The sequence below is a fragment of the Desulfovibrio psychrotolerans genome (assembly GCF_013340305.1).
Lineage (GTDB): Bacteria > Desulfobacterota > Desulfovibrionia > Desulfovibrionales > Desulfovibrionaceae > Halodesulfovibrio > Halodesulfovibrio psychrotolerans.
On the sequence record NZ_BLVP01000006.1, the window covers coordinates 115344 to 173014 of the forward strand.

Consider the following 57671-nt stretch of genomic DNA (forward strand, 5'->3'; position numbering starts at 1 on the left):
GCCTCCGCAAGCAACGACCATCGCCTCGGTGCCAACGAAGCTCCGCCCGCCATCATGTCGGTGTACCTCGGCGAGCAGCTGGCAGACATCTTCGAGCAGCTCAAGAAGGGCTGCGCCAAGTCCTGCAAGGTCAAGGACGAACTGCGCGTTGGCGTAGACACCCTGCCCCCCCTGCCCATGGACGCAGGCGACCGTAACCGCACCAGCCCCTTCGCCTTCACCGGCAACCGGTTCGAATTCCGCGCCGTGGGTTCCAACATGTCCATCGCCGGTCCGCAGGTTGCCCTTAACTCCATGATGGCAGAATCGCTGGACTACATCGCCACCGAGCTGGACAAGTGCGTAAAGGCCGACCTGTCCAACCTTAATGAGTGCGTCTCCAAGCTTCTGCAGGACATCGTGAAGAAGCACGAGGCCGTCATCTTCAACGGCGACGGTTACTCCGAGGCATGGCACAAGGAAGCCGTGGAAAAGCGCGGCCTCGCCAACATGCGCACCACCCCGGAAGCCCTGCCCGTGCTCACCAGCAAGGAAGTGGTGGACCTGTTCACCAAGTACAACGTGTTCTCCAAGCGCGAGCTGGAAAGCCGCCAGAGCATCTACCTTGAGCAGTACGTGAAGACCATCATGACCGAGGCCCAGCTGGTCATCAAAATGTCCCGCACCATGATCTTCCCCGGCGCGGTTCGCTACCAGAGCCAGCTTGCAGAAACCTGCGCCAACCTGCGCGCCATCGGCAAGGATTGCGTCATGGTCTCGCTGGACGACCTCACGGATAAGCTGCGCGGCATGCAGAAGGCTGCCAACGAACTGGAAGCCCTGCTCGGCCATTCTTCCGACGACGTTCTGGAAGAAGCCAAGTATATGTGCAACACCGTTCTTCCCAAGATGCTGGAAGTCCGCAGCTTTGCCGACGCGCTGGAAGGCGTGGTGGCAGACGACCTGTGGAACCTGCCCAGCTATCAGGAAATGCTGTTCATCAAGTAGACCCAACCACTCTGCTGCAACAACACCACCACAGGGGGCCCGCCGCAAGGCGGGCCTTTCTGCGTCTGCGCTCCGGGCACTGCACATCCCTTGGAATGACCGGATAAAAAAAAGCCGGCCGGATTGCTCCGACCGGCCTTGCCGTCTGTGTGAATATGCCTTTATGCGTCTACTGGCGGTAGGGGGCCAGTTCTTCAAGGAAATTGGGGTCCACGTCAAAGCCCAGTTCAATGGCCTTGTCCACGTTGCGGATGGCATCGGCATGGTCGCCGCGCTCCAGCGCCACAAGGGCCAGATTGTTATAGGCGGGCGCAAAGGAGGGATACTTGGCAATGGACTTCATGCTCACCTTCTCGCTTTCATCCAGCTCGCCCAGCATGTACAGGGCGCTGGCGTAGGTGGCCTGGGCCTGCACGAACTCAGGATCCCATTTCAGGGCCTTCTTGGCACATTTCAGGGCCTCTTCCGCTTCGCCGCGCTGCAGGTGCACAAAGGCCATGTTCGCCCACGGAACGGGGAACTTGGCGCGGCACTGGGCCGCTTCCTGATTGTAGCGCAGGCAGCCGTCCATGTCGCCGCGGTGCAGGCATATGCCGCCAAGCTGAACATAGGCTTCGGCAAAGCGGTTGGAATTGCGCAGAGTCTCCAGAAACGATGCCTCCGCGCCTTCAAAGTCGCGTTTGGAAAGCAGGGCTACACCAAGATTGTAATGATGGTTGGCGCATTCGGTGTTCTGCTCAATGGCGGCGCGCAGATCGGCAATGTATTCATCAATATCGTTGTAGCTAGCTTTCATAGTCAACATACCCCTCTTCAAGCAAAAGATTATAGTACCAGACGCAGAAGTCGAAGATACCCCGGAACTTCTCGTCTTTGTTTACCAGCCCGACAGCGGTTTCCAGCGCGCCGCGCCCGTAATCGTTACTGTATTCGCCTTTATGGTTCTGCAAAAATTCACGCACCAGCTGCTGCGTGGTGCGCTTGGAAATATCCATGCGCAGTTCCATAGGATCGTTGGGCTTCTGAAACGGATCCCACTTCTCGTAGCCTATGCGGTCAATAAACTTGCGCCGCCGGGGAGACATCTTCTCGTAAATGACGCGCTTCTGTTCCTCTTCCGCCGGTGTAAGGGGACGGTCGGAACCGTCTCGGTACATGGAAGCCGAAATGCTCATTTGCGTGATTCCTTCTTGGGAGTGGGAATACCCAGATACTGGGCATCATACACGGTAAGCAAAGCCATGGAGACAGGCACAAACACGCCGGAAAGTTCCTTGAACCGGGAGTTCACGCGGTCCGCAATCTCCTGACTGAGCGCGATGAGCCTGTCCTGAATCTTGTCCATATGCACGGTGGGATAGGCCACTCCCTTGGCAAAATTCGCCTTGCCGCAGGTGTGGGCCTTGCCCCCTATGGCTGTGGGAATGCCGTACAGGCGGCAGGTTATGGGACGGTGCGCATACATCTCGCACTGCTCATCCGTTCCCAGCAGCGGACAGCGCAGCCGCTGGCGCGCCATGTTCTCCAGAATGGTCCGGGTGTCCACCCCCGCCTGCGAGTCCTTATACGCCTGCCGCTTCAGCTTGTACGACCTGCGGTCCGCCTCGTTGGCACGGGTGACAATGGAAGACCGCACAGGGCCGTCCCCAAAATTTTCGCGGAAGCGGGCGTTCAGGTACATGGCTTCCACAAGGGTCAGGTCAAAGAGGGCGTGGCAACAGTCGCTGCATCCCTTTTCACAGGTTACGCATTCGGGATGCTGCGCGGCAACGCGGTCGAACAGAACGTCCACCTCGGCCACCAACGCCTCGTATCTGGAAAAAATATCGGAAAAATCCGGAATCATTCACACGCTCCTTGCCTGTCTATCCCCGCCCTGCACCTCGCCTGTTCCGCACCGTGGGCGGACAGACGGGCCGGTATCATCCTGCCCGGCACCCCCGTGAACAGGCGGGAAATTCCTTGGAAACATCGGCGGGCAGAGCCGCCCGCAGCCCAACGCCGTGCAAATGAATAGTGATGATTCTCCGCGCTGGCAAGGGGCAAACGCCATACGGGCCTGCAAACGCCGCCGTGCGGAGCGTGTTCCGGCGCATGAGCCTGCCGTGCGTCCCATGGGCCAGCCATGCGGCAGACATACGCCCGCCATGCGCCAGATAGCGAAAACGGACGACGGGAAAGGCTTTCCCGCCGTCCGGCTCAGAATCTTGTTCGTAACAGATGATTACGAAAGATGCTTACACTTCTTCGATGGTGATAGCGTCAGATTCGCACACTTCGATGCAGGATTCGCAGCCAAGGCACTCTTCTTCGTTCACGGGAACAGCCTTGCCTTCCTGCAGTTCATAAACTTCAACGGGGCATACGTCCACGCATTCGCCGTCGCCGGTACACTTGTCGCTGTCAACAGTTACGTTCCAACCCATGGTATTCCTCCAAGTTTATTGTGGCTCCGCACAGAAGCCTTCTAAATGTGTGTCCCGTCCGCCGGAGGATACCGGGATTCGGGGACATTAGACTCATCGATTTTGCAGATAGCTGCCAGCCAAGCGGGTGTCAAGACTTGAAGCGTATTATCAGCCATATTTACGGGCACTTTGGGGCACTTCGGCCGGGTTATTCAGCCAAGCTACTGCCATGTATCATATTCTCATCCGCACATAATACCCTCTGCCCTGCCGCGCCACCAGCATGAGCAGGGTGGAATCCATACGGTGCCTCGTAAAGGCGTACAGGTAATTCCCAAAGCTCTCCATGTGCAGCCCGCCTATCTTGACGATGATGTCGCCCTGCTGCAGGCCCAGTTGGGCTGCGGGGCCGCCCGCACGCACGGTGCGCACCATCAGGCCGGCAGGGTCTGCCTCCACGGAAAACCCCCATCGCTGCTCCGCAAGGCTCTTCGCCACGTCCGGGGCAAGTGCCTCCACACGCAGGTTCAGCCGCGCGGACTTGCCGTCCCGCAGCATTTCCAGCCGGACAAGCTCGCCCTGCGTATGGTTGCGCAGCAGTTGCAGGTAATGGTCCTTGTCCTCCACCTCCACGCCGTTCAGCGTCACAAACACATCACCGGGCCGCACGCCCGCCGCCTGCGCCGGAGTACGCGCATACACCTCCGTCACCAGCATGCCCTGCGGCGTCTTCATGCCCAGCCACGACGCCGTGCGCTGGTCCAGATTCTGCCCGGAAACCCCTATCCACACCGGAGAAACGCTGCCCGTATCCAGCAACTCCGCCACGGCACGACGCGCCTTGCTAATGGGAATGGCAAAGCCTATGCCCTCTGCCCGCTCGTAAATGGCCGTGTTTATGCCTATGAGTTCGCCTTCTATATTAATGAGCGGCCCGCCGCTGTTGCCGGGGTTGATGGCGGCATCGGTTTGTATGAAGTCGGTGAACACGCCCTGCTCCGTGCGGATGGAGCGGTTCAGCGCAGAAACCACGCCCGTGGTGACCGTATGGCCGAACCCGAAGGGGTTGCCTATGGCAATCACCGTCTCACCGGGCATAATGTCGCCGGAATCGCCCATGGGCGTTTCCGGCAGATTGTCAGCCCCTTTAAGCCGCAGCACGGCAAGGTCAAAATCCGGGTCAGACCCCACAAGCTCGGTTTCAAAGGAACGCCCGTCCTGCAAGAGCACCCGCACCGCAGTTGCGCCCTCTATGACATGGGCGTTGGTCAGCACAAGCTGCTTTGCGCTGTCGATGATAACCCCGGAGCCAAGGCTCTGCTGCACCTGCCTGCGCGGCCCGCCAAACCCCATGAACTCCCTCAGCAGCTCGTCCTGAAACAACCCGCCAAAGGGCTGCACGTTGCGCTCCACCACCCGCTGCGTGGTTATGTTCACCACGGCGGGAGCCACCTTGCGCACGGCCCGCACCACCGGTGTCACACGCGGGCTGTCTTCGGATATCCTGCCCGTCAGGTGGTCCGGGCGGTCAGCCTCACCCGCCTGTCCTGCTCCCTGCCCGTAAGGCATACCGGTTTTTGTGAACAATGCCTCGGCGGCAACCGCCGCCCCTGCATGCGGAAACAGCCCACCGGCAGGCATGGCACACAGGCCCAGCGCAAGCACACACAACATCAGCATACGGGCAATGAACATGGCTCGTCCTCCATACGCTCCGGCGCGGACACCATCGTCCGCCCGCGGGCGCATCTCCCAGCCTAGCACGCAGGCGGGACACTTTTCAAGAAGCCGCGCACCGATAAGACTGCCGACAACCCCGCATTCCCCATCCGGCCCGGCACAGCACGGCCACACAGCCCCGCCGCTTGTCATTCCGGCCCGATGCGCGTAGCCTGCGCGCCAAAACAGCCTTTCCAGTGGAGTCACAGCATGGATTCAGAACAGCGTTTCACATCGGCCCTGCAGGCCATCCGCCCCGTGGACACCTCCTTCTCCGCACAAGGACAGGCGCATCTGGACGACCTCACCAAACCGAAGGGCAGCCTCGGCAGGCTGGAAGAAATAGCCCTGCGCCTGTTCTGCATCCAGAAAGGTGCCCGGCCCATTGCCGCCGACCCCGCCCGCATCTACACCATCGCGGGCGACCACGGCGTCACCGCCGAGGGTGTGTCCCTCTTCCCGCAGGAGGTCACCCGCCAGATGGTGCTTAATTTCCTCAACGGCGGCGCAGGCATAAACGTGCTGGCGCGCACCGTGGGCGCAGACCTCATGGTGGTGGACGCGGGCAGCTGCGGCGGCACCTACCCGGAGCATCCCAAGCTGCTCCAGCGCAAGGTGGCGCAGGGCACGGATAACTTTGTCAACGGCCCCGCCATGAGCCGGAAAAACTGCCTCACCGCCCTGCTGCTGGGCATGGAACTGGCAGACATGGCAGCGGAACAGGGCTGCCGCACCGTTGCCACCGGCGAGATGGGCATCTCCAACACCACCCCCGCCACCGCCCTCTACTGCGCCTTTCTGGGCATAGACCCTGCGGAAATCACCGGCGCGGGCACAGGGCTGGACGCAGGCGGCATAGCCCGCAAAACAGCCGTCATCCGGCAGGCTCTGCAGACCAACCGTGCCGCCGTGGAAACGACAGACCCCGTGAACATTCTCGCGGCGCTGGGCGGGTACGAAATTGCCGCCCTTGCCGGGCTTGTGCTCGGTGCTGCGCGCAACGGGCTTGCGGTGCTGGTGGACGGCTTCATCTCCACAGCGGCGTTCACCGCCGCAGCCGCCCTGTGCCCGCATGTGCATGACTACGCCTTTTTTTCCCACGCCTCCGCAGAGCAGGGACACCGCAAGATTCTCGCCGCCCTCGGCAACCGCCCGCTGCACGATCTGGACCTGCGCCTCGGCGAAGGCACAGGGGCTGCGCTCAGCCTGTTCCTGCTGCGTTCTGCCTGCAATATCTTCAACGACATGGCAACCTTCAGCGCCGCAGGCGTGGCCAAGGGCGCAGAAACGCTGTAGCCGGGCATCGCCCATCCCATACGCAACAACGAACAAACCCCGCCCTTCCGGACGGGGTTTTCTTTGCAAAACCGCTTCACATTCCACACACGTCCGCGCAAATCCGGGCAAATCCGGGCGGCAGGCCGCTTTCATGCTACAGCCTGCCGCGCGGCGTTCATTCATGCCTTACAGGGGATCAATACCCCTTGAGCGAATCGATGTACTCCGGCAGCCACAGCGAAATCTGCGGCACGTAGGTCACAACGATAAGGAATCCGAGCAGAATCAGCAGCCACGGGAAGGCAGCCCGCACCACCCATGTCAGGCTGCGCTTGGTTATACCCGCCGTGACAAACAGGTTCAGCCCCACGGGCGGCGTTATCATGCCTATTTCCATGTTCACCACACACATCACGCCCAGATGGATGGGATCAATCCCCAGCGCCACGGCAATGGGGAAGATGATGGGAATCATGATCATGGTAATGGCGGAAGGCTCCATGAAGTTGCCCGCCGCCAGCAGCAGAATATTCACCACAATAAGGAAGCCCCACGCGGGAAGCCCCCAGCTGACAATGGTTTCCGCTATGGCGTGCGGAATCCGCTCTGTGGTCAGCACGTGGGCAAAGAGCATGGCGTTGCCGATGATGAACAGCAGCATAATGCTCACCTTGGCCGCATCCAGCAGCACGTGCCGCACCTCAGGATGCACCCACGAGCGGGGCAGCGCCAAGGCTGTCTGCCACACACCCCGCGCAAGGGCGGCGAAGATGTTCTCCCCCTTCCTGCGCAGGGGCACTCCCTTCAGCGGTCCCATGTCGCGGTAAATGAACACCGCCACCAGATAGGCGTACACGGCGGAAACCGCCGCAGCCTCCGTGGGGCTGCATATGCCGCCGTAAATGGACCCGAGCACAATGATGACCAGCATCAGCCCGCCAAGCGCCGTGAACCCGGAACTGAACACCTGCCGGAATCCCGGCCACGGCAGCGCCGGATAGTTCTTAATGCGCGCCACAATATAGATGGCGAGCATGAGCAGCAGCCCCAGGCTCAGACCGGGAATAAGCCCTGCCATGAACAGCCGCGCCGCCGACTCCTGCGTGGCAGCGGCGTACACCAGCATGACAATAGACGGCGGAATGAGAATGCCCAGCGTTCCCGCGTTGCATATCACGCCCGCCGCAAAGCTTTCAGGATACCCGGACCGCACCATGCCCGCTATGACTATGCTGCCTATGGCCGCCACCGTTGCGGGCGAAGAACCGGAAACAGCGGCAAAGAGCATGCACGCCAGCACAGACCCCATGGCAAGCCCGCCCTTCACGTGTCCCACGCAGTCCAGCGCAAAGTTGATGAGCCGTTTGGCCACCCCCCCCGTGGAAAGAAACTGCGAAGAAAGGATGAAGAACGGAATGGCCAGCAGGGTATAATGTTCGGAAACCGACTCCAGCAGCTTAAGCGCTATGGAAGCCAGCGAGTCGTTGGAAAAGAACAGAATAGTGGTTATGCTGGAAAGCCCCAGCGCAATGGCAATGGGCATCCCCGTGGCAATGCAGAAGAAAAGCAGTATGAACAGTGCTGCGGTGGTCATAGCGCCTCACCGTCCTTTTCCGTCTTCGTGCCCGCATCAGGTTTTGCCCGGTCCTCGTCCCCCTGCGCCAGCACAAGGCTTTCCTTGGCCTCATCTTTAAGCTTAAAGCCCACGGCCTCGCCGCGCACCACCGCCAAAAGCTGCTCCATAAGCCGCACCGCCAGCAGCAGCATGCCTATGAAGATAATGCTGTTCGCCGCCCATTTGGGAACGGGTATATCCTCCAGTTCTATGCCCACAAGCATCAGCTTTTCCAGATACAGCCAGCTGCCCACAAGAAACAGCCCGCTGTATATCAGGCACAGCGTAATGGCGAAAATGCTCACCGCCCGCTGCACATGCTCCGGAAACAGCTTTACCAGCGCATCCACGCCGATGTGCGAGCCAACTTTAATGCCGTATGAAACGCCGAACAGCACCATCCAGCCGGAAAGCAGCAGCGTAAGCTCCTGTGCCCAGTGAATGCCTATGCCGAACGCGAACCGCATCACCACTTCCACAAAAACCAGCAATGTCATGGCAGCAAGGAGGAGGGAAATAATCCCCTCCTCCAGCTTGGTAATAAAGGTATTCATAGCGGGAAAAAACTAGTTGTTGGAGGCAATGGCAGCTTCAAGGTTTTCCTTGCCCACGGCGTCCTCAAACTTTTTCCACACGGGCTTCATGGCTTCCACCCACGCCTCGCGCTCGGCATCGGTAAGGGTGATTATTTCCGTCCGCTTGGAGTCCGCAATGGTCTGGCGGTCTTCCATATCCTTGTCCGCCGCAGCCTTGTTGCCTATGGCAATGGATTCCTTCAGGCACTCTTCCAGAACGGGGCGTATATCGGCAGGCAGGCCGTCCCAGAAACTGGTGGAGCTTACCACCAGATAATCAAGGATGCCGTGGTTGGTTTCGGTGATATAGGGCTGCACTTCAAAGAACTTCTGGGAGTAGATGTTGGACCAGGAGTTCTCCTGCCCGTCAATGGCCTTGGTCTGCAGCAGGATAAACACTTCCGCAAAAGGCTTTTTCATGGGCATGGCACCCACCGCCTCAAACTGTGCCGCCAGCACGTCCGAGGTCATAATGCGGAACTTGCGCCCCTTGGCATCTTCCGGGGTGCGGATGGGGTTGTTGGAAGAAATCTGCTTCATGCCGTTGTGCAGATAATCCAGACCGATAATCCCCTTGCCCTTCATGGAGTTGAGCAGCGCCTTGCCCTGCGGTCCCTGCTGAAAACGGTCAATGGCTTCCATGTCCTTGAACAGGAAGGGTAGGTCATAAATCTGCAGGAGCGGTGTGTATTTCTGAAACTTGGAAAGCGCGGGTGCCAGAATATGCACGTCACCCAGAAGCAGCGCCTCCAGCTCCTTGCCGTCCCCGAAAAGCTGGGAGTTGGGATACACTTCCACAACAACCTTGCCTTCCAGCCGCTCCGCCACAAGGTCGCGGAAGGCGTTGGCCATTATGCCCTTCGGAGTGTCTTCGGCCACCACATGCGAAAACTTGATGACAATGGGCGAAGCAAAAACGGTCGCGGCAGAAAGCAGCACCGCACACACAGCCACCACAAGCACGGTCTTCAGTTTCAACATTCCTCACACCCTCCATACGGTTAAATTTGTCCAGCTATGACTACCCCCACGCTGTGCTCCTTGCAAGTTTTTCAAATAAAAAAACACTATTTTTCAATAACCTAGACCGCATCAAAGGGTGTAAATTGTGTACACAAACATAACGCTTGCGTGGTTTTGCTTGGTACAACTATTCAAAGAATCAAAAACGAGAGCAATACAACAAAAATGCTGCAAATTTTTCAAGATTGGACGCGCAAAGTGCATATGTGCTACAGACCTTTCGCGGTGGAGAAGGCTTCTTTTGCTTGATTGTTCAGTGAATAGTTGCAAAAAATGCTTATATAATCCACACTGATGCTATGGGCCTCTGCACGCGGAAATGTCTCCGCTCAGGGCGGGCACACAGCGGCCGCGCGCGGCACGGCACGTGGCATTTACGATCATCACCCGTTATCGGAGGAGTGGTTCACATGAGTTTGCACAAGGTAACGCTTCACGTCCCCCCGAAAACCAAACTCTCAGGCAGACTTGATGTCCTGATGATGGTTTCCGGCTTCCTGCTGGCGGTCTTTGTGGGAATGCACATGCTCTTTGTGGGCACGGTCATTCTCAGCCCCCGGCTCATGGACGCGCTGGCGTGGTTCTTCGAGGAACTGTATCTGGTCCAGATCGGCGGGCCGCTCATCCTGCTGGTCATGGTGGGGCACTTCATCCTCGGCGCGCGCAAAATGCCCTTCCGGCAGAAGGAATTCATCGCCTTCCGCACCCACACAGGCATGATGCGCCACACAGACACCACCCTGTGGCTGGTGCAGGTGGCCACGGCCATCATCGTTCTTATCATGGCCAGCATCCACATCTACGTCATGCTGGACACCCTTCCCATCACCGCCACCAAAAGCGCGGTCCGCATACAATACGGCAACTGGCTGCCCTTCTACGTGGTCCTGCTGGCGGCTGTGGCCGTGCACATTATCATCGGCCTGTACCGTCTGGGCGTCAAACTGGCCGTCATCACGCGGAAAAACCGCCCAAAGGCCCGCAAACTGCTCCTGTATGTGCTTGCCGCAACGGCTGTGGTCAGCCTGCTCACCCACCTGCGCCTTTCCCTCATGACCGTCTAACTGACTGTTCCTAAAGTCATTTTCTGCGGGTCGTTTACAAATGGGACGATGCACAATGCAAAAAAGGCTCTGGCCAATATGTGCAGGCGCGCAACAAGACATGCGCGGCTATCTGAGCATGTTGCAGCAGCGCAGCAGATTCCCGTTTTTCAGCGACCGGCAACAAGGAGAATCCCATGCAGATTTTTCATACAGACCTGCTCTGCATCGGGGCAGGCCTCGCCGGTGAACGCGTGGCCGTGGAAGCGGCCATGGCCGGGTTCGGCGTCACCTGTCTTTCCATCGTCCCTCCGCGCCGCTCCCACTCCTCTGCGGCGCAAGGCGGCATGCAGGCTGCTCTGGGCAACGCGGTCATGGGCAAGGGCGACAGCCCGGACGTGCATTTCGCCGACACGGTAAAAGGCTCCGACTGGGGCTGCGATCAGGAAGTCGCACGCATTTTTGCCGACACGGCCCCCATCGTCATGCGCGAAATGGCCCACTGGGGCGTGCCGTGGAACCGCGTGGTGGCGGGCACCCATACCTATTATAAAGGCGGCAAGCCCTTCGAGGCGGAAGAAGCCGCAGACAAGCACGGCCTCATCCACGCCCGCGCCTTCGGCGGCACGGCCAAGTGGCGCACCTGCTACACGGCAGACGGCACAGGCCGCGCGGTGCTGAACACGCTGGATACCAAGTGTCTGCAATACGGCGTGAGCATCCACGACCGCACGCAGGCAGAGGCGCTCATCCATGACGGCACGCGCTGCATGGGGGCCATCGTGCGCTGCCTGAAAACCGGCCAGCTCATGGCCTACCTCGCACGGGCCACACTCATCGCCACGGGCGGCTACGGCCGCATCTACCGCGCCACCACCAACGCGGTCATCTGCGACGGCGGCGGCCAGATCATCGCACTGGATACGGGTCTTGTCCCCATGGGCAACATGGAAGCCGTGCAGTTCCACCCCACGGGCACCGTCCCCACGGATATTCTCGTGACCGAAGGCTGCCGGGGCGACGGCGGCACCCTGCTCGATGTGAACGGCTACCGCTTCATGCCCGACTACGAGCCGGATAAGGCCGAACTGGCCTCGCGCGACGTGGTTTCGCGCCGCATGATAGAGCACATGCGCAAGGGATTCGGCGTGCCCAGCCCCTACGGCGAACACCTCTGGCTGGATATCCGCCACCTCGGCGAGCGGCACATCACCACCAAGCTGCGCGAGGTGTATGACATCTGCACAAACTTCCTCGGCGTAGACCCCATCCACCAGCTCATTCCCGTGCGGCCCACCCACCACTATTCCATGGGCGGCGTGCGGGTAGACAAGTCCGGCGCAGCCTACGGCCTCTCCGGGCTGTTCTCGGCGGGCGAATCCGCCTGCTGGGACATGCACGGCTTCAACCGGCTGGGCGGCAACTCGCTGGCAGAAACCGTGGTGGCAGGCTCCTACATCGGCAAGCAGGTGGTGCAGTTCCTTCAGGGCACCGAGGTGGACTTCTCCTCCGCCGCCATCCGCAATGCCCATTCCAAGGTGGCGGAACGCATCGCCCGCATAGAGAGCAACGGCAGGAGCGGCGAAAACTGCTTCACCCTGCGCAATGCCATGCAGGACGTGATGATGGAACACGTGGGTATCTTCCGCAACGAGGCGGACCTTACGGCAGGCGTGGAAAAACTGCAGACACTGCTGGAGCGTTCGGCCAACATAGGCCTGCAGGCCCCGTCACGCGGCTTCACCCCGGAAATGTCCATGGCCCTGCGCCTTCCCGGCATGCTCAAGCTGGCCCTGTGCACGGCTTACGGGGCGCTCATGCGCACCGAATCACGCGGGGCGCACACCCGCGAAGACTACCCGGAACGCAACGACCGCGACTGGCTGAACCGCACCCTCGCCTACTGGGCAGAAGGCGAAACCCTGCCCACCCTGAAGTATGAGGACGCCTCCCCCTACTTTGAAATCCCCCCCGGCGACCGGGGATACGGCGGCGGCAAGATCATTCCCGCCGACCTGCCGCCGGAAAAGCTCACCGTTCCCGGCAGGCCCGCCCCCCACACCGCCACCCCCGAGAAGCAGTAAGGAGAACGCCCCATGTCCCGCAGACTTCATCTGGAAATCTTCCGCTACAACCCGCTGGACCCGGACTCCGTGCCGCGCATGCAGTCGTTTTACGTGAACGAATATGATTCCATGACCCTGTTCATCGCCCTGAACCTCATCCGCGAGGAGCAGGACCCCGGCGTGCAGTTCGACTTCTGCTGCCGCGCGGGCATCTGCGGTTCGTGCGGCATGGTCATCAACGGCCGCCCAGGCCTTGCCTGCCATACCCAGACCCGCGACCTGCCGGACCACATCGTGCTGCACCCGCTGCCCGTGTTCAAGCTCATCGGCGACCTGTCGGTGGATACGGGCACATGGTTCCGCAACGTAGGCAAACGCATAGAGGCGTGGGTGCATACGGACGACACCGCCTTCAACCCCGCCGACGAAGAATCGCGCATGGAAAACGCGCTGGCCGAACAGATATTCGAACTGGACCGCTGTGTGGAATGCGGCTGCTGCATCGCGGCATGCGGAACGGCCCGCATGCGTGAAGACTTCATGGGTGCCGCCACCATCAACCGCGTGGCCCGGTTCTACATAGACCCCCGTGACAAGCGCAGCGATGACGACTACTACGATGTCATCGGCAACGACGAGGGAGTGTTCGGCTGCATGGGGCTTCTGGGCTGCGAGGACGTGTGCCCCAAAAAGATCCCCCTGCAGGACCAGCTCGGCATCATGCGCCGCATGCTGGCGCTGAACTCGGTCAAGGGCATCCTGCCCAAGGGCATACTGGACAGGCTGAGGCACAAAGGCTGCTGCCATGAGAAACATTGAGGCAAGAGAAATTCATGAAGCCGTGGTCGGTCTGGTCACTCAGGCCGCCCGGCATCTTCCGCCGGACGTGAATCAGGCCCTCGCCGCCGCGCTGGCGCGCGAGGAATCGGACTCCGCCCGCGAAATACTGGGCCAGCTTCTGGAAAACGCGGAACTTGCGGCCCGCACGGGGCTGCCCCTGTGTCAGGATACGGGCGTGGGCGTCTTCTTCGTGGAACTGGGGGCAGATGTCCGCGTGCAGGGCGTCCTGCCGGAAATCATCAACGCCGCCATGGTGGAAGGGTACGCCAAGGGCCTGCTGCGCAAGTCCCTGTGCCACCCCCTCACCCGCAAGAACACGGGCGATAACAGCCCCGCCGCCATCCATGTGGACATAGTGCCCGGCGACAGGCTTACCATCATGCACATGGCCAAGGGCGGCGGATCGGAAAACATGTCGCGCTGCACCATGCTCACCCCGGCGCAGGGCTGGGCAGGCATCAAGGATTTTGTGGTGCGCCGCATGGCAGAGGCGGGGCCGAACCCCTGCCCGCCCACCATCGTGGGCGTGGGCATCGGCGGCACCTTCGACATGGCCCCCGCATTGGCCAAAAAAGCCCTGTTCCGGCCTGTGGGCATCCGCAACCCGGACCCGGAAATAGCGGCCATGGAGCTGGAACTGCTGGACGCCGTCAACGATCTGGGTATAGGTCCCATGGGACTGGGCGGCAGAACGACCAGCCTTGACGTCAAGATAGAGATGCGCCCCTGCCACATCGCCAGCCTGCCGCTGGCTGTGAATGTGCAGTGCCATTCCTCGCGCGTCCGGGAGGTTGTCCTGTGATGGCCGCACATCTTCCCGGCCATATTCCCGCCGCGTATCCGGCACCGGAGGTGTAGTTCATGGCAACCTACTCCCTTACCGCCCCCCTGCGGGACGAAGACCTGCGCAAACTGCGTGCGGGCGATGTGGTGCGGCTTTCCGGCACGGTCTACACTGCGCGCGACGCCGCCCACAAACGGCTGTGTGAGCAGCTGGACAACAACGAGGAGCCGCCCTTCCCCCTGCAGGGCGCTGTCATCTACTATGTGGGGCCAAGCCCCGCGCCCGAAGGCAGGCCCATAGGTTCCGCCGGGCCCACCACCAGCTACCGCATGGATACCTACGCCCCGCGCCTGCACGCACTGGGCGTCAAGGCCAGCATCGGCAAGGGCAAACGCAGTCAGGCCGTGCGCAATGCCCTGCAGGAGCACACGGGGGTCTATTTCGGGGCCACGGGCGGCGCGGGCGCGCTGCTGTCGCAGTGCATCACCGCGGCAGAGGTCATCGCCTATGCAGACCTCGGCCCGGAAGCCGTCCGCAGGCTCACCGTTCAGGATTTTCCGTTACTGGTGGTCAACGATTCCCACGGTAACGAACTCTACGCCAAACCCAACTACGACCTGTAGCGGAGCCTTCCGCACAGCACAGGAGAATCCCATGGCCCTGTATACCAAAGAAGAGGCGCTGGACTACCACCGCCTTCCCCGCCGCGGCAAGGTGGAAGTGGTTCCCGTAAAGCCCTGCAATACCCAGAAGGATCTTTCCCTGGCCTATTCCCCCGGCGTGGCGGAAGCGTGCATGGCCATCCATGCAGACCCCTCGCTGGTCGATGCCTACACCGGCCGCTCCAACCTTGTCGGCGTGGTGTCAGACGGCACGGCGGTGCTTGGCCTCGGCAACATCGGCCCCAAGGCGGGCAAGCCGGTCATGGAAGGCAAGGGCGTCCTCTTCAAGACCTTCTGCGATATTGACGTCTTCGACATAAACCTCGCCGTAAAGAGCGCGGACCAGCTTATAGAAATCGTCAAGGCCATGGAACCCACCTTCGGCGGCATCAATCTGGAAGACATCAAGGCACCGGAATGCTTCTATATCGAAGAGACCCTCAAGCGCGAGATGAGCATCCCCGTATTCCATGACGACCAGCACGGCACGGCGGTCATCTCCGGCGCGGGCATCATCAACGCCTGCGAAATAACCAACCGCCGCATAGAAGACCTCAAGGTCGTGGTGGTGGGTGCCGGTGCGGCGGGCATTGCCTGCGCCAACTTCTATGTGCAGCTCGGCGTGGACCGCAAAAACATCTTCATGTTCGACTCCAAGGGCCTTATCCACAAGGGTCGCGAGGCCATGAACAAATACAAGGCCTCCTTCGCGCAGGACAAGGACCACGGCTCGCTGGCCGACTGCCTCAAGGGCGCGGACTGCTTCCTCGGCCTGTCGGTCAAAGACCTGCTGAACAAGGACATGGTGCAGTCCATGGCCAAAGACCCCATCATCTTCGCCATGGCCAACCCTGATCCGGAAATTCCCTACCCCGCCGCCAAGGAAGCCAGCCCCAACTGCATCATGGGTACCGGACGTTCAGACTTCCCCAATCAGGTGAACAACGTCTCCGGCTTCCCCTACATCTTCCGGGGCGCGCTGGACGTGCAGGCCACAGAGATCAACGAGGCCATGAAGATAGCCGCCGCCAGATCGCTCGCCGCCCTTGCCAAGGAACCCGTGCCCAGCGAGATATGCGATGCCTACGGCGTGAAGGAGCTTTCGTTCGGCGTGGACTACGTCATTCCCAAGCCGCTGGATGCCCGCATACTGGAATGGGAAGTTCCCGCCGTGGCCAAAGCGGCCATGGAGACAGGCGTTGCCCGCAGCCCCATTGCCGATCTGGAAGCCTACACCGCCTCCCTCAAGGAACGCGTGGCCGCCTCCCGCAAACGCATCAATGCCTATGTGAAGAGCTACGGCTTCGAATTCTAAGCCCCGACCCCACGCCATGGTCACAGCAAGGCCGTGGCCTGCTTCAGATGCTCTCCAAACGGCCCGCCGGCAGCACCGGCGGGCCGTTCCGCATAATGGCAAAGATTTTTGAGTTTTTTCGCCTCCGGAGCGCAGCAAAATTCGCCCTGCTTACACTCCCTTACGCTCCCTATTCCCCCCGGCGGCGAAAAATGGTACCCATCACCATCAATCATGCGGGAAGACTGGCCTTTGCAGCCCGTTCACTATATCATGGCTTCCACACGAAATTTCACCACGCGGCGGCCTGCCCGCCGTATACGGAGGCGTTCTGCCGCAAGTCTTCCGGATGCAGTCCGGCAGTCATAAGGCGCACAAATGGGCGCACACGGGCAGCCGCAGCCCCGTACGGACAAAAGCAACCGCAGCACGCGACAGGCCAGACAGCCCATGCGGCACAACGCATTCCCAGAACCTCAACAGGACAACCCCATGGCAAACACCATTCTCAAAAAAGAGCGGCTCATCCCCGGCCAGACCAGCAAACTGGTCATCCACGCGCCGCACATTGCGGCAAAGGCCAAGCCGGGCAACTTTGTCATCCTGCGCGTGAATGAAAAGGGCGAACGCATCCCCCTGACCATAGCGGACACCGACAAGGAACACGGCACCATCACCATCGTCTATCTGGTTCTGGGAAAAAGCACCGCCCTGCTGGAAGAACTGAACGAAGGCGATGCCATCCTCGACCTGTGCGGCCCGCTGGGCAAAGCCACCCACATCCGCACCGGCGGCACCATCATCTGTGTGGGCGGCGGCACGGGCATAGCCGCCATGCACCACATCGCCAAGGGGCACCATGAAGCGGGCAACCACGTGGTCGCCATCATCGGCGCACGCAGCAAAGACCTGCTGCTCTTCGAGAAGGAACTCAAAAGCTTCTGTCCGGAAGTGCTCATCTCCACAGACGACGGCAGCTACGGCCACAAGGGCCTTGTGACCGAACTGCTGAAGGACCGGCTGGAAAAAGACACCACCGTCACCGAGGTGGTGGCCGTGGGCCCCGTGCCCATGATGGCCGCCGTGGCCCGCACCACGGAACCGTTCGGCGTATACACCACGGTCAGCCTGAACTCCATCATGGTGGACGGCGTGGGCATGTGCGGTGCCTGCCGCGTCACCGTGGGCGGCGAAACCAGATTCGCCTGCGTGGACGGCCCGGAATTCGACGGCCACAAGGTGGATTTCGCGGAACTGCGGCAGCGGCTGGCGGCCTTTTCGCCCATGGAGAAGCAATCGTACGAACATCACTGCAGGTGCAAGTGCAATGACAAAAAGTAGGAAGGAAACCGCCCCCCGCGTTCCCATGCCCAACCAGCCCGCCGATGAACGCAGGCGCAATTTCGATGAAGTGGCGCTGGGCTACACCAGAGAAATGGCCATGCAGGAGGCGCAACGCTGCCTCCAGTGCAAAAAGCCCAAGTGTGTGAAGGGCTGCCCGGTGGAGGTGCCCATTCCCCAGTTCATCGCCGAACTTGCCAAGGGCGATGTGGAAAAAGCCTATCAGGTCATCAAATCCACCAACAGCCTGCCCGCCGTGTGCGGTCGCGTCTGTCCGCAGGAAATCCAGTGCGAAGGTGCCTGCATTCTCGGCGTCAAGGCAGAACCCGTTGCCATAGGCCGTCTGGAACGCTTCGTAGCGGACGAGTACATGCACATGGACGCCTGCGACCTCATCACCGCAAAGCCGGAATGCCCCCTCATCGACGAAGAAAAAAAGGTGGCCTGCATCGGTTCCGGCCCGTCCAGCCTCACGGTCGCCGGCTATCTGGCCTCGCGCGGCTGCAAGGTCACGGTGTTCGAGGCACTGCATGAGGTGGGCGGCGTGCTGGTCTACGGCATTCCGGAATTCCGCCTGCCCAAGGAAAAAATCGTTGCCAAAGAAGTGAACGCCCTGCGTGAACTGGAAGTGGAGTTCGTCACCAACTTCGTGGGCGGCAAGACCTTCAGCATTCAGGACCTGTTCGATCAGGGCTACAAGGCTGTCTTCATAGGCGTGGGTGCGGGGCTTCCCAAATTCCTGCGCATTCCGGGAGAAAACTTCAACGGCGTGTTCTCCGCCAACGAATATCTCACCCGCGTCAACCTCGGCCGCGCCTACGACTTCCCCAATTACGACACCCCCATCATCCGGGGACGCAAGGTCACAGTCTACGGCGGCGGCAACGTGGCCATGGATGCAGCCCGCACGGCCCAGCGTCTGGGGGCGGAATCGGTGCACATCGTCTACCGCCGCACAGCGGACGCCATGCCCGCACGGCACGAGGAAATCGAGCACGCCGTGGAAGAAGGCATTCATCTGGAAGTGCTGGCCAATCCTGTGGAATTCAGGGGCGATGAACGCGGCTGCCTCACCTCCGTGCTGCTGCAGCGCATGGAACTGGGCGAACCGGATGCCTCCGGCAGACGCTCGCCCAAGCCCATTCCCGGCAACACCTACGAGCTGGAAACCGACCTTGCCGTCATTGCCGTGGGCACCAACCCAAACCCGGTGCTGCTGGAAAATGAACCGGACCTCAAGCTCAACAAATGGGGCTACATACAGGCGGACGAGACCACGGGCGAAACCTCCATCCCCAATGTCTTCGCGGGCGGCGATATCGTCACCGGCGCAGCCACGGTCATCCTCGCCATGGGCGCGGGACGCCGCGCCGCGCGGGAAATTGCCCGCCGCCTCGGCATACCCGAATAACAGAACATCCGGAATACGAGGGGGGGGGCCACTCCCCCCTCACCGGCTGAAAGCATACAGAGCCCTCCCCGTATGGGGCCGTTCACTCACTTCCCTGCCATTTTCCGTGCGATTTTCTGCAAAACAGGATATGGTCGGAACAGGAGCCATACGGTTCCGCCGCTCCGCCCGATGGCCGGGGCACAGAAACGCAACCACGTTCAACACGGCGCATGCCAGCCTTGGGCACCCGCGCCAACGACGCACTACCGGAGCATCCACGCATGTCGGATACCACCAGCAAGCCCAAATCCCTGCCCAAGCATTCCGGCCCCTCCTTCAAGGACCAGGTGGCCGACCTGCTGCCGGAAGGCGGCAACCTGAACCTGTGCCTCACCTGCGGAGCCTGTTCCGCAGGCTGTCCCGCCACCGGGCTGGAAGGCATGGACCCCCGCAAATTCCTGCGCATGGCCGCCCTCGGCATGGACGAGGAACTCACGTCCACCCCGTGGGTGTGGATGTGCACCATGTGCACCCGCTGTGTGCACGTATGCCCCATGCGCATAAATATTCCCCAGCTGGTCTACCACGCCCGCAAAAGCTGGCCGGAAGAAAATAAGCCGCGCGGCATAGTAAATTCCTGCCTGCAAGCCTTCAAGAACGAAGGCTTCAGCGCCATGGGCGCAAGTTCAGACGATTTCCGCTTCGTGGTGGAAGACATGCTGGAAGAGGTGCGCGAGAACCAGCCCGGACAGGAAGACCTGCAAGCCCACGTAGACAGGCACGGTGCCGAGTACTTCCTCAACCAGAACTCGCGCGAACCGGTGACCGAGCCGGACGAAATGGCCCCCCTCTGGAAAATCCTGAACAAGGCGGGCTGCGACTGGACTTACGGCTCCGTGGGCTGGGCGGCAGAGAATTACTGCCTCTTCGCCGCAGACGATGAACGGTGGGAAGCCATGGTCCGCACCAAGATAAAGGCGGTGGAGGACCTTGGCTGCAAATACTGGCTGAACACGGAGTGAGGCCACGAACTGTACGCAGTCCGGTTCGGACTGCAAAAATTCAATATCAAGACAGACGTACAGATAGAATCCATCATCCGCCTTTACGCGCGCTGGGTGCGTGAAGGCAAGCTGTCCGTAAACTCCGACTGGAACAAGGACAACATCAAGTTCACCGTGCAGGACCCCTGCCAGCTGGTGCGCAAATCCTACGGAGACCCCGTGGCAGATGACCTCCGCTTCGTGGTCAAGGCGGTGGTGGGCGAAGACAACTTCATAGACATGTGGCCCAACAAGTCCAACAATTACTGCTGCGGCGGCGGGGGCGGGTTCCTGCAATCCGGCTTCCCGGAAGCCCGCCGCTACTACGGCAAGCGCAAGGATGAGCAGATTCGCAACACGGGCGCGCCTTACGTCATCGCGCCCTGCCACAACTGCCACTCGCAGATTCACGACCTGTCGGAATTCTACGGCGGCGGCTACCATGTGGTGCATCTGTGGACCCTCATCGCCCTGTCGCTGGGCATGCTCGGCGAAAACGAGCGGGAGTATCTGGGCGCGGACCTGTGCGACTGCGGGCTGTGCGAGACAAACGGCGAATAATCCCACGAACACGCTACCCACGCGGAGAGGAAGCCATGATCGCAGCAAACGATGAAACTCCGGCCCCCCGGCACACCAAAGCCGTAGGCAATGCGGTGCAGGGTGCCGTCATGGTGGTGGGCGGCGGCATAGCAGGCATGCAGTCTGCGCTGGACCTCGCCAACGCCGGATTCAAAGTCTATCTGGTGGAGCGCAGCCCCGGCATCGGCGGCATGATGGCGCAACTTGCCAAAACATACCCCACCAACGACTGCGCCCTCTGAATACTCTCACCCAAGCTGGTAGAGTGCGGTCGGCACTTGAACATAGAACTCATGCCCCTCACCGAGGTGCAGAAGGTGGAAGGCGAAGAAGGCGACATGACCGTGCACCTGCGGCAGTCGCCCCGGTATGTTGACCCGGAAAAATGCATCGCCTGCGGCGAATGCGCGCGCAAGTGTCCCAAAAAGGTGCCGGATGCCTTCAATGCGGGCCTGAATACCCGCAAGGCGGCCTACATCCTCTATGACCAGACCGTGCCGCTCAAATACGCGCTGGACGCGGAGCACTGCATCTACCTGCAAAAGGGCAAGTGCGGCGCGTGCGCCAAGGTCTGCCCGGCAGACGCCATCCGCTTTGACGATGCACCGCGCGACCGGACCGTGCGCGTCGGCTCGGTGGTGCTCGCCCCCGGCACAGCCGTCTTCAACCCCGCCCCCTACGACAGTTACGCCTACTCCCGCATCCCGGACGTCATCACCAGTCTGGAATTTGAGCGCCTGCTTTCCGCCTCCGGCCCCTGTCAGGGGCATGTGCGGCGACCTTCAGACGCCACGGAACCCAGACGCATCGCATGGCTGCAATGCGTGGGTTCACGCGCCAACAACCGCTGCGACAACGACTACTGTTCCAATGTCTGCTGCATGTACGCGCTGAAGCAGGCACTGGTCACGGCAGACCACGCGCAGGGGTCGGGACACGGGCAGGCCATCTTCTTCATGGACGTGCGCGCCCACAACAAGAGCTTTGAAGAATATTACCAGCAGGCGCAAAACAAGGGCGTGCGCACCCTCAGGGCGCGCCCCCACTCCCTGCTTCCCGGCGAGAACAACCGGGGAGTGGAGGTCGGCTACGTGGACGAGGCAGGCACCGCCCACACAGAGACCTTCGACCTCATGGTCCTTTCCGTGGGGCTGGAAGCCCCGCCGGAAGCCAAACGGCTGGCAGACCTGTTCCGCATAGAACTGGACCGCTGGAACTTTGCCGCGACCAATCCCTTCGATCCCGTACGCACCTCACGCAACGGTGTGTATGTGTGCGGCGGCTTTCAGGAGCCCAAAGACATTCCCCGCTCCGTCATGGAAGCCAGCGCGGCAGCCGCAGCCGCAGCCGCCACCGCCGTCCTTGCCCCCGCGCGCGGCACACAGGCTGCGGAACGCGCCCTGCCCCCGCAGACAGATGTGCAGGGCGAACCTCCCCGCATAGGCGTGTTCGTCTGCGCCTGCGGCATAAACATCTCCGGCGTCATAGACGTGCACACCCTTGCGGACTTCGCAGCCACCCTGCCCGGCGTGGTCTACACAGACAACAACATGTTCTCCTGCTCGCAGGATACGCAGGTGCTCATTGCACAGGCCATCCGCACCCACCGCTTAAACCGCGTGGTGGTGGCAGCCTGCACCCCGCGCACCCACGAACCGCTGTTCCGCAACACGCTGGAATCCGCAGGGCTGAACAAATACCTCTTCGTCATGGCAAACATCCGCAACCACGGCGCATGGGTGCATGCATCAGACCCGCAGGCCGCCACGCGCAAGGCCATGGATCAGGTGCATATGGCCGTGGCCAGCGCGCGCCATCTGGCCCCCCTGCGCGAGGTGGAACTGGGCGTCACCCCGGCGGCACTGGTGGCTGGCGGCGGCGTGGCAGGCATGACCGCCGCGCTGACCATTGCCGATCAGGGCTTTCAGGTCCACCTTGTGGAACGCCGCCCGGTGCTGGGCGGCAACGCCCGCAGGCTGCGCGTGGCGCAGGGCAACCACCCCGTGGCCCCCTACCTCGCCGAACTGGAGGCCAGCGTCCGCGCCCATGAACACATCACCCTGCATCTGGAATCGGAAATAACGGCCATAGACGGGTTTGTCGGCAACTTCGTCACCAGCCTGCGCAGCGGCGCGCAGGAAACAACACAGCTGCGCCACGGCGCGGTGGTGCTGGCAACCGGCGGGCGCGGGCTGGAACCGGAAGGACTCTACGGCTACGGCACCCATCCAAACATCATGACCCACCAGCGCATAGACGCCGGATTCATGGACGGCAGCCTGAACCCCGCCCATCTCAACACGGCGGTGTTCATCCAGTGCGTCGGTTCGCGCGAGCCTTACCGCCCCTACTGTTCGCGCGTGTGCTGCACCCACACGGTGGAAAGCGCGCTGCACATCAAGCGCGAAAACCCGGACACCCGGGTCATCGTCCTCTACCGCGACATGCGCACCTACGGCCAGCGCGAGCTGCTCTACAAGGCGGCGCGTGAGGCAGGCGTCATCTTCTCCCGCTTCTCGCTGGAACACAGGCCGCAGGTGTCCGTGCGCGACAACGCCATCAGCGTCACCTTCCGCGACCATGTGCTCCAGCAGGACCTGACCGTGGAAGCGGACCTGCTGGGCCTCGCCTCTGCCATCATCGCCCCGGAAGACAACCCCCCGGCCCACATGGTCAAGGCCCCGGTCAGCGACGAAGGCTGGCTGGTGGAAGCCCACGCCAAACTGCGCCCGGTAGATTCCGTCACAGACGGCGTCTTCATCGCAGGGCTGGCCCAGTACCCCAAACCGCTGGAAGAAGCCGTCACGCAGGCACGCGCCGCAGCCGCCCGCGCCACGGCAGTGCTCTGCCGCACGCACATGACGCTGGCGGGCACCGTGGCTGTCATCAACAAACGCAAATGCGTGGGCTGCGCGGTGTGCTGGCAGGTCTGCCCCTACAACGCCATCGCCCCGGATGATACGAACCGCGCCGAGGTCAACCCCGCCCTGTGCAAGGGCTGCGGGCTGTGCGTCGCCGCCTGCCGCTCGGGTGCGCCCGACCTGCAAGGATTCACCACACGCGACATCATGGCGCAGGTATCCGCCATGCTCGGATAGGAGAAAGGCATGAAAGAACCGGTTCCGTTCCAACCCCGTATCGTGGCCTTTTTCTGCCACTGGTGTTCCTACGGCGCGGCAGACCTTGCCGGGGTCAGCCGTCTGGAATACCCGGCAGATTTCCGTGCCGTGCGCATTCCCTGCACCGGCAGCATGAGCCCAAAATACATCCTGCACGCCCTGCGGCAGGGCGCGGACGGCGTGTGGGTTTCCGGCTGTCATCCCGGCGACTGTCACTACGCCACCGGCAACCTGCACGCCCGCAGGCGGCTGGAACTGCTCAAGAACATGCTCGCCTACATCGGCATAGAAGAAGGCCGCATCCATTTTTCATGGATATCCTCGGCAGAGGCGCAAAAATTCCAGCAGATGGCCATTTCCGTGGTGGAATCGGTGCGGGCGCTCGGCCCGAACACCCGTCTGGTCAAAAGCATCCGCAACAACGCCATTCCGCCCATCCCGCCCTTTACCAACGGGAACGGATACGCGGATAACGGCTACACCCGCGGCGGCGCGCAAACCACCTCCGGCAATGCCGCAGGCGGCAGGGAGGAGCAGTCATGATGCACCAGCGCACACAGGCCATCCGCGCCGCCGCCCGCAAACTCCTTGCACAAGGCAGGGTGGATGTGGTCATCGGCTACACGCAGGGCACCATTCCCCTGCGCGCCCAGCCGTATCTGGCCTACACGCCGGAAGAATGCGACAGGCTCATCTGGAGCAGCTTCTGCGGCGGCAACCTTGCCACCTTCGCCTCCGGGCGCACAGACCGCGTTGCCGTGGTGGCGCAGGGCTGCGTTTCGCGCAACCTGAACGGCCTCATCCACGAAAAACGCCTCCGGCGTGAGAACCTGTATGTCATCGGCGTGCCCTGTCTGGGCATGCTGGACCAGCGCAAGGTGGAGACAAAAACCGCCGGACGCATCGTGGCAACGCTGGAAAACGACCCCGAAGAGGACATGGGCGAAATAACGGTCAGCGGCTGCGATGCTGCGGGCGAGTGCTTTACCGAACGCCTCAAGCGGCGCGATGTAAAGCGCGACAACTGCTACACCTGCATGCACCGCAACCCGGTCATCGCGGACGAGATGGTGGCTGAGCCCGTAACCGAGACCGCCGGGGGCGACATAAACGCCGTTGCCGCCCCGTGGGAGCGGTTCGATGCCGAACGCCGCTGGGCGGAGTTCACCAAAACCTTCGAGGACTGCATCCGCTGCTACGCCTGCCGCGACATCTGCCCCCTGTGCTACTGCACCACCTGCTTCACGGACGAATCAGACCCCCAGTGGTGCGGCAAAACGCAGGACCCGGCAGACGTGCAGACCTTCCACATCCTGCGCGCCTTCCACTGCGCGGGGCGCTGCACCGACTGCGGCGCGTGCGAAACAGCCTGCCCGCAGGGCATCCGCATGCGCCGCCTGACCAGCAAACTGGAAAAGGACGTGCGCACCCTGTGGGGGCACGACCCCGGCATGGACAGCGAGGCGGAACCGCCCCTCGCCACCTACCGCCCGGACGATCCCCAAGAGCACTTCAAATAGGAGGCAACCATGCGACACCGTATACTCAGCAAGGACAGCCTCGCCGGATTTCTGGAAGAACTGCGGGCAGAATACACCGTTTTCGCCCCCCGGCAGGACACCAAGGTGCCCAGCAAAACCGTATGGAAAGAACTGCAGCAGGACGAGGTGCCGGATTTCCGCTTCGTGAACACCGACATGTCGCCCAAGCACTTCATGTTTCCGCAAAGCGAATGCATGCTGCGGTATGAAGACCCCGCAGCCCCCGTGCTCGCCCCCGTGGAGCACGACAGCCGAAAGAGGCTGCTCCTGAACGTGCGCCCCTGCGATGCACGGGCCCTTGCCTTCATGGACACCGTGTTCTGTCAGGACCAGCGCACCAATGATGCCTACTGGCAGGAAAAACGCAACCGCACCGTCATGGTGGGGCTTGCCTGCAACAACCCCTGCCCCACCTGTTTCTGCCATCAGGCAAACAGCGGCCCGCACGATGAAACAGGGCTGGACCTGCTGCTGGTGGACCTTGGCAACCGCCTGCTGGCAAAGCCCCTTACGGAGGCGGGCAAATCCATGGCTGCCGGGCTGCCCGATGCGGAGGAAGAAGACATCCTGCGCGGCAAAGAACTTATGCAGCGCGCCCACGAGGCCATGCCTCCGGTCATCGCCACAGACAATCTGGAACACCGCACCCTGCTGGAACTCTACAACCTGCCCTACTGGAAACGGGTGTGCGAAACCTGCATAAACTGCGGCACCTGCACCTTTGTGTGCCCCACCTGCCACTGCTTCGACATTCAGGATGAGACAACGCCCGACGGTGGCAAGGGCCGCCGCGTGCGTAACTGGGATTTCTGCATGGCCCCGCTGTTCACACTGCACACCTCCGGGCATAACCCGCGCGGCGAAAAGGCGGCACGGGTGCGGCAGCGGTTCATGCACAAATATAAATACATCCCCATGCGCCAACCGGCAGAGGTGGGCTGCGTGGGTTGCGGCCGCTGCGTGCGGCTGTGCCCCGTAAACATAGACATCCGCGATGTCATAAACGCCATGAATCAGGGCTGATGCCTGAACCGAATCCTCGCAGATTTCACGGCCCACGCGGCACAGGCAGCCGCAGACTCGGTTTCCGCAGGCCGCAAGCGCGCCGGGAGCAGTTTACAGCAACGCAGCAGATTGCCGTTTCCAACGGCCTGAAAGGGTACAAAGACCATGCTGAACCCCTACCTCCCCTACCCCGTCCGCATTGCAGAGGTGCGCACGGAAACAGAGGATAAGACCCTGCGCACCTACGCGCTGGACTTCCTGCACGAACGCGATGCGGCAGCCTTCGCCTACCGTCCCGGCCAGTTTGCGGAACTTTCCGTGGCCGGTGCGGGAGAGGTTCCCATCGGCATTGCCTCCAGCCCCACGGAAGGCACCCGCCTGCTCTTCACCGTCTTCCGCGCGGGCACGGTCACATCGCGCCTGCACCAGATGCGCGAAGGCGACCTCATGGGCGTGCGTGGTCCGCTGGGCAACGGCTTCCCGCTGCAATCGCATGAAGGGAAGAACATCCTCATCGTGGCGGGCGGTTATGCCGTCACCACGCTCCGGTCGGTCATGGTCTGGCTGCAACACCCGCAAAACCGCTCCCGCTTCGGCGAAGTGGATTTCGTCTACGGCGCGCGCACGCCGGGAATGCTGCTGTACCGGGATGAAATGAACGCATGGTCGCAGACCGCCGGGGTGCGCTGCCACATCACCGTGGACAGGGAAGCCCCCGGATGGACAGGCCTTACCGGATTCGTGCCCGCCGTGGTGGAACAGCTGGCCCCCGACCCGCATAACGCCATTGCGCTGGTCTGCGGCCCCCCCGCCATGATCCGGTTCACCCAGCCCGTGCTTGATGCCCGTGGCTGGCAGGGCGACCAGATTTTCCTCTCGCTGGAAAACCGCATGAAGTGCGGCATAGGCATCTGCGGCCGCTGCAACGTGGGGCATCAGTATGTCTGCAAGGACGGCCCCGTGTTCAGCAAGGCCGAGCTGGACCTGCTGCCTGCGGAGTATTAGCGGAACGGCTGCGCTTTCTTGCTGTCCACAAGCCACCAAACTCCCTGAACTTCAGCTCATTTCTGCAAACAAAAACGGACCGGCCCAAACCGGTCCGTTTTTTCTTTCAGATACCCCTTCTCTCTACTGCCCTTCCAGCTCCACGATAAGCTTCTTCAGTTCCCCGGCCTGCTCGCTCAATTCGGCAACGGCGCGGGAGGCCTCGCGCATGGCGTCCGCCGTCTCGCTGGATATGCGGTTCACGTCCTCTATGGAGTTGCTTATCTCCTCAGTGGCGGAAGACTGCTGCTCCGCCGCCGTGGCTATGGCACGCACCTGATCAGACGCCTTCAGGGAAAACGAGACAATGTGCCCGAGCAGCTCCTCGGCCTTGCCCATGCCCTCCATGGACTGGGCAAGCACGCCCTTGTTCTTGTCCATGCCGCCAAGGGTTTCCCGCACCGCCTGCTGTATGGCAGAAATAGACTGCCCCACTTCCTTGGTGGCGGTCATGGTCTTTTCCGCCAGCTTGCGCACCTCATCCGCCACCACGGCAAATCCGCGTCCGGCATCTCCGGCACGGGCCGCTTCAATGGCCGCGTTCAGGGCCAGCAGGTTGGTCTGGTCGGCAATATCCTCAATGGTCTGGGCAATCATGCCTATGCCGTCCGCCTTGCGGCTCAGTTCTTCAACCGAACCGTACACGGTCATAAACCCGTTATTCACCGCGCCCACATCGCGCAGCACCACGGCAAACTGCTCAGCCCCCGCCTGCGCCGCCTGCCGCGATTCTTCAGAGAGCGTTGCCGTTGCTTCGGCATTGCGGGCAATCTCCATAACGGAAGCACTCATCTCCTCCATGGCAGATGCTGTTTCCGCCACCCGTTCCGACTGCGCCTCCGCCCCACGGCTGGATTCGTCAATCTGGGCAGAAAGTTCCGTGGACGCGGAAGAAACAACCTCCACCACGCCCTGCAGACGCTGGGCTGCCGCGTGCATCCCCTCGCGCTTGGCGCTCTCTGCCTTGCGGGTGGCCTCTTCCGCCACGGCCCGTGCGCTTTCCGCAGCCTGCGCGCTGGCACGGGCTTCCTGCGTCTGCATTTCCGCCTCGCGCATCTTTTCCTTCAGCGAAGCCACCATGGAAACCATGGCCCCGCGCAGTACGCCGAATTCACTATGGAAGCTGCCCTGAATGGACGCGTCCAGATTCCCCTCCGCCACGGCACGCGAAAAGCCGGAAAGCGCCATAATGGGCCGTATGACCATGGCGTTCAGCGCTACCAGAATCACGCCCGACAGCAGCAGCAACGCGGCAATAACGCCTGCCGTGGTCCACGTGTTCGCCTGCATCAGCGCATTGGCCTGCGCAAAAAGTTCCGGTGCAGGCACGGCAATGCCCAGTCCCATGCCCGTCTGCGTCACGCTGTAAAAGACCAGATGTTCCACGCCCTCAATCTGCGTCGTAAACTGGGTGCTCTGCCCGCTTCCAAGGTTCATCAGCCCCTTATCTGCCTCCATGGAAAAGGGCAGGCTGGAAACCGGCTTGAGCAGGCGCGCATTATCAGCGGGATAGGCCGCAATAAGCCCGTAGCGCGTGTCCACGGCAAAAGCCAGCGACGACTCCGTAACGCGTATGTCGCCCACCACGCGCCGCAGGTCCTCCATGCTCACATCCAGCGTAGACATGCCCGCAATGGCTCCGTCCGGCCCGTAGAGAATACCCCCCACGGTAATCATGAGCGCGTTGGTCCCTTCGGAATCCTCATACGGTGCAGACCAGTAAACCCGTGCATCCCTGCGCTGCCTGCGGTTCCAGTCGGCGGGAATGGCCTGTGTGTACCAGTCCTGCTTGTGGTAATCGTACTCTGCCGTATTGTAGTCCATGGTAAAGGCTATCTTGCCGCTGTCCCAGTAGGCATAGGGGCCGTAATACTGCCTGTCCTCAAAAAATACATTGGGCTCAAACCACAGCCCGCTGCCCACTGCCGTAGGGTACTTCGCCACCGCAGACTCAAGGAAGGCACGCACCTGCGCCTCTATGTCCTCACCCGTGGCCTGCCGCACGCGCAGAAGCGCTTCTCCCGCCGTGGCTATGCTGTCCGCCGCATCCTGCATAACCGCCATGTAGGTGTTAATTTTCTCGGCTTCCGTCTCTATGCGGCTTTCCACAGCCCGCTTCGTCTCTTCCACATATCTGGCTTCCATTTCCCGCACGTTGCCGAGCAGAATCACATATCCCGCCAGCGAAACCACAATGGTCACGGCGATAAGCGCCAGCACCTTGTACCGAACCGACATATTCATACCTCTTCCCCCTTACCTATGTTCCTTTCTCCCACCGAACCCCATAAGCCCGGTGCCGCACCGCGTATACTGTAAAGATTATGCCCGTTGTGTCGCAACGCCGTTACGCGCTACGGGCAACCACTCTATCGCTCTTTTCGGCATTTTCCAAATTATTATGAGTAATCCCGAATAGGTCTGACCAATCTCCTGTCATAATCCCCTGCCGGAACTTTTTTCACCCCCTCTGGACAATATACCCCCATAGGGTATATTGTCCCATCGTGAGGATGTGCACATCCGACACAATACCCCCAAGGGGTACTGTGTCGTTACCCTGCAGGTAGCGCTGTCGGGGGCACGCAAAAGCCCGGAAGCACATTGCCTTAACCGGTGCGTCAGGATAGTGTGGTATGTAACCACTTACGCACATCACGGCCCACAGCTCAGGCTGCACCGGACAGAGCGTCCACCATGGCAACCTTCCGGCAAGGCGAGCTTCCGGCAGCAAAACCATCCGGCAGAGCGGCACAACACCCGCCTGCCGCACATCGCGCCTGCCCCGCAGGCCATGGTTATACAGAACAACTGTTCAGTCAAACAGTATCGGTTAACAGCGCAGACGACAAACGGAGGAGGTTCCATGCAACACACAGACAGGAGAACAACACCGCGCCTGTTCATTCTCGGCGCATCCTGCTTCCTGCTGGCCGTGCTCATGGTCGCGGGGCAAGCCCCCCGCGCGGGGGCGTCGGAAGAGGGGTACAAGACCTACGGCGCGGAACAGGCGCGCAAGGTCTCGCGCGAGGTAAAACGCTGGATCACCACAGACCACAGCAAGCACCCCGCGCTGCAGCAAGATTTCGCCACGCCGGAAGAAGTGACCAAGGCCTGCCTCACCTGCCACAACGAGGCCGCCCTGCAGGTGCACAACACCATTCACTGGATGTGGATAGACCCGGCAGATACCGAGCGCAAGATGGGCAAAAACGGCCTCACGCTCAACAACTTCTGCATTTCCATCCATTCCAACCAGCCGCGCTGCACCTCATGCCATGCGGGCTACGGGTTCAAGGACGCCAGCTTCGACTTTTCCAGCCAGGAAAAGGTGGACTGTCTCGTCTGTCACGACACCACCGAAACCTACAAAAAATTCCCCACCATGGCGGGGTACCCGGTTTCCGAGCCCACCCCCTTTGAAAAAGAAACCTTTCTGCCGCCCAACTACCGCGTTATCGCCGGTGCTGTCGGACGCCCGGACCGCGACAACTGCGGCAACTGCCACTTCTACGGCGGTGGCGGCGACGGCGTGAAACACGGCGACCTCGACTCCTCCATGCTCAAGCCCAGCCGCGATCTGGACGTGCACATGAACGCAGAAGGCGCCAACTTCTCCTGCCAGCGGTGCCACACCACAGAGGCGCATTTCATCGCCGGGCGCAGCTACAAGCAGCCCGCCTATACCGAACGCACCAGCCTCATCGAGGACGACCTCGTGAAGCGCATCTCCTGCGAATCCTGCCACACCGACAAGCCCCACATGGCAGGGCACAAGGCCAACGACCATACGGACAAGGTCGCCTGCCAGACCTGCCACATCCCCGCCTACGCGCGCGTGCTGCCCGTGAAGATGGAGTGGGACTGGTCGCAGGCGGGCAAGATGAAGGAAGGCAAGCCCTACACGGTCATGGGCGATCTGGGCAGGTCCACCTACGACTCCAAGAAGGGCTCCTTTGTCTGGGAGAACAACGTCAAGCCTGAATACATGTGGTACAACGGGCGCATGAACTTCATGCTCGCCACAGACACCATAGACCCCGAACAGGTCATCCGGCTGAACAGCGTGCAGGGCAGCAGAAACGACCCTTCGGCCCGCATCTTCCCCATCCGCGTGCACCGGGGCAAGCAGCCCTACGACTCGGTACACAAAACCATGGCCATTCCGCACCTCTTCGGCAAGGACGACAACGCCTACTGGAAAACCTACGACTGGAACAAGGCCCTCACGGCAGGCATGGCCGCCGCAGGTCTCCCTTACAGCGGCGAATATGACTTTGTGTCCACCGAGTATCACTACCCCATCACCCACATGGTTGCGCCCAAGGAAAAATCGCTGCAATGCGGCGACTGCCACTCCAGAGACGGCAGGCTGGCCACCCTTGCGGGCTTCTACATGCCCGGCAGAGACGGCAACACTCCCCTGAACACCATGGGCTGGATGGCGGTGCTGGCCGCGCTGGCGGGCGTGCTCGGCCACGGCCTGCTGCGCATGGTTTCCCGCCGCAAGCAGGATTAGGAGGCATTCATGTCAGCAAAACGACTCTATCTCTACACACGGTTCGAGCGGTTCTGGCACTGGGCGCAGACCCTGCTCATTCTGGTACTGCTGGTCACGGGATTCGAAATCCACGGCTCATATACCCTGCTGGGGTTTGAACAGGCCTTCACCGTGCACAACTTCTGCGCATGGACATGGCTTGTCCTGTACGCCTTCATCGTGTTCTGGATGGCCACCACCGGAGAATGGAAGCACTATGTGCCCACCTTCGTAAAGATGTTCGAGGTCATCCGCTTCTACGCCGTGGGCATCTTCAAGGGCGAGCCGCACCCCGTTCCCAAGTCGGAGCGCGTCAAGCACAACCCCCTGCAACGCATCACCTATCTGGGTCTTGTGTCGCTGCTGGTGCCGTTCCAGATCATAACGGGCTTTCTGTACTATTATTACAACCAGTGGCCCACCATGGGGTGGAACTGGGCACTTGAGCCTGTCGCGGTGCTGCACACGCTGGGAGCCTTCGGCTTTCTGGTCTTTGTCATCGTGCATGTGTACATGACCACCACGGGGCACACCATCGGGGCGCATATCAAGGCCATGTTCACCGGGTACGAAGAGCTGGAACCGCACGACAAGTCGAGGGATGAAGAACCGCGCCAGTATCACGTGTAAGCCTTGCGCGTCCCCTTGTGTCCGCCTCTTACACGGGCCCTGACGGCAGCGAACGACAAGTTAAGGCAACAACAAACGGCCCGGAAACGCATGCGTTTCCGGGCCTCAACATGATGACAAAGAATTTTTATGACTCTTCCGTCTCCGGCGGGCAAGGCCAAGCGGCCCATGCTGCCATACGCAGTCGCAGAACTGTCAGCGCACCCTGCCCCGAACCACACACGCGCCCTGCGCCGTCCGGTTGGGCTGATACACAAACTCCATCTCCTTGAAATACACCCCGCCGCAACCGGGGCGGGTGGTCCAGTTCTTCAGCCAGCGCGTCACGCGCTTCTCGCTGTCCAGACTGGGGGTATGAAAATACTGCACCGGGCGGGTATACACGGTCTTGCTGTCCAGTTCCGCAAACATGTCGGCCAGCAGGTTTATCTGCCGCCACAGCGTCATGTTTCCGGCATCAGCGCCTTCGCTGCCGGTCGGCGCGGCCTCGGACTGCCCGGAAAACACATCGTAGATGCGAAAATGCGGCAATCCCTGCTGAACGGGAATAAGCACCCCGTCCATACCGCCCACGCCGCCCACGTCTGGCACACAGGCAGCAGGCGTTGCGGCAGAATTCCCGGAACCTCCTCCGGCAGCGTCCCCTGCACTTTCCCCGGAGATTTGCCCTGCACCTTCCCCGTCACTTTCCCCGAAGCCTTCCCCGGCCCCTCGCCCGCCACAGTGCGGAGGCAGCGCGGAACCAAATGCCGCAAGGCCCCGGTCACGCACCATGCGCAACTCCGCCGTAAGATGGTCCAGACCGGGAACAACCACTCCCTCCGGCGAAATGAACTCTTCCGTGGCGGCATCCCACAGAATGCGCGTCCCCAAATACCGGGCGCAATGCATGGTTCCGCCAAGGTGCCCGCCACGGGCAAGGCGAAAGGCCTCCACATCGTCGGCATAACGCATCTGCCGCAGGGGGCTTTTCGCCATGGAAGCTATACGCATGAACGATATCCTTATCAGGCTGTTATGAACGTCATTCCCGCAGGGCCGTCCCGCGCGGAACCCCCACCGCAGCAGGCCCGACGACAGATTGTAGCCGGTAGCGACAGCCCTTAACAGGTCACGAAAGACCGCAACAGATCAACTGGTCGTAGCCGATTCCAGACGGTTTTAGCAGGCCACGCGGCAGGCCCCGGCAGCGGATCTGCTAGCCCTTGTAGCCTATCATGCGCAAAAATCCCTTGCGCTTGGCCACATCCTCTTCCGTTTCCACCCCTGCGGGCGAAAACCCGTCAATCACGCCCATCACGCCGCGCCCCTGCTCGGTCTGCGCCACCACAACCTGCAACGGATTGGCCGTGCAGCAGAACAGGCGCACCACCTCGGGCACGCTCAGCAGCACGTTTTTGATGTTGATGGGAAACATATCGCGCATGAAGATGAAAAAGGTATGTCCCGCGCCCACGGCAAGGGCGTTGCGCGTTGCCAGTTCCACCAGGGCCTCGTCCGTGCCGCTGGTGCGTACCAGCCGCTCGCCGGAAGCCTCGCAGAAGGCGATGCCGAATTTTGCTCCGGGCACGGTGCCCACAATGGCCTCGTGCACATCTTCCACGGTCTTGATGAAATGCGACTGCCCGAACACCAGATTCAACGCATCCGGGTTCTCAACGGCTACGAGCGAAAATTCCATATACCCTCCCATACGACGGCGATACCGCCGTTACGTGTTAGTGTGTGCACCGCAGTGCGCTGCAGGTTCTGGCAACCGGAAGACCGGAGGTGCCATGTAGCCAGCCATGTTGCCCGCGTTGCGCAAAAACCGCAAGAGCCGCATGGCGGGCTGCCCGCACGTGCCTTACCCCGCACTCCATGCCTCCGCACAGCCCAGTGCGTTCATGCTTTGCCTGCGCAGAACAGAATGCTCTGCAGGTCCGCCCTGAACAAATCATCATTCCTGTTCCCTCTCTGCTCAAAATCAGGCAGAATGTCACCATCCGTACCCGCAACGGCCATGGCATAACAAACCGTTGCACAACGGGCCGCTGCTCAGAAAACGGCGTCTGCTGCAGCAGAACAGTACAGTCCTCATGGCGGCAGCGGATGAACCAAAACACCACCCGCCGCCCGGCCACGCGCACAAACCGCAAGGAGTTTCATTCCATGGAGATTCTGGACATCATCAAAAGCCGCGACCCCCACGAACGGGAATTTCATCAGGCCGTGAGCGAGGTGGCGGAATCCATCAAACCCATTCTGGACCGCAATCCGGAATACCGCAGTGCCCGCGTCCTTGAACGCATTGTGGAACCGGAACGGGTCATCCTCTTCCGCGTGCCATGGGTGGACGACCAAGGCAACGTGCACGTCAACCGGGGCTACCGCGTGGAAATGAACAGCGCCATCGGCCCTTACAAAGGCGGGTTGCGGTTCCATCCCTCGGTAAATCTGGGCATCCTCAAATTTCTTGCCTTCGAGCAGGTGTTCAAAAACGCCCTTACCACGCTGCCCATGGGCGGCGGCAAAGGCGGCTCAGACTTCGACCCCAAGGGCAAAACCCCCTTGGAAATCCAGCGGTTCTGCCAGAGCTTCATGATCGAACTGTCGCGCCACATCGGGCCGGATACCGACATCCCCGCAGGCGACATCGGCGTGGGCGGGCGCGAAATAGGCTACATGTTCGGCATGTACAAGCGGCTGCGCAACGAATTCACGGGCGTGCTCACGGGCAAGCGGCTCAACTGGGGCGGCAGCCTCATCCGCCCGGAAGCCACAGGCTACGGCGCAGTCTATTTTGCCGCAGAAATGCTGAATGAAGAAGGCAAGTCCCTGCAGGGCACCACCAGCCTTGTCTCCGGCTCCGGCAACGTGGCGCAGTTCACCATGGAAAAACTCATCGAACTGGGCAGCAGACCCGTCACCTTCTCCGACTCCTCCGGCTACATCTACGATGAAAAGGGCGTGGACCGCGACAAGCTCAACTTCCTCATGCACCTGAAAAATGTCCGCTTCGGCAGGGTGCGCGAATACGCCGAGCAATACCCAGAAGCCGTATACACCCCCGTGGACCCCGCCAAGGACCACAACCCCCTGTGGGACCACAAGGCAGACTGCGCCTTCCCCGGCGCCACCCAGAACGAGATCAACGCGGCAGACGCGGCAAACCTTGTCCGCAACGGCGTGCGCGTGGTCTCGGAAGGGGCAAACATGCCCACCGTGCCGGAAGGGGTGGATATCTTCCTCGACTCCCACCTCCTCTACGGTCCCGGCAAGGCAGCCAACGCGGGCGGCGTGTCCGTCTCCGGGCTTGAGATGACCCAGAACTCCATGCGCATGTCATGGACCCGGGAAGAGGTGGACCAACGCCTGCGCCTCATCATGCGCACCATCCACCGCATCTGCCGCGACACGGCAGAACAGTACGGCACCCCGCGCAACTACGTGAACGGCGCAAACATCGCAGGATTCGTCAAGGTGGCAGACGCCATGCTTGATCAGGGCGTGGTGTAGGCGGCACCGCCCCGTATAGTGCCCTTCAGAACAACGCCCCTCAGCTGATTGCCATCATGTTGCCGTGCATGTGCATGACAATGTGATGGCAATCTTAACATACAAAGCGTCATACAAAACAACACCAAAACAACGACAAATGGTCCTGTTTACGGGCACATTCCGTCAACTTCCGCATGGCGGAAGCAGGAAACAAGGTGGTCGTTCACCAGTCCCGCCGCCTGCAGATGCGCGTATACGGTGGTGGTTCCCACAAACTTGAACCCGTGCCGCTTCAGGTCCTTGGCAACCGTATCAGAAAGCGGCGTGCTGGGCGGCACCTCTTCCATGCGCTGCCACGTGTTGCGCACAGGGCGTCCGTCCACGAACCGCCACAGATAGTCGCTGAAGCTGCCGTACCGTTCCCGCATCTCCAGAAAACGCCCGGCATTGTTTATGGCAGCCTCAATCTTCAGCCGGTTGCGGATAATGCCGGTATCCTGCATCAGCCGCAGCACATCCTCCTGAGAAAACCTTGCCACCTGCTCAGGATCAAATCCGGCAAAGGCTGCGCGGTATCCTTCCCGGCGTTTCAATATGGTCAGCCAGCTCAGCCCGGCCTGCGCGCTCTCCAGCGTCAGAAAGGCAAAGTGGGTCGTATCATCATGCACGGGCACACCCCACTCCGTGTCGTGGTAGCGGGTCATTATCTCCGGTGCCGCCGCCCACGGGCAGCGGATTCGCTCTGTCGTCATGATCTCTCCTGTTTTGCGTTGCGCAGCCGCCCGCCCAACCGCTCGTGAACCGCTCGCGTAATCGCCCGTGAACCACTCGTACAGCCATCCGTGCAGCCGCCCGTGAGACGCCCGTGCAGCCGTCAGTGCAACCATGTGCATCCGCTCTTGCGGCCAAGCAAACTCAAACCGCAACCCGTTCCGCAACATACTATGCACCTTAGCACAATCCGCCCGCCTGCGGAACACCACAAAGGGCGGACGCCCCGCAGGACGCCCGCCCTTGATGGACGGTTCACCAGACAATCTTTGCCGTAACCGGTCAACCGATCAACCGATCAACCGGACAATCGGACAACCGGCCTTGGCTATTTGCCGCCTTCCCGCTTCAATTCCCGTATCAGCGCGGTCAGCTCACCCGTCTGGGCAGAAAGATCGCGCAGGGCATCGGTGGTCTCTTCCACGTTAGAAGCGGTTTCCATGGCAATGGTGTTTATCTCTTCAATGGCGCTGGTAATCTCTTCCGATGCGGCAGACTGTTCCTCCGCTGCCGTGGCAATGGACTGAATCTGCCCTGCGGAATCCACCGTGCCCTTCACTATCTCCGTAAGCGCCTCGCCGGATGTATTGGCAAGCTCCGTGGCCCGCTCCAGATCCTTCACCGCGCTCTTCATGGCAGCCACGTTGTTTGCCGCCACCTTCTGAATGGACTGGATGGAGGCTCCCACCTCCTGCGTGGCGTGCATGGTCTTTTCCGCCAGCTTGCGCACCTCGTCCGCCACCACGGCAAACCCGCGCCCCGCCTCGCCCGCACGGGCGGCCTCAATGGCGGCGTTCAGTGCCAGCAGGTTGGTCTGGTCCGCAATGTCGGAAATCACCGTCATAATGTTGCCTATGGCTTTGGCCTGCTCATCCAGCTGGGCCATGTCCGCGTTCAGGGCTTCAGCCTGCTGCTGGGTAGAATTCATGGCCTTGATGGACTGGTCCACCACCCGCGCCCCTTCCTGCGCCTTGTCGCGCACGGAAGACCCCTGATCCGCCGCATTCCCGGCGTTCTGGGCCACTTCCAGCACGGTGGCGTTCATCTCTTCCATTGCGGTTGCGGTTGTCTGAATGCGGTCACGTTGCGTTTCCGTGCCGCTGCGTATGCGGTCCGTCTTGCTGGATATCTCCTTGGTCGCGTGCGAAATGGCGGCAACCACTGCCTCCAGCTGCGTTGCTGCATGCAGCAGCCCCTCTGCACGGGCGCGCTGCGCCTGATCCAGCGCCTGCCGCGCCTGTGCCGTGGCGTCCACTGCCACACGCGCCTTCTCTTCCGCCTCTTCGGTCTTGCGGGTAATCTCCCGCATGTTCTCATCCAGCTTCTGGGCGGTGCTGTTCAGTGAGGTAAATATCTGGCCCACCTCATCCTGTGACACAACCGCAAGCTTGCGGTCGTATCTGCCTGCCGCAATGTCATTCAGGAAGCCCACCACGGTCCGCAGCGGGCGGGCGGTGGTCCGCTCCACAAATATCCAAATAAACAGGGCCATGATCAACAGGCTTACAAAGCCGATGAGTATCAGCCGTGTCAGGGTTTCATACACCGGAGCCATTATTTCCGTCTGTTCCTTCAAGCCTACCAGCTTCCACTTGGTATCGGGCGAGGTGAGGATAACACCCAGATATTCTTTGCCGTCCACCATGACCGTGGCATCGCCCTCTCCCTTGCGGAACAGAAGGTCAAGGTGGGTTCCTGCCACCTCCCCTACGGTCTTGAAGTTGTAGTCCGGGTGCCTCGGGTCGGCCAGGATCACGCCGTCGTCCTGTATGAGCACCATATACCCCGTATCGCCAAGGCGGATAGCCTGCACAATATCGGTCAGTTCCTTCAGCGATATGTCCACGCCCACGCAGCCTATAACCTTGCCGCCGCGTTTCACCACGCGCATCACGCTGGTAACGGCCTCACCCGTAGTAGAACGGTACGCTTTGGAAACGGCAGCCGCGTCCGGGGTCTGCATGGCTTCCTTATACCAGGGGCGGGCGCGCGGGTCATATCCGGCGGGCATATCGCTTTCCACAAGGGCGCTTACAAACCCACCCTTTTCCGTGCCCACAAAGACCTCCACGTAGGCAGGATGCGCCTTCTGCACGGCACTGAAAATATCCACCACCGCCTGCCCCACCGGGTCGTCCGGGTCGGGCTGCGCCTTGCGCTTTGCCGTGGTGCCCACGTGCGAGGTGGTTATCTCATCAATACGCTGGGTAACGGGAAAAGAGGCCAGCATGTTCGCATTCTTCTTGCTTTCCTCAAGGAACAGAGAGATGGCGGTATCCACCTGCCCCAGTTCCCCTTTCATGGCTCCCATACTGGTCCGCACCGACTGATTGCTCACCGTGATGGAAACCGTGGTCACAATGCCCACCATCATCAGCGTGGCAACAGCCAAAAGTCCCGCAACTATCTTGAGTTTAATTGAGCGGTTCATGCTCCCCTCCTAGGGCTTGTTCCGGCCATATTGCCGCCGCCGACCAGTGCTTCCATGCACCGGCCGCGGGCCTTCCCCCGCCTGACTCGTCTTCCGCCCTGCCGGGTGTCTCCGGCCCCGCACTTCCGGGGCCGTAATCCCCTGCATATTGCCCCTATGTATTCTACACTACTCCAGCACAAATTACAGCACGGCGACAAAATAATAAAACCTACCATACCATCTATACACGCAAAAAGGGCCGACATCCGCATGCCGGCCCTATACTTGCTGCAAAAGAGCTCACAAATCTCATACAAACTCCCGAAAAACACATTTCCTTGCACTACTGCATCTTACGGAAATGCGTGTCCGGAATACAATCAATGCGTACGTTGCCTCACTTCAGCGCCAAATTGCTCTCAAATGACACGCAAACATATATGCACAAACATATACCTCAGCGTTGCAGCAGCAAACTAAAAGGATACCGTATGCAGTTTCTGGTCGCCGCGCTGCACGGTCCGGCAATACTGCACGTCCGGGTAGCCGAACATTATGGCATACCCCGCCGTATGGTTCTCCGGCACGCCCAGCCTGCCTTTCATCTCCGGCAAAACCTGTGTGAACGCCCATTTGGCAAACCCGCACCATACGGTTCCCAGCCCCAGTGCCGCCGCCATAACCTCAAAATAGCTCAGCGCTATCATGGGGTCCGCTTCCGGCGCGGCGGAATCCGCAGGTGCCGTCACCCACAGCAGGTGCGGTGCCCCCCGGAACAGAATGTCCACCTTCCGTGTATTCCACAGCTTGGCTGTAGTGCCGAAGAATTCAAAACCCGCCGGCAGCCCGCTGCCCTTGGACAGTTCGTCAATCCCGGCATAGGTGGCCTCGCGTATGGCCTGCATGGTGGCCATGTCGTCCACAACGGTAAACTGCAGGTTCATCGCGTTCTTGCCGGTAGGAGCATTGCGGGCCACGTCCATAAGCCGCGCCAGCACGGCCCTGTCCACATTTTCCTGCCGGTACCGGCGCACGGACCGGCGGGACTTCAGCAGCATCTCCACCTCATCCGCCGTGGGCAGATTGCCCGCAATTTCCAGGCTGTCTTCGGGCTTTTTGCCCAGTATGGACACCGCCCCCGTAGGGCACACAACCATACAGTGCTGACAGCCGATACACTGCGCTTCCTTGGCCGCCGGAACCTCCGGTACGCCGTTGTCCATGGAAATAATACCCATCACGCAGTCTTTGGCACACTCGCCGCACTGAATGCAGGCGCTTTCATCCACACAAAAATCGATCATTTATGCTCTCCTGTAGGCCTGCGGGCTGCGCCCGTGACCTGTGATGTCAGTTCTGCCCGACACGGCTATGCTACGAATACGCTACAGATGCGGCAGGAATGTTCCGCGTGCCCGGTTTGGCGAACAGGCCGGATCGGGCATGCCAAGCCTACCGGACGTATCGGACATTCGCCGGACATGATTGTGCGCCCGGTCAACAGGGCAATCATAACGCCTGCATTCAAAAAAGGAAGAAGGCACCGTAAAGTGCCTTAGCAACCACAAAACAACCCGCCTTCACCCAATGCCCACCATCTAGCCTTCGCCGTATGGCAGCCGTCTCAGGCCGTTCTGACACCTTGCCCGCCGCGCCCCATGCGGCACATTATCTGCCCATCATCACCCCCGCCTGCTCAAGGCGGGCAAACAGGGCCTTCTCCAGCGTGGTTCCCGGTGTATCCAGCCCGCAGTCCTGCCCGGCCCGGCAGTCCTGATACGCATACTGCACGCGCACACAGGGCACATGCATACGGATGAGCCGCTCAAGGCGTATGGGCGTCCCTAGAAGAATCACATCGCAGGGCACCGCACGTATGCTGGCTTCCAGATCGGCAAGCTGCCTGCCGGAATATCCCATGGCGGGCAGGCACCACCCGATATGCGGATATGCCGCAAAGGTGGCGGCTATGCTGCCCTGCGCATAAGGGCGCGGGTCCACCACCTGCGCCCCGTGCTGCAACGCAGCCACCTGCGCCGCGCCGTAGGCCATCTCCCCGTGGGTCAGGGTGGGGCCGTCTTCCACCAGCAGCACCCGCCTGCCCTTCAGTTCCTGCGGATTCTCCACACTCACCACGGACTGCGCCAGCACCAGCTCTGCGCCGGGGGCACATTCCCGCACCGAATCCGCCACTCGCGCCACGGCAGAAGGCAATGCCCCGTTCACCTTGTTGATGACGGCAATATCCGCCATGCGCAGGTTCGTCTCTCCGGGGTGGTAACTGCGCTCATGCCCCGCCCGCAGCGGGTCCAACACCGTGATATGCACCGTGGGGCGGATAAAAGGCGTGTCGTTGTTGCCTCCGTCCCACACCAGCACATCGGCCTCCGCTTCCGCGGCCTTGAGGATGCGCCCGTAGTCCACTCCCGCGAACACGGTCAGCCCCTGCTCAATATGCCGCTCGTACTCCTCGCGCTCTTCAATGGTGCAGTCAGCGGCGTCCATGTCCTCAAAGCTGGCAAACCGCTGCACCGCCTGCCGCTCCAGATCGCCATAGGGCATGGGATGCCGGATAACGGCAGGATTCAGCCCCCGTTCGCGCAGCAGTGCGCACACATGCCGGGTAACGGGCGACTTTCCGCACCCCGTGCGCACGGCACACACGGCCACCACAGGCTTTTCGGCCCGCAGCATGGTCCGTTCCGGGGCAAGCAGCAGAAAATCCGCGCCGCAGGCATTCACCAGCGAGGCGCGGTGCATCACCGTCTCGTGGGAAACATCACTGTAAGAAAAGATCACCGTATCCGCCCCGTACTTGCGGATAAGAGCGGGCAGCCGTTCCTCCGCCACCACGGGAATGCCTTCGGGATACCCCTCCCCGGCAAGCGCGGCGGGATAGCAGCGGCCGTCTATGTCCGGTATCTGCGCGGCGGTAAAAGCCACCACGCGATACTCGGGCCTGTCGCGGAACAGCATGTTGAAATTATGAAAATCGCGTCCCGCCGCTCCCATGATGATAACCGTGCGCATGTGTCTCTCCTGCGTTGCTGCCCGCCTGGTCGTAGGCCGTTCTCATCGGGTGGATTCGGAACACAGGCAACTCTGCGGTCCGCTCCGCCTTTTTCCGGCTACCCTGCCTGAAACGTGCCGTCCGCCACCCGGTACACCGCCGCATCCGGCACGGCCCTGCACAGGGTTTCCGCCGCCTGCGGGTGGCACGTGAAGTACAGAATCTGGTTGTGCCGCGCCAGTTCCCCCAATGCCTCTGCGGTCCGCGCCGCGCGTCCGGGGTCAAAGTTGACCAGAATATCATCCATGACCACGGGCAGCGGTTCGCCCTGCGCCGAATGACTCAGAATATACCCCAGCCGCAGCGAAAGAAACAACTGCTCCTGCGTTCCCCGGCTCAACTGTTTCTGCTCCCGCACCTCACCGCCCGCCGTAACCGCACGGATGGCGCTGTCATCCAGACTGGCATGCAGCCCGGAATACGCCCCGCCGGTAATGGTGCGGAAGAACCCGCTGGCATGGCGGATAACACCGGGCTGCTGTTCCGCCTCAAAATTCCTCTTGGCTTCCAGAACAAGATGCCGGGCAAGGGCCAGCCGCGCCCACTGGCGGCTGAGCACGCGGATATCTTCACGCACCGCCTGTTCACGCCCCCGCAGTTCCGCCATCTTTCCGGCGGAGACAAGCCCCTCCAGCCTCGCGGAAAGATCGCTCACCTGCTGCCGCAACCCGTTCTCGCGGGCCTCGTCCTCTTCCATCTGTGCCGCCAGTTCCGCCACACGGGCTTCCATATCCTCACGCCGCACAGCAGCCAGTCGCCGCGCCAGCCCGTCAAGCCCGCTGACGCCCTCACCCGCAACCTGCGCCCCCGCGCCCTCTCCACGGGCAGCATCCGGCTGTACGGGTAACAGCCCCAATGCCATACCAGACGCCACACCAGTTGCCGAGCCTGATGCGGAACCTGATGCGGAACCTGACGCAGAACCTGGCGCTGAGCCTGCCGCCACACCAGCTACCACACCGGATGCCGGGCCTATCAACGTCCCGGCCAGTACAGAAGATGGTACAGGCGATGTTAGAGGCGATGTTACAGCCGACTGCACAAGGCCCTGCACAGCGCTTTCCAGCGTAGCCCGCAGGGGAATGTACTCCTGAACAATCTGCTGCCGCCGCGCATAGGCTGCCCCCCGCAGCCGGAACAATTCCTCGGCCTGCGCAAGAGTCGCCGCACCTTCCAGGCCTTCAGGACCGTGCGGTTCTTCCGAACCTTGCGAACCTTGCGAACCTTCAGAGCCTTCAGCCCATTGGCCCGCCCTGTGCCCGCCGTACCCGTCCTGCGGCGTAAAGGCCGCGCCGCCCAGTGCCAGAAGCTCCAGCCTGCGCTCCTCCAGAACGGCACACTGCGCGGCAAGCCCCTGCTCGGCCTCCTGCGCTCCGGGCAGTTCCCGCCGCAGGGTCGCCTCCTCCGCCTGTGCCGTGCGCGCCGCCACCAGTGCCTGTACCAGCGCATCCACCCCGGCAAGCCGCTCGTCATGCCCTGCCGCACCACGGCTCTCCGCGCCACCGGGCAGCAGGACCAGCAAATCTTCCAGTCTCTTCCGAAAATCTTCCACCCCGGCCTCAAGGGCCGCAGCCTTGCCATGCAGGGCATCCAGCGCGTCCAACTGCGCCACGCAGCCGGATATGGTCTCCAGCGCGGCCTGCGCCGTGGCCGGGCTCAAGGTTTCCGCAAGCCCCCTTCCGGCCAGCCATCCGCGCCACTCCCGCTCCACATCCGCACACGCGGCAGCAGCAGCCCGGCAGCGCTTCCGGGCCTCTTCCAGCGCCTGTTCCCGGCGCGCCAGCAGTGTGCCGCGTTCCCGCAGGGCTTCTTCCGCACGGGCCCGCTCCTTTTCAGACTCGCGCGCAGCCCTGGCCGCATCCAGCACCCGCACCGTCTCCCGCAGCACGTCCGCATCCGTCATGCCGTCTCCGGCCCCTTCCTGCCCCATCTCCGCCAGCAGCGTCCGTGCCATGGCAACGTATGCTCCCACGGTCTCATGCAGTCCCGCCAGCTCTTCCGCCTGCATGTCCAGCGTGTGCAGCCGTGCGCGAATACCCTCCACCCGGTCAAAAATAGAAAGCGCCGCCTCAGGCGTGGTGGTTGCAGGCAGCGCAAGCTCCCGGGCGCGCACGGCCCATGCCTGACGGGCAAGGTCGCGCTCGTTGCGGGCAGCATCCACGGCACGCGCGGCTGCCTCTGCCTGCTCCTGTGCGCGAACCGCTTCGGCCTCGATCTCCGCTATGCCCCGCTCCACCTGTTCACGCGCATGCACCTCGTCCCGCAGCAGATCAATCTCTATCTCGGCCAGCTCCAGCGCGGCGTCATCAGGTAAATCGTCACGCAAATCGTCATACATATCGCCAGTCATATTGCCCGACATGCGGCCCTGTATACTGTCAGCCACTTCGCCGTACGCCTCATCCGCAACACTTCCGGCCGCGAATCCTGCGGGCCCTGCGGCCCTTGCGACACCATTGCCCCGCGCGGTACCCCGCATTCCGCTCCCTATTCCGGCCTGCACCGCCAGCGCCAGAGCCTGCTCGACCAGCCTTCCGGCCTCTGCCCGCAACTGTACCAGCCGCTCCTCAGGCGCCACGCCCCGGACCGCCCCAACTCCGCCTGCGCGCTCTGCCGGGCCTGTATCCATTGCCTGACCAGATCGTCCAAATTGCTCAATTCGCCCGGACCGCCATATGACCGCGCCGGATGCCGCACCAAGCACACAGGCCATCAGCAGCCCATACCCCATGGTCATCATGCCTTGGCCGCCGTTCCAGTCAGGCCACCACGCGGGTGCGGAAAGCAGAATCCCGCCCGCAATACCGCAAAGCGCAGCCGCCCCCATCACCACGGCAAACAACGCCTTTATGCCGCCCCTGCCCCCGGCTGCCGCCAGCTTCATGGCCTCTTCTGCGGCCTGCATACCGGCAAGCGTCTGCCGCACTCCTTCCAGCTTACGCAACACAGGCCGCAGGGCGCGCAATGCGTCCTTCCGCTCCTTCATGGCCTGCCGCGTCACTCCCCGCGTAAAGCGGTTCAATTCTGCCCGGCGCACCTCCAGCCGCTCCCGCAGCGGCGCAACACGCCCGGCGGCCAGCTTGCGCGCGGCTTCGGCATCGCGCAATTCCTGCTCTGCCCCGGCAAGGTTTCTTCCTGCCCACGCCACAGACTCTCTGGCGGAAAACGAGGTATCCAGCGCGCGGATATGCCCCCGCCGCCAATCCGGAACCAGTCCCGCAATGTCCGCGTCCAGTTCCCTTCCGGCAGCGGAATGGGCCTGTTCCCGGCGCGGCATCTCTTCCCACAACGTCTGCACATGTTCCCGGCGTGCCGCCAGCGTTTCCAGCAAGGCCTCTTCTCCCACGGGCCGCCCGCCTCCCAGCCGCTGCACCAGCGCCGCAGCTTCCGCATGCGCGGCATGGGCTTCCGCCGCATCGCGCTCGCACACCTGCAAGGCTTCTCCCGCCGCAGCCTCTCCCGCCGCAGCCTCTGTCATGCGCTGCCCGAACTGCGCTATACGCTCCCGGGTGAACACCGAACGGTCAAACCCGCGTATACGTTCCGCGTCCCACCCCGCGCCCAATTCCTCTCCGGCGCGGCGCACCTCTGCCCGGCGGGCTGCCTCTTCACGCCGCAAATCCGATAACTGTTCGACAAGTTCCCGATACCGCCCCTTTTCCCCGGCCAGCGCATCAATCTCCGCCTGCCGCCCCAGCAACGGCCTGTGGCGTTCCATCTCCAGTGCCTCGGAAGCCGCCATCAGGCGTTGCACCCGGCTCCGCGCCGTCTCATATTCGCGCATCCGCTCATCCAGCTGCCCGCGCAGGCTTTCCAGACGCTCCACGCCCTCATTCGGAAAGCTATCGACAACTGGCGAAATGGCGGCAAGCTCGCCTTCCAGTGCCCGCATGCGCTCCAGCTGCTCCCACAGGGCAAGCTGGCGCTCCATGGCGTTCCGCTCTGCCTGCCGTCTGCCGCGTTCGGTCCGCAGCCGTGTCAGTTCCGCCTGAACCGCCTCCCGCTGTGCCGATGCCTCCTCGTATGCGGCAAGCGCGCTGCCCCCCGCCCGCAGTTCCGCCTGAACAGCCTCCAGTTCCTTCAGCTTCAGGTTCAGGGGCTGTTTCTGCCCGCGTTCCAGAAACAACGTGTCCATGGCTTTAGTCATGCCGCCCAGCACCTGTCCCACGGGTCTGGTCCCGGCACCGAAGCTGGCACCGTACAACGAGTGTCCTTTCTTGCTATCTTCCTGCTCTCCGAAACTAAGCAATTCGGAAAGAGAAAACCCGTACACGGAGCGATACACCTCCCGGGTCGTGCCTCCCAGCAGGGTGTCCAGCAACGCACTGTCCAGCCGCTCGCCGTCCGGACGCAGCAGCACGGGCGTTCCCCCGCGCACACCGGGTCGCCGTTCCAGCCGCAGGGTGCCGTGCCTGCGTGTTTCCAGCAGCAGGCTGCCGCCGGGGTCACCTCCCCGCAGCGGGGGGTACAGGGCATCCTTCACAAACCCATAGAGCATGCCCCGGAAAAAGCCCAGACAGGTGGATTTTCCCGCCTCGTTGTCACCGAGAAACACCGTCACACCGTCCGGCAGTCCGCTCACGTTCTGGTCAGCGAAAACTCCGAACCCGCCAATGCCGAAGGTCCGTATAATCATTACTCAACCTCCAGCATATCCATGCACAGCAGTTCCGCCTCTTCCAGCAACGCCGCCATCTCCGCCGCATCGGGCGGCTCCACCACCTTGCGCAGCCGTGCCTTGCCGAACAGGGCTTCCAGCGCAGGCTGGGCTGCCTCCATCTCCGGCTCTCCGCGCAGGGACGCCGCTACCCGCAGGGCTTCCCCCAGCAAGTCAGACCGGCGGCGCAGTGCCTCCATATCGTGTGCCGGACGACAGGCAAGCTCCATATCCTTAATCCAGACAAAAGGACGCTCTTGCGCCCACGTCTCCCGCAGGCGTTCCAGCAACGTGTCCACAGCACCGGGCTTGCGCAGGATGCCGTCCAGCACGCCGCGTCCCGTCAGGCGCAGGCGCAGCACCACGCCCTCTACCTCCGGCGCGGGCATGCGTTCACCGTCCGCACCACGCAGCCACGGTAATCCCGCAGGAGCCTCCATCCTTGAAATATCCGCCTGCCCTTCTCCCCCGTCCGCTCCCTCCCAATCCTCTCCGGCATGCCGGCAGCGATCCGCTGCGGCTGCCACAATTCCGTTCAGGGCGTTGTCCAGCGCATCCTCTGTCTCAAACCCGGCAATATCCACCACTTCCGTCACCCACACCACAGGCGCAAGCTGCTGATACGCAAGGGAAACCGCTCCATCCCGGCTCACCTCCGCCACCACGCAGCCATGTGCCCCCCCTTCATTTATGTGCAGTCCCTGCGGGCTGCCGGGGTAGACCACATACGGGCTGCGGCTGACCACCTGCGGCTCATGGATATGCCCGAGCGCCCAGTAATCAAGGCCGGATTCCCGCAACTCCCGCATGGTTGCAGGAGCATACAGGTCCGATGTCGCCACGGCGTCCAGCGTACAGTGCAGCACCCCTATCTGAAAGGCGTCATGCAGCGAGCGAGAAAATTTCCGGGCCAGCGAACGGCGTTCCTTGTCCGTCCAGTGGCTCACGCCGTGCACCACGGCGGCAGGGGCATCGGGCGGGGATATGGCGAAGAATTCCGGCGTATCAGCCCTGAACACGGTCACGTTGTCCGGCAGGCGGATGGAGGCGGACTGCCTGGACAGCGGGTCGTGGTTGCCATGGGCGATAAACACGGGCACCCCTGCCGTTGCAAGCCGCGCACACCCGTCCCGCAGTGCAAGGCGGGCCTTCAGGCTGCCTTCCTCAAAATTATGGATATCGCCCGCCAGCAGCACAAAGTCCGGACGCAGGGCGCAGCCCAGGTCCACCAGACGCGAAAAGGCCGTGAATGTGGCCCTGCTCAGCACCGTGCGCACAGCCTCGGGCACTTCGGATGAAAGCCCTCTGAATGCGGCATCCAAGTGCAGGTCTGCCGCATGGATGAACCGCAGCGGCCGGTCCTTCTGCGAAGATGCGCTCAAGGCTCCGCCGGAAGCCGCCAGCCCGCCATATATGCCGGATGTGCCAGATATGTCGGATATGCCGGATATGTCGGATATGCCGGATATGTCGGACATGTCGGATATGCCAGAATCGTGGACCGCAGCAGCCTCAACGGCACCCTCGACAGCAGACACCACCGCAGGCACCGCGGCAGGCATCATGTCGGGCACAATGGCAGACTCAACATCAAGCGCACTCCCATACTCGGAAGGGGTGCCCGGAGCACGTGCGGCACTCTGTTCGGGGCCTGTTCGGGAGTCGTTGTTGTCCCCCGGAGATGATGCGTTCATAAGGGTTTTTCATAGGCTGAAGGGTTGTCATAAGGGCGGCAGCCACGCAGACCGGGCCTTCCGGCCAGACCATACGGCCAAGACCAAACGACCGGGCCATACGACTAGACCAGTCGGCCACGCGGGCAGCAGACGCACCCTAGCACAAACCGCCACCGACTTGAATGGGCAAAAGCCCACCACTCCTACGTGCGGAGACAACGCCTATGAAACGCCGGATAAGAAGGCTCCGCGACAACGCGAAAATGGAGGGAGGGAGGGAGGGAGGGAGGGAGGGCAAGCCCGCGCAGGAACGGATAAAGCCGAATGAACCAGATACGCCGGATGGGGCCAAGTCAGACCGAATGAGGCCAGATGAGGCCAGAGAAGGCCAGAGAAGATCGGGCGAGACCAATAAAATCGGATACAATCAGATGGGATCGGACAGAGACCGGATGCGGCCCGGTGCGGCCGGACAAGGCTGGGTGCGGAAAACGGATCAGGACTCCGGAGTAACGACCATGCCCGTGTGCAGGTTGCGGGCAATAATCTGATGGATGGCGTCCGCCACAGCCATGGCCGTGGCCTGATCCTGCTGGAACACGTTCTTGCCCGCCTCCACCCGGACCCGCGTCACCGTGTCCGTGATGCGGTGCAGTTCCACGGTAACGGGGTACTCCGCTGTCTTGGCGTGGAACACATCGCCTTCCTTCACGCCCTCCACATTATCCAGGCCAATGGACATTTCGTGCAGGGCTGCATGGGTGGCCCGGTACACGCACCAGTAAGGCTGCACGTATGAGCGTTCCACCACTTCTTCCATGGTGCTTTTCGCAGTGGTCACGCCGGCCGCGGCAATCCCCACAGCGGCCACAACGCAGCCGGACTGCAACGGCATAAGCCCCAGCAGCAGAATGCACAGCAGGCGTTTCATCCATGGCATAAGCTAAAACCGGGCTCCCGTATCAGCAATTACCGCCGTACCTTCATGCCCCGGTCCCCATTCCGCAAACATGACGTACCTGCCGCGTAAAACGCGGTCCTGTTCCAGTGTGGGTGACGATAGCAACACACTCAATATCCGTCAATGGGATGCCCGGCAGGAGCCCGGCGTAATTCCGGCGGAAAGACAGAACGCGCAAAATCGTGCAGCAATGCCGCATCCACCGCATAAGGCGGCGTCCATTCCGGCAGGCAAAAGAATGTTTCGGTCATGCCCTGCTCTGCGGATTCAGCATGTTCCACGGCCCCTGCTATCAGGCCGGACGTGCCCGCGCACAACGCGTCAAGGGTAGCAATTGGGGCAACAATTGGAGCAACAATTGGCGCAACGGCAGGCACAACGGCAGGTACAACAGGCACAGCAGCCACAACGGGCAAACCCGATGCGCCAGACTCTACAGACGCTACAGGCACGTCAGGCATAACAGGCATAGCAGGCATAGCAGGCAGTGCCAAATGCCACGCATGCAGCAACATACCCTGCGCACAGGCCGGGCCGCCGTATTTTCGGTCCCCCACAATGGGGTGCCCCTGTCCGGCAAGCTGCACCCGTATCTGGTGCGTTCTGCCGGTGTGCAGCCACACGGCCACCAAAGAATAATCCTTTCCCGGCTGCACGGAATACACCGTGCAGGCGGCCTCCCTGCCCTGATCCGGGCCCTGATCCGTGCCCTGTTCCGTACCCTGTTCCGTGCCCGCAACCCTGACCACGCGCTCACCGCTCCCGGTATCCCGTTTGTCCAGCCGGTCTTCCAGCCGCACAGGCTGGCCTGACCGCCACGTTCCGCGCACCCACGCAAGATACACCTTGCGCAGCCCGCCTCCCTGCCGGAAAAGATCGTGCAGTGCCCGCAGCCGCCAGTATTCCGTGGCCACCAGCAACAGGCCGGAGGTATCCTTGTCCAGCCGGTGCGCGGGGGTGGGCATAAACGGCGCACCGGCAAAACACCGCGCCAGCCGGACGGTAACGGCATCCGCATGCCCCGTCCCCGGCTGCACCGGCAGTCCGGCAGGCTTGCGCAGCACCAGCAGTCCGGGAGCGCTTCCCGCCAGTTGCAGCCCTGCCTGTGCAAGGCATGCGGTCGCATTGTCCGGGTTCAGTCCTTCGCCCATCCCGCAGGGCACGGGGGAAAAGGGCGAAACGCTGGACGCTGGAGCAACAGGAAAACCTGCTCCACCGGAAACAAATGCGGCATCAGGTGTTCCGGATATTCCGGGCGGACTGAACGTACAAGGCGCAACATCACACGGCGGCACACGCACCACATCTCCGGCAGCCAACCTGTCGTACGCTTTGGCACGCCCCTTGTTCACACGCACCTGCCCGGTGCGCAGCCAGCGCATAATAGCAGACTGCGGCATGCCGCCCAGCCTGCGTTGCAGAAACTGCAGCAGCTTTTGCCCTGCCTCTTCCGGCGTAACCGTTATGTGCCGAACCGTTCCCATATCCTGTTCCCCAGACGGGCACTCCCGTACCATGCATCACCTGAAACGATACATGCAAAAGCCCGGTGAAGTGGGCTGTGCTCGCTTCACCGGGCCGGTTTTCCGGATGCAAAACCGCGTGTACGCGGCCCGCCCTATTCCTCGTCGCTGTATTCCCGGTGCGCTTCAGTTGCTCCGGTCTGCGAAAGGTCCAGCGGGAAGGCAAGCAGCATGGTCTTGCGCTGCTTGAACCCTACGTTGCCGGGATGGGTGTTTATGCACACCACAAGGTCCTTGATACCATCGTTGTTCAGGTCCTTGATGTCATAGCCCACAACACTGCCCTTAATGCGGCGGGTCTTCCACTGCAGACCCATCCCCACGCCGTCCCAGTAGAGAGAGTGTATCTCTCCCTGCGGGTAGAAGCGGTAGTTGTCAAAGAACTGCGCCGCGACAGAGATGGGCTTGTTCACAATAATCTCGTGCCGCCCTTCCTTGTCCAGGTCCACCGTCAGCATGGGCATGGGTATGTAGTACTTGGAACCCATCAGGTAAGAATCCTTGCCAAAGGAACCGAACGATTGGTCCTGCACAAGCCCGATGGTAGCACCGGAGTAACTCTCAGATGTTTCCGCCAGCCGTGCCAGCTTTTCAGAGAACACGCGCAGACGCTCGCCTGAAGGTTCCACCATGATAAGCTTGGCGTCTTCGCTTTTGCTCGGGGGCAGCCACGCAAAGTTGTACACGTTGGCACCGGGGGGCAGGGTAACTCTGCGACCCTTTTCATACGTGCCGCCCATGGGCATCATTTCGTGCACGGGTTCGCGCCACATGTCGTTCCCGCGCGACGTTTCCTGCCCTATCAGCACGGGCATGTAGTCGGGGGGCATGCGCACCACGTTCAGAAGATACTTGATCTTGTCCGCCACCACGGTGAGCGCGTTGTTCTGGAAATTGAGGATAAAGGAATACGGAGCCTGCACCGTGTCCACGGCGCTGACCACTATCTCCATAATGCCGTCGCGGTTCAGGTCCACCGTACGCACGGTGAGCAGCGTAAAGCGCATGGGGGCGGAGTAGCTGGCAAGGGGCTCCAGCCTGCCGTTGGTAAAGGAGTACACCTGCACTTCACGCTCGGTGAGCAGAATCACTTCGTTCTTGCCGTTGCCGTTCAGGTCTTCCACCGCCATACCGTGGGCGGCTATGTTCAGGCTGTTGGAGCGCAGGCGGTTGCCTTCTTCAGAATCGCCCGCATAGCGGAACTGCGGGTTCAGGAATACCTGCTGGTCCTGCGTAAGCTGGTTCTGCTGAATCACGGGGTTCATCTGGTTCACCATGTTCGGCTGAGCCACTTCCGACGCCGCATCCGCACGCTTGAACACTTCACTGTTAATGGCTTCCGCAAGGTTGCGCAGGGTGGGTATCATCTGATCCACCTTGCTGCTGGCAGAACGCGGCCAGCTTGTGCCGTCGCTGCCTACCACATGCACGTCAACGGAACTTTCATCACCGATGATGGTGGTGGAACCGTATACGAGATAATCCACACCCACCTTCTGCAGCACGGTCGCTGCCTCTGCGGACGAGGTGGGCACTGCTATGCCTTCATATGCAGACTGGTCCACCGCCACGAAGTGGTCCTTCCAGTACAGCCGGGAGGTAAGCATCTGCGGAATGGCACGCTCAAGGTGCTTGTACGATGCCGGACCATTAACCTGAAAGGGAAGCACCGCAAAAGTTTTTGCCCCGTCAGCCAGGGCCGAAACAACGCCCGCCGCCAGCAGCAGGCAGGTCAGGACTGCCGTACGCACGAAAACTCGCATACCGTCTCCTTGAAAATAATGGGTAAAACGGCTTTTATAGCCGGAAAGCTCATATCCAGATGCCATCCATAATACCTCTTGCCCGTTCAGGCAACCATGAGGTACAGCCGCACGACCCTGAAAACAGGCAAAAAAGCACGAGGAACCGCACCGTGACCGCACAGAAACGCCACCGCAAACCTGCCGCATCTCCCCGGAGCGGAAACACCGCCCCGCCGCAACCGGCCCGTTCGTTCCGCCTGGTGTGCGATGCGGCCATGCGCCCGCTGGTGGAAGACCTGCTCCGCGCACAGGGCTACGACTTCGTACCGGAACCTTTTTCCCCGTGGTGCCGCAGGCTGGTACACGAGCCCAAGCCGCTGGGCTCCAGTCTGGCAGCCTTTTTCGGCCTCATCTACATTCAGGACCGCTCCTCCATGCTGCCGCCCCTTGCGCTCAACCCCGCCCCCGGAAGCGCCGTGCTGGACATGTGCGCCAGCCCCGGCAGCAAGACCGGCTTTCTGGGCCAGCTGGTAGGGCCGCAGGGCTTTGTCATGGGTAACGAGCCAAACCACACCCGCCTTGCCACCCTGCGCCAGAATCTTTTTACCCTCAACCTGCTGCATACAGCCACCTGCTCATACGGCGGCGAGGCATTGCCCCTGCCCTCCGGCATGTGGAACCAGATTCAGCTCGACCCGCCATGCAGCGGATGGGGCACCGTAGAACGCCACCCGGACGTGCTCAAGCTGTGGCAGGGCGACAAGGTCAAACCGCTGGTGGGCATCCAGCGCAAGCTGCTGGAAGAAGCCGCCCGCCTGCTGGCTCCCGGCGGCAGGGTGGTTTTTTCCACCTGCACCACCAACGTGCAGGAAAACGAAGAACAGGTGCTCTGGGCACAGGAAACGCTGGGACTGGAGACCGCCCCCATCGCCCCGTTCGCAGGCTTCACCTTTGAGGAACCGTATCTGCCCGGCTGCGAAGGAACCCTCCGGGTAGACCCGCAGGCATCCAATGCGCAGGGCTTCTTCATCGCCGCCTTCCGCAAGCCGCAGTCCGCTCCCGTGCCGGAACCCGGCACCGATTGTGAGCCGGGGCTTGCGGCAGACATCCTGCCCCGCCACCATCTCGCCATGGCGGGTTTCGACCCGGAACGGCTGCCGGAAGGCGAAATCGCCGTGGTGAACGAGCAGGCCATCTTTTTGCAGCGGTTCGCGCTGGACCATTTTCCCAAAAGCTTCCGCTGGCGCGGCTTTCCGCTGGGCAAGGCAGCGGGCGGAGAGGTGCGCCCCTCGCCGCGCCTGCGCACCCTCATGCCCGACTATGCAGACGGCAGCCACGGCACCCCCTGCAACGGCATAAACATGGACGACCCCGCCCCTGTGCAGGCCCTGCTCACCGGGCAGAGCCTTGCCGTGGACACGCAGGAAAAGGAACTGGGCCTCTACTTCCGCGGCCTTCCTCTGGGCAGGCTGCGCGTGAAGGGCAAGCGGGCGCTGTGGTCGGAGAAGTAGGAAGCGGCAAGAATGGCAACGGCAGCGGCCTGAAGAAGGGCATCGCAGCCCTGCCGGTACCGCATGCAGCGCAACAGACCAAAATCATACACCGGGCCGGACCGTTCCGCCCGACCCGGTGTTTTTATGCAACTCCCCGCATCACAACCGCCCCCTCAGCACTGCGGTCCCTGCGGGCATTCCGTTCAATGCAGCCGGCGGATAAGAAGCAGTGCCGCTGCGGGCGGACAACTCTCCCGGCGCACATAGCGCCGCCCGTCCGCCGTCCGGCTTACAAGCCCCCGGTCCACAAGTTCACGCCGCAGCAGAGCATGGTCTCCGAACAAATGCAGGTCATTCAGGCGCTCGTTCACCTCCCGCTCGGAAATACCTACCCCTGAAGGCAGCCGCGACCAGAGCACCCACAGGCACAGGGCCTGCTGGCTGAACTTTTTTGGCCAGCGCACAAGCGCCCTCTTGTCATCAAAATAGCGGCCAAGGCGTTCCACCCGCCGGACCTCTTCAGGATGCATCGCTTCCTGCTCAGCAGCCGCGCAGAGTGCGCCCTTCAATTCCTCTGCCGCCGGACCATCCGTACTTCCGGCAGGCACCGCAGCAGCCTGTCCCGCTGCGCGGAAGTGCTGGAAATTGCGATAGCCCCCCGCTCTGGCAAGCAGGTTCAGCATCTCAACATGGCTTGGAGGCTGGCTCCGCCCGTCCATCTGGCGGCGCAGACTACGGGCAAAACCGGAGATATCGCCCACGGAAAAGGGCAATCGTTCTTTGGACATGACTTATCCTCGCTCACGCGCCTACCGTATAAGGGACTGTCTGTGGTCGCCGTCTTCTGACTCGGCACGGGATAAGATGTCGGTAGAATGAAAACAAAGGCAGGTTTAGCTCCCCTCGCGGGGCGGCGACGCCTGGGAGTGCTGCCGTCCGGTATCGGAAATACCGCAAGCCGGAAATGTTGGCAACACCTTGCCACATGGCAGGCAACAAAAAACGGCCCGCAATCCTGCGGGCCGTTTTTGAACGCGGTGGAGGAATATTTCCGCCTGCGCGCCTGTCAGTCATCCACGTACTGTGCCAGCACATCGATAACCTTTTCAAAGGGTTCGCTGTCACCTTCCGACACACCTTTCAGCGCATCCATGTGGCATCGCAGAATATAGCGGCGCAGAATAAGCTTGCTGGCCGATTGCAGCGCGGAACGGGCGGCGCGTACCTGCACGAGAATATCCTCGCACTCCTTGCCTTCCTCAATCATGCGCTGAATGCCGCGAATCTGCCCCTCTATCCGTTTAAGCCGCTTCTGCACGTTCTGCTTTACGGCTTCCTGTTCCTTATTCATTTCGGCTTCTTTCATACACGCTCCCTGCAAAGGCATCCCAAGATGCCGGATAGCAACGCGGCTACCCTGCAACACTTTGCAAAAAGCTGCAACTCATACCCCCAAGGCAGGAAATCCCCCTTCCTTGCGCCTTCGCAGGCTACTGACTGATCTGCCTGCGCACGCCCTCATGCTGCATAATGCCGCGGCGCGGCAATACGGGCATGGTGCCGTTCAGATAGGGCATTACCTGTTCATAAATACGGTCCCTGTTTTCCGGGACATACAGATTGGGATAGTTGGTTCCGCCCGGCGAGGTCATGGCGGCGAGGATGCGCCGGTAATAGATGTCTGCCTGCAACTCCGGCAGATCGAATATGCCCAGCCGCGCCGGAGCCAGATACCGGGGCACGGGCACCCCGCCCCGGCTGCCGCCGGAGAATATGATGTCACGGTAGGTGGCGTCCTGCATCATAAAGGCATAGAACTTCTCTGCCGCCGCAGCGGTGGCGGTATCCATATCCTTACGCGCAATGTAGGCATCGCCCAGAAGCACGTTACGGTTCACCCTGCCCACTGGCAGCGGAGAAACATACCACTCCTTGGAAATAGCCCCGTACTGCGCCATGTACCACATGCTTTCAGAAAATCCCTGCAACGCAGCATACTCGCCGCGCACCGTACGCTCGAAAATGGGGGAAAAATCGTTGTAGTACGTGCCGTCCACGCAGGGGTTGGCACCGTTTTCATCACACAGGGCAGTCGCTACGGAAAGCGTACCCACCGCGCCGCTGTCAATGGCACCGGTTATGGCGGGTTGCAGGTCATCCGTGCCGGGGCGATTTTCGCCCCACGCCTGCGTGTAGTAGAGCACCAGGTAGGAATTGCCCGCGTAGTTGCCCGCAAGCCATGGCCCCTGCGGCTTTATTTCGCGGATACGGCGGTACATATCCTCCACGCCCTGCGATCCGGCAAGCTGCGCATCCCGCGTGATGAGAAAGTTGCCGCACAGCCAGTGCGGCACCCCGTAGCGCACGCCGTTCACGGTGGTCGCCTGCACGATAAGCGGATGCCAGTCCGTCATGCTGAACGTCTGCGGACGCAGAATCCCCGCCAGAGCCAGATCCCCCATCATAATGGTGTCCGACTCCACAATGTGCACGCCATCCCTGCCGGTATCCGCAGTAAGCACCTTGGCAAGGTAGCCCAGATCATACACATCCGACACATCCGCCCGCACCAGCACCAGATCAATATCCGGATGCTGCGCCTCAAAGCCCGTTTCCACAATGGCGAGCATGGTGTCAAAATCGCCGGGAATGTCCGGATACGGAATAACGCGCAGCACGGTGCGCTGGTTCTGCGCCGCGCATCCCGCCGATGCGGAAAACACCACGGCGGCAACCGCCAGAAGAACGGCAGATGCCACGTATCGGCAACACCGCGGAAGAAGACCGGAAGACATGCGCATGGAACCCCCTTGGGCAAGCTTACATATTGTTGCGTATACCATACCCTGTAGAGCAGGCTGCGGCAAGCAGGAACCACCCTGCGCAGGCCAGATCAGACCAGATAGGGCCGGACCGAGCCGTATCGGGCCGTATCGGGCCGGATCGCGTCAGATATGACACTCCCGCCGTTTGGCCGTTACCGCCAGCCGCAACCCCATAGCGCCCAGAATGGCCTGAAAGCTCCGGAGTTCAGGGTTCCCCGCAGGCGAGAGCGTACGGTAGATAGTCTTCGGGTTCAGATGCGCCGCCTCGGCCACCTCTTTCATGCCAAAGGCCTCGGCAATGCGGCGTAACGCCACCATCAATTCTTCCTGTGTGCCGTCTTCCAGTACGGCGTTCAGATATTCGGCGGCAAACTCGGGGTCGTCCCTGAAGCTGCGCACCGTTGCCTCCTCGTGGGAAACATGCGGCTTATTCATGGGGCACCTCCTTTATACGGCGCAGGTAATCGGCCTTGTATTCCAGAGACATCGTTATGTCCTTTTCCTGACTGGCCTTGTCTCCGCCGC

Annotated in this window: 46 protein-coding genes (2 of these 46 cut by a window edge); 21 read left to right on the plus strand and 25 right to left on the minus strand. The window is 61.6% G+C overall.

Features of this window, described 5'->3' with window-relative positions; all coding sequences use genetic code 11:
- On the plus strand, positions 1-987 hold the final stretch of the coding sequence (locus HUV26_RS05790) for a glutamine synthetase III family protein (RefSeq protein WP_174409168.1). 1197 nt of this gene lie to the left of the window's left edge; only the last 987 of its 2184 coding nucleotides appear in the window; its start codon lies off the left edge, out of view; its stop codon occupies positions 985-987.
- A 169-nt stretch (positions 988-1156) separates the two neighbouring features.
- Here the strand turns inward: HUV26_RS05790 and HUV26_RS05795 are convergent, their stop codons facing one another.
- The 5 genes from HUV26_RS05795 to HUV26_RS05815 all read right to left on the minus strand — a co-directional run bounded on the left by HUV26_RS05795 (position 1157) and on the right by HUV26_RS05815 (position 5090).
- The gene (locus HUV26_RS05795) at positions 1157-1783 is read right to left on the minus strand and encodes a tetratricopeptide repeat protein (protein WP_174409169.1); all 627 of its coding nucleotides are present in this window, start codon (positions 1781-1783) and stop codon (positions 1157-1159) included.
- Positions 1773-2162, minus strand: coding sequence for a hypothetical protein (locus HUV26_RS05800; protein WP_174409170.1), 390 nt, complete (start codon positions 2160-2162; stop codon positions 1773-1775). Before HUV26_RS05800 ends, HUV26_RS05795 begins: the two co-directional genes overlap by 11 nt.
- A complete protein-coding gene (locus HUV26_RS05805) occupies positions 2159-2833 on the minus strand; it encodes a YkgJ family cysteine cluster protein (RefSeq protein ID WP_174409171.1) in 675 nt (224 codons plus the stop codon). Before HUV26_RS05805 ends, HUV26_RS05800 begins: the two co-directional genes overlap by 4 nt.
- Positions 2834-3224: 391 nt before the next feature.
- On the minus strand, positions 3225-3413 hold the full coding sequence (locus HUV26_RS05810) for a ferredoxin (protein WP_174409172.1): 189 nt from the start codon (positions 3411-3413) through the stop codon (positions 3225-3227).
- Between the two features lie 216 nt (positions 3414-3629).
- Positions 3630-5090 carry a trypsin-like peptidase domain-containing protein gene (locus HUV26_RS05815; RefSeq protein WP_243451286.1) on the minus strand — a complete coding sequence of 487 codons (1461 nt, stop codon included), beginning with the start codon at positions 5088-5090 and terminating at the stop codon, positions 3630-3632.
- Positions 5091-5324: 234 nt separating this feature from the next.
- On the opposite strand from HUV26_RS05815, the gene cobT reads away from it, so the two are divergent.
- Complete coding sequence (gene cobT, locus HUV26_RS05820; RefSeq protein WP_174409173.1) at positions 5325-6410, plus strand: nicotinate-nucleotide--dimethylbenzimidazole phosphoribosyltransferase; 1086 nt, start codon at positions 5325-5327, stop codon at positions 6408-6410.
- 178 nt (positions 6411-6588) lie between these two features.
- Here cobT and HUV26_RS05825 read toward each other — a convergent pair whose 3' ends face one another.
- From HUV26_RS05825 to HUV26_RS05835, 3 genes are read right to left on the minus strand one after another with little or no spacing between them, the layout of a single operon-like run.
- Positions 6589-7986 (minus strand): TRAP transporter large permease, encoded by a 1398-nt coding sequence (locus tag HUV26_RS05825; RefSeq protein ID WP_174409174.1) that lies wholly within the window; start codon positions 7984-7986, stop codon positions 6589-6591.
- Positions 7983-8561, minus strand: a complete 579-nt coding sequence (locus HUV26_RS05830) for a TRAP transporter small permease (protein ID WP_174409175.1) — start codon at positions 8559-8561, stop codon at positions 7983-7985. Before HUV26_RS05830 ends, HUV26_RS05825 begins: the two co-directional genes overlap by 4 nt.
- Positions 8562-8573: 12 nt before the next feature.
- Positions 8574-9563, minus strand: a complete 990-nt coding sequence (locus HUV26_RS05835; RefSeq protein WP_174409176.1) for a TRAP transporter substrate-binding protein — start codon at positions 9561-9563, stop codon at positions 8574-8576.
- 452 nt (positions 9564-10015) lie between these two features.
- Here HUV26_RS05835 and HUV26_RS05840 point away from each other — a divergent pair, with 452 nt between their 5' ends.
- The 15 genes from HUV26_RS05840 (at position 10016) to HUV26_RS05905 (ending at position 27323) form a co-directional block, all read left to right on the plus strand.
- Positions 10016-10669: a succinate dehydrogenase/fumarate reductase transmembrane subunit gene (locus HUV26_RS05840; RefSeq protein ID WP_174409177.1), complete on the plus strand. Its 654-nt coding sequence runs from the start codon at positions 10016-10018 to the stop codon at positions 10667-10669.
- Positions 10670-10845: 176 nt separating this feature from the next.
- Positions 10846-12732: a fumarate reductase flavoprotein subunit gene (locus HUV26_RS05845; RefSeq protein ID WP_174409178.1), complete on the plus strand. Its 1887-nt coding sequence runs from the start codon at positions 10846-10848 to the stop codon at positions 12730-12732.
- Between the two features lie 12 nt (positions 12733-12744).
- Positions 12745-13533, plus strand: a complete 789-nt coding sequence (locus HUV26_RS05850) for a fumarate reductase iron-sulfur subunit (RefSeq protein ID WP_174409179.1) — start codon at positions 12745-12747, stop codon at positions 13531-13533.
- Positions 13520-14356, plus strand: a complete 837-nt coding sequence (locus HUV26_RS05855; protein ID WP_174409180.1) for a fumarate hydratase — start codon at positions 13520-13522, stop codon at positions 14354-14356. The genes HUV26_RS05850 and HUV26_RS05855 overlap by 14 nt, the downstream gene beginning before the upstream one ends.
- A 59-nt stretch (positions 14357-14415) precedes the next feature.
- Positions 14416-14961, plus strand: coding sequence for a Fe-S-containing hydro-lyase (locus HUV26_RS05860; protein WP_174409181.1), 546 nt, complete (start codon positions 14416-14418; stop codon positions 14959-14961).
- Between the two features lie 31 nt (positions 14962-14992).
- Entirely contained in the window at positions 14993-16315 is a 1323-nt protein-coding gene (locus HUV26_RS05865; RefSeq protein WP_174409182.1) for a malic enzyme-like NAD(P)-binding protein, read from the plus strand.
- A 471-nt stretch (positions 16316-16786) separates the two neighbouring features.
- Positions 16787-17635 carry a sulfide/dihydroorotate dehydrogenase-like FAD/NAD-binding protein gene (locus tag HUV26_RS05870; RefSeq protein ID WP_174409183.1) on the plus strand — a complete coding sequence of 283 codons (849 nt, stop codon included), beginning with the start codon at positions 16787-16789 and terminating at the stop codon, positions 17633-17635.
- A complete protein-coding gene (gltA, locus tag HUV26_RS05875; protein ID WP_174409184.1) occupies positions 17622-19046 on the plus strand; it encodes an NADPH-dependent glutamate synthase in 1425 nt (474 codons plus the stop codon). Before HUV26_RS05870 ends, gltA begins: the two co-directional genes overlap by 14 nt.
- A 263-nt stretch (positions 19047-19309) precedes the next feature.
- Positions 19310-20632 (plus strand): (Fe-S)-binding protein, encoded by a 1323-nt coding sequence (locus tag HUV26_RS05880; RefSeq protein WP_174409185.1) that lies wholly within the window; start codon positions 19310-19312, stop codon positions 20630-20632.
- Between the two features lie 35 nt (positions 20633-20667).
- Entirely contained in the window at positions 20668-20895 is a 228-nt protein-coding gene (locus tag HUV26_RS17080) for an FAD-dependent oxidoreductase (protein ID WP_205245121.1), read from the plus strand.
- Between the two features lie 36 nt (positions 20896-20931).
- A complete protein-coding gene (locus tag HUV26_RS05885) occupies positions 20932-23751 on the plus strand; it encodes a 4Fe-4S binding protein (RefSeq protein ID WP_205245122.1) in 2820 nt (939 codons plus the stop codon).
- Positions 23752-23760: 9 nt separating this feature from the next.
- Positions 23761-24315: a hydrogenase iron-sulfur subunit gene (locus tag HUV26_RS05890; RefSeq protein ID WP_174409187.1), complete on the plus strand. Its 555-nt coding sequence runs from the start codon at positions 23761-23763 to the stop codon at positions 24313-24315.
- On the plus strand, positions 24312-25292 hold the full coding sequence (locus HUV26_RS05895) for a 4Fe-4S dicluster domain-containing protein (RefSeq protein WP_205245123.1): 981 nt from the start codon (positions 24312-24314) through the stop codon (positions 25290-25292). Before HUV26_RS05890 ends, HUV26_RS05895 begins: the two co-directional genes overlap by 4 nt.
- A gap of 9 nt (positions 25293-25301) precedes the next feature.
- A complete protein-coding gene (locus tag HUV26_RS05900) occupies positions 25302-26336 on the plus strand; it encodes a 4Fe-4S dicluster domain-containing protein (RefSeq protein WP_174409188.1) in 1035 nt (344 codons plus the stop codon).
- 147 nt (positions 26337-26483) lie between these two features.
- Complete coding sequence (locus HUV26_RS05905; RefSeq protein ID WP_174409189.1) at positions 26484-27323, plus strand: FAD/NAD(P)-binding protein; 840 nt, start codon at positions 26484-26486, stop codon at positions 27321-27323.
- Between the two features lie 123 nt (positions 27324-27446).
- Here the strand turns inward: HUV26_RS05905 and HUV26_RS05910 are convergent, their stop codons facing one another.
- Positions 27447-29606 (minus strand): methyl-accepting chemotaxis protein, encoded by a 2160-nt coding sequence (locus HUV26_RS05910; protein WP_174409190.1) that lies wholly within the window; start codon positions 29604-29606, stop codon positions 27447-27449.
- A 697-nt stretch (positions 29607-30303) separates the two neighbouring features.
- Here HUV26_RS05910 and HUV26_RS05915 point away from each other — a divergent pair.
- Together HUV26_RS05915 and HUV26_RS05920 are read left to right on the plus strand one after the other, a co-directional pair.
- Positions 30304-31881: a tetrathionate reductase family octaheme c-type cytochrome gene (locus HUV26_RS05915; protein WP_174409244.1), complete on the plus strand. Its 1578-nt coding sequence runs from the start codon at positions 30304-30306 to the stop codon at positions 31879-31881.
- Positions 31882-31890: 9 nt separating this feature from the next.
- Positions 31891-32532 (plus strand): cytochrome b/b6 domain-containing protein, encoded by a 642-nt coding sequence (locus HUV26_RS05920; RefSeq protein WP_174409191.1) that lies wholly within the window; start codon positions 31891-31893, stop codon positions 32530-32532.
- Positions 32533-32727: 195 nt separating this feature from the next.
- On the opposite strand, the gene HUV26_RS05925 is transcribed toward HUV26_RS05920, so the two are convergent.
- Together HUV26_RS05925 and HUV26_RS05930 are read right to left on the minus strand one after the other, a co-directional pair.
- On the minus strand, positions 32728-33525 hold the full coding sequence (locus HUV26_RS05925) for a hypothetical protein (RefSeq protein WP_174409192.1): 798 nt from the start codon (positions 33523-33525) through the stop codon (positions 32728-32730).
- Between the two features lie 205 nt (positions 33526-33730).
- On the minus strand, positions 33731-34213 hold the full coding sequence (locus HUV26_RS05930) for an adenosine-specific kinase (protein WP_174409193.1): 483 nt from the start codon (positions 34211-34213) through the stop codon (positions 33731-33733).
- Between the two features lie 470 nt (positions 34214-34683).
- Here HUV26_RS05930 and gdhA point away from each other — a divergent pair, with 470 nt between their 5' ends.
- A complete protein-coding gene (gdhA, locus tag HUV26_RS05935; protein ID WP_174409245.1) occupies positions 34684-36030 on the plus strand; it encodes an NADP-specific glutamate dehydrogenase in 1347 nt (448 codons plus the stop codon).
- A 149-nt stretch (positions 36031-36179) separates the two neighbouring features.
- Here the strand turns inward: gdhA and HUV26_RS05940 are convergent, their stop codons facing one another.
- The 9 genes from HUV26_RS05940 to HUV26_RS05980 all read right to left on the minus strand — a co-directional run bounded on the left by HUV26_RS05940 (position 36180) and on the right by HUV26_RS05980 (position 52846).
- Complete coding sequence (locus HUV26_RS05940; RefSeq protein WP_174409194.1) at positions 36180-36764, minus strand: DNA-3-methyladenine glycosylase I; 585 nt, start codon at positions 36762-36764, stop codon at positions 36180-36182.
- A gap of 347 nt (positions 36765-37111) precedes the next feature.
- Complete coding sequence (locus HUV26_RS05945; protein ID WP_174409195.1) at positions 37112-39214, minus strand: methyl-accepting chemotaxis protein; 2103 nt, start codon at positions 39212-39214, stop codon at positions 37112-37114.
- Between the two features lie 458 nt (positions 39215-39672).
- Entirely contained in the window at positions 39673-40500 is an 828-nt protein-coding gene (locus HUV26_RS05950) for a nitroreductase family protein (RefSeq protein WP_174409196.1), read from the minus strand.
- Positions 40501-40864: 364 nt separating this feature from the next.
- A complete protein-coding gene (locus tag HUV26_RS05955) occupies positions 40865-42226 on the minus strand; it encodes a cyclic 2,3-diphosphoglycerate synthase (protein ID WP_174409197.1) in 1362 nt (453 codons plus the stop codon).
- Positions 42227-42324: 98 nt separating this feature from the next.
- The gene (locus HUV26_RS05960; protein ID WP_174409198.1) at positions 42325-46902 is read right to left on the minus strand and encodes an AAA family ATPase; all 4578 of its coding nucleotides are present in this window, start codon (positions 46900-46902) and stop codon (positions 42325-42327) included.
- Entirely contained in the window at positions 46902-48617 is a 1716-nt protein-coding gene (locus tag HUV26_RS05965) for a metallophosphoesterase family protein (protein ID WP_243451287.1), read from the minus strand. The genes HUV26_RS05960 and HUV26_RS05965 overlap by 1 nt, the downstream gene beginning before the upstream one ends.
- 478 nt (positions 48618-49095) lie before the next feature.
- Positions 49096-49539: a DUF3568 family protein gene (locus tag HUV26_RS05970; protein WP_174409199.1), complete on the minus strand. Its 444-nt coding sequence runs from the start codon at positions 49537-49539 to the stop codon at positions 49096-49098.
- A gap of 131 nt (positions 49540-49670) precedes the next feature.
- Complete coding sequence (locus HUV26_RS05975; protein ID WP_174409200.1) at positions 49671-51044, minus strand: RluA family pseudouridine synthase; 1374 nt, start codon at positions 51042-51044, stop codon at positions 49671-49673.
- A gap of 134 nt (positions 51045-51178) precedes the next feature.
- On the minus strand, positions 51179-52846 hold the full coding sequence (locus HUV26_RS05980) for an FG-GAP repeat domain-containing protein (protein WP_174409201.1): 1668 nt from the start codon (positions 52844-52846) through the stop codon (positions 51179-51181).
- A gap of 257 nt (positions 52847-53103) precedes the next feature.
- Here HUV26_RS05980 and HUV26_RS05985 point away from each other — a divergent pair, with 257 nt between their 5' ends.
- A complete protein-coding gene (locus tag HUV26_RS05985; RefSeq protein ID WP_174409247.1) occupies positions 53104-54339 on the plus strand; it encodes an NOL1/NOP2/SUN domain family protein in 1236 nt (411 codons plus the stop codon).
- Positions 54340-54524: 185 nt separating this feature from the next.
- Here HUV26_RS05985 and HUV26_RS05990 read toward each other — a convergent pair whose 3' ends face one another.
- The 5 genes from HUV26_RS05990 to HUV26_RS06010 all read right to left on the minus strand — a co-directional run.
- Positions 54525-55109 carry a DUF2087 domain-containing protein gene (locus HUV26_RS05990; RefSeq protein ID WP_174409202.1) on the minus strand — a complete coding sequence of 195 codons (585 nt, stop codon included), beginning with the start codon at positions 55107-55109 and terminating at the stop codon, positions 54525-54527.
- Positions 55110-55387: 278 nt separating this feature from the next.
- A complete protein-coding gene (locus HUV26_RS05995) occupies positions 55388-55687 on the minus strand; it encodes a metal-sensitive transcriptional regulator (RefSeq protein ID WP_174409203.1) in 300 nt (99 codons plus the stop codon).
- 124 nt (positions 55688-55811) lie between these two features.
- The gene (locus HUV26_RS06000; protein WP_174409204.1) at positions 55812-57080 is read right to left on the minus strand and encodes a type 2 periplasmic-binding domain-containing protein; all 1269 of its coding nucleotides are present in this window, start codon (positions 57078-57080) and stop codon (positions 55812-55814) included.
- Between the two features lie 189 nt (positions 57081-57269).
- On the minus strand, positions 57270-57581 hold the full coding sequence (locus HUV26_RS06005) for an addiction module antidote protein (protein ID WP_174409205.1): 312 nt from the start codon (positions 57579-57581) through the stop codon (positions 57270-57272).
- Positions 57574-57671, minus strand: the 3' end of a protein-coding gene (locus HUV26_RS06010) for a type II toxin-antitoxin system RelE/ParE family toxin (protein WP_243451288.1). It continues 256 nt past the right edge of the window; the window shows 98 of its 354 coding nt (coding positions 257-354); its start codon lies off the right edge, out of view — the gene reads right to left on this strand; it ends in the stop codon at positions 57574-57576. The genes HUV26_RS06005 and HUV26_RS06010 overlap by 8 nt, the downstream gene beginning before the upstream one ends.

Excerpts from the sequence above, each read along its gene's own strand:
- HUV26_RS05795 (WP_174409169.1), bottom strand. The coding sequence starts at position 1,783 with ATGAAAGCTAGCTACAACGATATTGATGAATACATTGCCGATCTGCGC.
- HUV26_RS05800 (WP_174409170.1), bottom strand. The coding sequence starts at position 2,162 with ATGAGCATTTCGGCTTCCATGTACCGAGACGGTTCCGACCGTCCCCTT.
- HUV26_RS05805 (WP_174409171.1), bottom strand. The coding sequence starts at position 2,833 with ATGATTCCGGATTTTTCCGATATTTTTTCCAGATACGAGGCGTTGGTG.
- HUV26_RS05810 (WP_174409172.1), bottom strand. The coding sequence starts at position 3,413 with ATGGGTTGGAACGTAACTGTTGACAGCGACAAGTGTACCGGCGACGGC.
- HUV26_RS05815 (WP_243451286.1), bottom strand. The coding sequence starts at position 5,090 with ATGTTCATTGCCCGTATGCTGATGTTGTGTGTGCTTGCGCTGGGCCTG.
- cobT (WP_174409173.1), top strand. The coding sequence starts at position 5,325 with ATGGATTCAGAACAGCGTTTCACATCGGCCCTGCAGGCCATCCGCCCC.
- HUV26_RS05825 (WP_174409174.1), bottom strand. The coding sequence starts at position 7,986 with ATGACCACCGCAGCACTGTTCATACTGCTTTTCTTCTGCATTGCCACG.
- HUV26_RS05830 (WP_174409175.1), bottom strand. The coding sequence starts at position 8,561 with ATGAATACCTTTATTACCAAGCTGGAGGAGGGGATTATTTCCCTCCTC.
- HUV26_RS05835 (WP_174409176.1), bottom strand. The coding sequence starts at position 9,563 with ATGTTGAAACTGAAGACCGTGCTTGTGGTGGCTGTGTGTGCGGTGCTG.
- HUV26_RS05840 (WP_174409177.1), top strand. The coding sequence starts at position 10,016 with ATGAGTTTGCACAAGGTAACGCTTCACGTCCCCCCGAAAACCAAACTC.
- HUV26_RS05845 (WP_174409178.1), top strand. The coding sequence starts at position 10,846 with ATGCAGATTTTTCATACAGACCTGCTCTGCATCGGGGCAGGCCTCGCC.
- HUV26_RS05850 (WP_174409179.1), top strand. The coding sequence starts at position 12,745 with ATGTCCCGCAGACTTCATCTGGAAATCTTCCGCTACAACCCGCTGGAC.
- HUV26_RS05855 (WP_174409180.1), top strand. The coding sequence starts at position 13,520 with ATGAGAAACATTGAGGCAAGAGAAATTCATGAAGCCGTGGTCGGTCTG.
- HUV26_RS05860 (WP_174409181.1), top strand. The coding sequence starts at position 14,416 with ATGGCAACCTACTCCCTTACCGCCCCCCTGCGGGACGAAGACCTGCGC.
- HUV26_RS05865 (WP_174409182.1), top strand. The coding sequence starts at position 14,993 with ATGGCCCTGTATACCAAAGAAGAGGCGCTGGACTACCACCGCCTTCCC.
- HUV26_RS05870 (WP_174409183.1), top strand. The coding sequence starts at position 16,787 with ATGGCAAACACCATTCTCAAAAAAGAGCGGCTCATCCCCGGCCAGACC.
- gltA (WP_174409184.1), top strand. The coding sequence starts at position 17,622 with ATGACAAAAAGTAGGAAGGAAACCGCCCCCCGCGTTCCCATGCCCAAC.
- HUV26_RS17080 (WP_205245121.1), top strand. The coding sequence starts at position 20,668 with ATGATCGCAGCAAACGATGAAACTCCGGCCCCCCGGCACACCAAAGCC.
- HUV26_RS05890 (WP_174409187.1), top strand. The coding sequence starts at position 23,761 with ATGAAAGAACCGGTTCCGTTCCAACCCCGTATCGTGGCCTTTTTCTGC.
- HUV26_RS05895 (WP_205245123.1), top strand. The coding sequence starts at position 24,312 with ATGATGCACCAGCGCACACAGGCCATCCGCGCCGCCGCCCGCAAACTC.
- HUV26_RS05900 (WP_174409188.1), top strand. The coding sequence starts at position 25,302 with ATGCGACACCGTATACTCAGCAAGGACAGCCTCGCCGGATTTCTGGAA.
- HUV26_RS05905 (WP_174409189.1), top strand. The coding sequence starts at position 26,484 with ATGCTGAACCCCTACCTCCCCTACCCCGTCCGCATTGCAGAGGTGCGC.
- HUV26_RS05910 (WP_174409190.1), bottom strand. The coding sequence starts at position 29,606 with ATGAATATGTCGGTTCGGTACAAGGTGCTGGCGCTTATCGCCGTGACC.
- HUV26_RS05915 (WP_174409244.1), top strand. The coding sequence starts at position 30,304 with ATGGTCGCGGGGCAAGCCCCCCGCGCGGGGGCGTCGGAAGAGGGGTAC.
- HUV26_RS05920 (WP_174409191.1), top strand. The coding sequence starts at position 31,891 with ATGTCAGCAAAACGACTCTATCTCTACACACGGTTCGAGCGGTTCTGG.
- HUV26_RS05925 (WP_174409192.1), bottom strand. The coding sequence starts at position 33,525 with ATGCGTATAGCTTCCATGGCGAAAAGCCCCCTGCGGCAGATGCGTTAT.
- HUV26_RS05930 (WP_174409193.1), bottom strand. The coding sequence starts at position 34,213 with ATGGAATTTTCGCTCGTAGCCGTTGAGAACCCGGATGCGTTGAATCTG.
- gdhA (WP_174409245.1), top strand. The coding sequence starts at position 34,684 with ATGGAGATTCTGGACATCATCAAAAGCCGCGACCCCCACGAACGGGAA.
- HUV26_RS05940 (WP_174409194.1), bottom strand. The coding sequence starts at position 36,764 with ATGACGACAGAGCGAATCCGCTGCCCGTGGGCGGCGGCACCGGAGATA.
- HUV26_RS05945 (WP_174409195.1), bottom strand. The coding sequence starts at position 39,214 with ATGAACCGCTCAATTAAACTCAAGATAGTTGCGGGACTTTTGGCTGTT.
- HUV26_RS05950 (WP_174409196.1), bottom strand. The coding sequence starts at position 40,500 with ATGATCGATTTTTGTGTGGATGAAAGCGCCTGCATTCAGTGCGGCGAG.
- HUV26_RS05955 (WP_174409197.1), bottom strand. The coding sequence starts at position 42,226 with ATGCGCACGGTTATCATCATGGGAGCGGCGGGACGCGATTTTCATAAT.
- HUV26_RS05960 (WP_174409198.1), bottom strand. The coding sequence starts at position 46,902 with ATGATTATACGGACCTTCGGCATTGGCGGGTTCGGAGTTTTCGCTGAC.
- HUV26_RS05965 (WP_243451287.1), bottom strand. The coding sequence starts at position 48,617 with ATGAACGCATCATCTCCGGGGGACAACAACGACTCCCGAACAGGCCCC.
- HUV26_RS05970 (WP_174409199.1), bottom strand. The coding sequence starts at position 49,539 with ATGCCATGGATGAAACGCCTGCTGTGCATTCTGCTGCTGGGGCTTATG.
- HUV26_RS05975 (WP_174409200.1), bottom strand. The coding sequence starts at position 51,044 with ATGGGAACGGTTCGGCACATAACGGTTACGCCGGAAGAGGCAGGGCAA.
- HUV26_RS05980 (WP_174409201.1), bottom strand. The coding sequence starts at position 52,846 with ATGCGAGTTTTCGTGCGTACGGCAGTCCTGACCTGCCTGCTGCTGGCG.
- HUV26_RS05985 (WP_174409247.1), top strand. The coding sequence starts at position 53,104 with ATGCGCCCGCTGGTGGAAGACCTGCTCCGCGCACAGGGCTACGACTTC.
- HUV26_RS05990 (WP_174409202.1), bottom strand. The coding sequence starts at position 55,109 with ATGTCCAAAGAACGATTGCCCTTTTCCGTGGGCGATATCTCCGGTTTT.
- HUV26_RS05995 (WP_174409203.1), bottom strand. The coding sequence starts at position 55,687 with ATGAAAGAAGCCGAAATGAATAAGGAACAGGAAGCCGTAAAGCAGAAC.
- HUV26_RS06005 (WP_174409205.1), bottom strand. The coding sequence starts at position 57,581 with ATGAATAAGCCGCATGTTTCCCACGAGGAGGCAACGGTGCGCAGCTTC.